Here is a 57671-nt window from a genome sequence, read left to right on the forward strand (position 1 = left end):
GGAACGCCAACCACTTTAGCAGCCCCGTTTTCGGCCTCTCACAGGGGGGCATCCCCACCCCGGACACCGGAACCGACCACCGCAGCAGCCGCTCACCCCAGCCAGGCTGGAGCACCACGGAAAAATTCAATTTCTCAAACCCTACCCCGAAAACCCCACCACCCGGTGGTATTTCCGGAAGCCACCGCCCGGCCCGAAACTCATCTCCTCATTCCGGCCCGCTCCGCGCTGGCACAAAACAATTTACACCCCCACCGAACACCGCCGAACACCACCCCCCACAAAACAACAAAACACCAGGTCAACGACGCAATTCCAACTCGAATAGGATTTCCAGCTCGGTGAGCGTCGAGTCGGTGTCGCGATGGTGCACACCGACCATCCCCGCGGCCACCGCACCGTCCACATTGCGCCTTTGGTCGTCCACGAACGCGCAATCGCCCGGCGCAACACCGAGCCGCGCGGCGGCGAGCCGGTAGATCTCCGGGTCCGGTTTGGCCACTCCTGCTTCCGCGGAGATCACGACCGCGTCGAACAACCCCGCGTCCACCCGTTCGTCCACCGAAGTCGCATTGGACACCAGAGCGGTGCGCACACCGCTGTCGCGGATCAGCCGGACCGCGGCGACCAAGGGGAATCCGCTCGGTCCCGGTCCCGGGTCGTCGAGCACCCCGCCCCAGTCCACGAGCAAACCGCGCAACTCCACGCGCGCACCGTAGCTCACCTGTTCCGGTGCTTCCCGGCTGGAACCGACCGGATTCCCGCGGTCACCGCCTCTGTTACCGCGGAGGGCGAGACGAGATCCCGGGGAGGAACGGTGACCACTTCGCTACCAGCTCGACCGCACTACGGAATCCCGGTCGCGGAACGCTCCGCGTGCGCGCTCGCGGCCAGGATCGGCACCCCGATCCTGGAAGTCCTCTCCGGACGACGTCCGGTGCACCAGATCCGGGACCGGGTGTCCGGCCCGGTCGCCGGGCTGCTCGCCGCCACCCGAGCGCACACCGCGAAAAGCCCGGACTACCGGTTGCGCTCGGTGCATGCCTGCCTGGTCACCAGTCATCGGGTGGAGGCCTGCATGGTCGTCGCCACGCACAACCGGGTCCGGGCTGTCGTGCTGAGGCTGGAGCAGGAGGCCAGCCGGTGGCTGTGCACCATGCTGGCCCTGCTCTGATCAGCGCCGCTTGTTCTTCTTGGCCTGGGCGCGCGCGGCCGCTCGACGTTCGCGACGGCTGGCTCCCCTGGCCGCCGGCCCGGCCGCACCACCGGGTTCACGGGTGGTCTGCGCGTTGCCGGACTCGTTCGGGCCGGTGTAGCTGAGGCCGCTGTTGCGCTGCGGCGCTTCCAGTCCCTGCCCGCGCAACGCGGAGGGGACGCCCGGAGCACCACCGAGCTGGGCCATCGCCGGTCCGGCCGCCGCGTGCTTGGGCCGCTGCTTGGCGCGGGGCTGCTGCTGCGCCCCACCCCGTTGCTGGGTTTGCGGTGCCTGCTGGGGTTGCGCCGCGGCCATTCCGCCGGCCCCACCGCCCGGGGCGGTGCTGACCGAGACGGGCACCGAAAGCTCCGGGGCCTGTTCGGGCTCGGCCGCCTCGACCTGCGCCTTGAACAGCAAGCTGACTGCTTCTTCCTTCAACCCGTCCAGCATCGTCTTGAACAGGTCGTAGCCTTCGCGCCGGTATTCCACCAGCGGGTCCCGCTGGGCCATCGCCCGCAGCCCGATGCCCTGCTTGAGGTAGTCCATCTCGTACAGGTGCTCCCGCCACTTGCGGTCGAGCACGATCAGGACCACGCGGCGCTCCAGCTCGCGCATGGCGCCCTTGCCGACCTTGCCGTCGACCTCGGCCTCGCGCTGCTCGTAGGCCTTCAGGGCGTCCTCGATGATCGCGTTGCGCAGGTCGTCCCGGCTCAGGTCCTCGTTCTCCTCGACGAGCTGCTCCCAGTCCAGGGTGATCGGGTAGAGGCTCTTGAGCGCGGTCCACAGCTTGGGCAGATCCCAGTCCTCGGCGTAGCCCTCGGCGGTCTCCGCATCGACGTAAGCGGTGATGACGTCGGTGAGCATGTTCTTGACCTGCTCACTGAGGTCTTCGCCCTCCAGCACGCGGCGCCGTTCGTCGTAGATGACCTTGCGCTGCTGGTTCATCACCTCGTCGTACTTGAGGACATCCTTGCGGATCTCCATGTTCTGCTGCTCGACCTGGGTCTGGGCGCCGCGGATGGCCCGGGTGACCATCTTGTGCTCGATCGGCACGTCGTCCGGGACCTTCATCCGGGTCATCACCGCTTCGACCATTCCGGCGTTGAACCGGCGCATCAGTTCGTCGCCCAGCGACAGGTAGAACCGGGATTCGCCCGGGTCGCCCTGCCGGCCGGAGCGGCCGCGCAGCTGGTTGTCGATGCGGCGGGATTCGTGGCGTTCGGTGCCGAGCACGTAGAGGCCGCCGAGCTCGCGGACTTCGGCCGCTTCAGCTTCGGCCTGGGCCTTGATCTTCTCGACGACCTTGGGCCACTCGCTCTCGTACTCCTCGCGGTTGCGCACCGGGTCCAGGCCGCGGCGGCGCAGTTCGGCGTCGGCCAGGTGGTCCACGTTGCCGCCGAGCACGATGTCGGTGCCGCGGCCGGCCATGTTGGTGGCCACGGTGACCGCGCCCTTGCGCCCGGCTTCGGCGATGATCGCGGCTTCCCGTTCGTGGTTCTTGGCGTTGAGCACGCTGTGCGGGATGCCGCGCTTGGTCAGCAGCTTCGACAGGTATTCGGAGCGTTCCACGCTGGTGGTGCCGACGAGCACCGGCTGGCCCTTGCGGTGCCGTTCCTCGATGTCTTCGGCGACCGCCTCGAACTTGGCCTTCTCGGTCTTGTAGACCAGGTCGGGCTGGTCGATGCGGATCATCGGCTCGTTGGTGGGGATCGGCACCACGCCGAGCCCGTAGGTGGCTTGGAATTCGGCCGCCTCGGTCTCCGCGGTACCGGTCATGCCGGCGAGCTTGTCGTAGAGCCGGAAGTAGTTCTGCAGGGTGATCGTGGCCAGCGTCTGGTTCTCGGCTTTGATCTCGACGCCTTCTTTGGCCTCGATGGCCTGGTGCATGCCCTCGTTGTAGCGGCGCCCGGCCAGGATGCGGCCGGTGAACTCGTCGACGATCATGACTTCGCCGTTGCGGACGATGTAGTCCTTGTCGCGCTTGTAGAGCTCTTTGGCCTTCAGCGCGTTGTTGAGGTAGCCGACGAGCGGGGTGTTGGCCGCTTCGTAGAGGTTGTCGATGCCGAGCTGGTCCTCGATGAAGGCGACGCCTTCTTCGGTGACGCCGACGGTGCGCTTGCGCTCGTCCACCTCGTAGTGGACGTCGCGCTGCATCATCGGGGCGAGCCTGGCGAACTCCTGGTACCAGCGGGAGGACTGGTCGGCGGGCCCGGAGATGATCAGCGGGGTGCGGGCCTCGTCGATCAGGATCGAGTCGACCTCGTCGACGATGGCGTAGTTGTGCCCGCGCTGCACGCAGTCGGACAGGCTCCAGGCCATGTTGTCGCGGAGGTAGTCGAAGCCGAACTCGTTGTTGGTGCCGTAGGTGATGTCCGCGGCGTAGGCCTTGCGCCGCTGGTCGGGCGTCATGTCGGCCAGGATGGCTCCGACTTCCAGGCCGAGGAAGCGGTGCACGCGGCCCATCCACTCGGCGTCGCGGCGGGCCAGGTAGTCGTTGACGGTGACGACGTGCACGCCTTTGCCGCTGATGGCGTTGAGGTAGGCCGGGAGCACGCAGGTGAGGGTCTTCCCCTCACCCGTTTTCATCTCGGCGATCTGGCCGAAGTGCAGAGCAAGACCACCCATCAGCTGGACGTCGTAGTGCCGCTGCCCGAGGGTGCGGCGGGCGCCTTCCCGGGCGACCGCGAAGGCTTCGACCAGCATCGAATCCAGGCTTTCGCCGTCCTGGTAGCGTCGTTTGAACTCGTCGGTCTTGCCCCGCAGCTCGGCGTCGGACAGCGCGACGACGTCGTCTTCGATCTCGTTGATCTTCGCTGCGTAGGCGCGCAGGCGTTTGAGCATCTTGCCTTCGCCGGCGCGGAGCAGTCGGGACAGGACCATCCGGTCGACCTCGCTAGCTGATCGTGACGCGTCCGTCACGGACGCTTTGTGGTCATGGTATTAGAGCCGGGGCCTGGAAGGCTTCTCCGGCACGGGGCGCACGTGGCTGTCCCCCGCGCTCTACCGTACGCGGGGGACAGCCACGAGGTTGACGATTGGCACAGACTCGCCTGCTAGTGGGCTTGCTCGTCGAGTCTGATCAATCCGTAGTCAAACCCCTTGCGCCGGTATACCACGCTGGGTTTGCCGGACTCAGCATCGTTGAACAAGTAGAAGTCGTGACCGACGAGCTCCATCTCGTAGAGGGCCTGGTCCACCGTCATGGGGTGAGCCGGGTGCTCTTTCACCCGAACGATGCGCCCGGGCTCGTAGCTCTCCTCAGCGGAACGGCTCTGTTCTGGAACTTCTTCCGCCAGGCTCGTCTCAGCAGGTGATTCCAGGAGCGCGGTGCCCTGGCGAGCGGTGCTGCCGCCCTGCGCGGCCGCCGCTGTCGCCTCTGCCACGGAAACCGGGCTGCGCTGACCGTAATGGACCTTCCTGCGGTCAAGTTTGCGCTTGAGGCGGGTCTCCAGCCTGTTGATCGCCACGTCGAGAGCGGCGTAGAAGTCACCCGCGCTGGCTTCCGCTCGGACTGGCGCCCCTTTGCCTACCAGGGTAATTTCCACTCGCTGGCAGTTCTTGGCCTGCCTGGGGTTGCGTTCGTGGAGGAGTTCCACGTCCGCCCGGATTGCCTTTCGGTCGTACCGCTCGAGCCGGGCCAGCTTGGTGTTGACGGTCTCCCGGTAGTGCTCGGGGATCTCAACGTTGCGCCCCTTGACGACGATGTCCATTCACGACCTCCGATTCCGAAGTAGAGGTGCGTACAGCGGCGCCGGGGCGTGAAGGCTCAGCTCACTCCGGCGCCAGGAACGTGGTCATTCCCTCCTTCCCGTCGCCCGAGCCGGCTGGAGTTACCAGCACGCTAGCGTGGTTTATCTTTTTGTGACATCCCCCACGGTGGGGGAAGTCAGACCGCCCGAAAGTGTGATGACGCTCGAAAGTCGCCGCTCCCGCGCCACGCACCGTGCCCGGTTCCCCGGCGACCGTTTCGGCAAACATCACTCTTCCGCGTCTCCTGTTGGGGCCACGCTTGCTTCTTGGATCGCCTGCTTCCCCACTTGGGAAACGTCCCGGAAGAGGCGATGGGTTCCGAATTCGATCAGAGATGTGCTGGACCGGTTCAGCCGCGCGGCCCGGCGGTGGCGGTCAAGCTCAGCACCGCGCGCACCCGAACCGGAGTCGTCCGCAGCGCCCGCGAACAACTGGCGACGGTTGCCCCGGTGGTGATGACGTCGTCCAGCAGCACGGCCTCCACCGGGCGCGCGGGCAGCCGTCCCGGGCGGAGCCGGACGTTGCCGGCGAGGTTGCGCAACCGCTGCTGCGGGTCGAGCGCGGCGGAATCGGCCGCCCGGTGCGCGATCCGCAAGCAGTCCGCCACCCGCAGCTCCCAGTCGGGCAGCTCGGCGGCGAGCTGGCGGGCCAGCCGGGTCATGTGCGAACCGCCGCGGCGGCGGGCCGCCACCGCCCGGGACGGCGCCGGGACCAGCAGCGTTCCGGGACCGAGCCGCAGCCTCGGGGCTAGGCCGACCAACCCGACGGCCAGCTGGCGGGCCAGCGGGGCCGCCAGCTGCCGCCGACCGGACTCCTTGTAGGCCAGCACCGCGCGCCGGGCCGCCGCTCGGTAGGCGCCCAGCGCGTACATCGGCGGGCCGTCCACCACCAGCGGGCGGTGGATGCGGTGCAGCCCGCCCAGGGCGCTCGCGCACCGCTGGCACCACGCGGTCGCCGGCGCGGCGCACCCGGCGCAGTGCAGCGGCAGCAGCAGGTCGAGCACCGCGGAACCGGCTCTTCCCAGCAGATGGCGCACGCGGCGAGCGTGCCGGAAACGGCGGTCCGACTCACCGGGGCGTGTCGGATCAGCCCGGGTAGAACGGCAGCGAGCCGCCTCCGATGGGCACCGACAGCAGCGACCACACGTCGTCGGTGTCCGTGGCCTGCCACAGCCCGCTGCGGTCGGCGACGATCACCCGCCCGTCCGGGGCAACGGTGACCGCGTTGAGCGGCTGACCGAGGTTGGACGCGGTGTAGGCGTTCCACTGGTAGCCGTCCACGGTGACGTCGTAGACGAACCTGCTGTTGCTGTCGGTGAGCGCGACCAGGAAGTCGGCCTGCCGCCACTCGAGGCGGGTCACCTGCTGCGCACCGGGGGGCTGCAGGACGACGGGGCGCTGCAGGGTGACCTGGTCGCCGTCCTCCACCACCCCGGCCACCACGACATCACCGCCGACCACGGCGGCCACCCGGGTACCGTCGCGGGAAACGCGCAGTTCGGCGACCGGCTGGTCGCCGGCGAGCTGGCGGCCGTCCACCCGGCCGAGCTGCCAGCCGTCGGCGGTGCGCACGGCCCGAACGATGTTCCGCCCGTCGACGACGGTCCACACCTCCGAGGAGCCGCGCCAGGTGGGTTTGCTCATGAAGCTCCCGGTCACGGGCAGTTCGGGCAGGTTCTCGCCGAACGCGCCGATCCGCAGCGCGACCCCCTCGGGGCGCCGGGTCACCGCGGCCAACCACTTGCCGTCCGGGGACTGGCCGGCCCGCACGATGTCGAGCTCGCCGCTGCCGGCCGCCCCCGGCACCGGGTTGGCGTTGCTGTCCAGGTACACCAGCCGTTCGTCCACCACGGCGAGCCCGGGCAGGTCCGGGCGGGGCCAGAAGTCGGTCGAGTACTGCTGGACGTCGGAGGGGCGCAGGTCCTTCTTCTCCGGCAGCAGCGCGGAGCCCTCCTCCATCAACCGCACCCGCGCGCTGGACACGCTCTGCAGGGACAACACCACTTGGGCGGCGATCAACCGCCGGGTTTCCAAGCTGATGTCGCCGAGGTTGGTGAAGTTGACCTCCAGGGCCGCGTCGGGGGACTCGCTGGTGTTGGTCGTGGTGCCCACCCCCTCCGGCAGGGCGGTTTGCATCGCCCCGGTCATGCCCTTGGACGGGCCGGCGATGAGCAGGTCGATGACCTGCCGCGGCAGCGTGCTGGTGGGCTGGGCGGGCAGGTAGCGGATGTCCGGCACCACCGCGGTGCGGCTGTGGTTGAGGAAATAGACCGGCACCGGCCGGTAGATCGATTCGAACGAGGAGCGGCTGGCGATGAGCTCCGGCGGGGGGCTGACGATGCGCCACTCCCCGTTCGGTTGCCGCTCGGTGCGCAGCTCCACCGTGTACTCCCCGGTCTCGGGGACGAAGGAGCTGTCCGGCAGCAGCCGCCCCACCTTGTCCGCCTGCAGGGTCACCGACTGCACGCCCCGGGGCTGCGGCCCGGTCTGCGGGGTGGGGATCGTGTCGACGTTGGTCAGCAGCAGCAGGCCGGCCGGCGGGTGCCAGTCGCGTTCGGCCTTGCCGGCCAGGTGCAGGCGGGCGGCTTCGTGGTCCTTCTCCGGGGAAGCGGCCGAATCGACGAAGCTGCGCACCAGGGCGAACGGGTCGAGCCCTTCCGGGGGCGGGCTGATCTCCACGGAGGCGTTGCCCCCGTCGACCCGTTTGATGGCTTTGGGCGAGGAGTGCTCCGGGATGGACGCGCAGCCGGTGAGCACGAGCAAGCAGGCTGCCAGTGCCAGCAGGCGGCGGAGCGACCCTGTTGTCATTCCTGCTCCCAGGCTTTCTCGGACAATCGCGCGGGCCCTTGGTCGCGCTGCTCGGTGTCGCCGTGGGCGGAGGTCGACTCGTCGACGTTCGTGGCCAGCAGGGCTTCGGGGGCGGCGATGCGCCTGGTGTCGGGCATGGGCAGCGGGCTGCCGGTGATCTTCTCGCCGGCCCGGCGGGGCAGGGTGAGCCGGAAGCAGGCGCCCTCGCCGGGTTCGCCCCAGGCGTCCAGGGAACCGCCGTGCAGCCGGGCGTCTTCCAAGCTGATGGACAGGCCCAGACCGGTGCCACCGGTGCGCCGGTTGCGGGAGGGATCAGCCCGCCAGAACCGGGTGAACACCAGCTCCGCTTCGCCCGGGTTCAGGCCGACCCCGTAGTCGCGGACGGCCACGGCGACGGCGGACTTGCTGCTGCCGAAGCGGATCTCGACCGGGCCGCCTTCGGCGTGGTCGATGGCGTTGGCGACCAGGTTGCGCATGATCCGCTGCACTCGTCTGGCGTCGGCGGTGATGCTGAACTGCTCCTCCGGGACCTCCGCGTCGTCCTTGACGGGCCGGATGATGCGCAGTTCCACCCCGCTGCTGTCGGCGATGGCGCGCAGCGATTCGACGGCTTGGGTGGTGATCTCGATCAGGTTGATCGTTTCCTTGGAGAGCTCGGCGACGCCCGCGTCGAGCCGCGAGATCTCCAGCAGGTCGGCCAGCAGGGCTTCGAAGCGGTCGAGCTCGTCGACGAGCAGCTCGGTGGAGCGGGACAGGCCGGGCGGGAACTCCTCCCGGGAGGCGTGCAGCACGTCCGCGGCCATCCGGACGGTGGTCAGCGGGGTGCGCAGCTCGTGGGAGACGTCGGAGGTGAACCGCCGCTGCAGCTGCCCGAACTCCTCGAGCTGGGTGATCTGCTGCTTGAGGCTGTCGGCCATTTCGTTGAACGACTCGGCCAGCCTGGCCACGTCGTCCTCCCCGATCACCCGCATCCGCTTGTCCAGGTCGCCGCGGGCCAGCTGTTCGGCGATGCGGGCGGCTTGCCGCACCGGGCGCACCACCTGCCGGGTCACCAGGCTCGTGATGGCTCCCAGCAGCACCAGCAGCACCACCCCGCCGATGAGCAGGGTGCTCTGCACCACGCTGAGGGTGCGCTGCTCGGCGGTGAGCGGGAACAGCAGGTAGGCCTGCAGCGGCCGGGTCGCGGTGTCCACCGGGGTGCCGACCGCGAGCATGGTGATCGGTTCGTGGTTGCGCACCACGGTGGTGATCTGGGTGGCGAGCTGTCCTTTTTCGACGAACCGGCGCAGCTCCTGGGGGACGTCCTCGACCGGGCCCGCCGAGGACTGCTGGTCCGCGGTGGCGTGCCCGTCGACGAGCACGGGGTCGAAGGCACCGGCCACGGTTTCGGTGGTGGACTGGCCGGAAGCCGAAGTGGTGAGCCGGTTCAGCGCGGCCTGCAGTTGTTCCGAGACGCGGCCGGAGTTCGGGTCCACCGCGATGAGTTCCCGCTCCAGGGTGGGCAGGCTGTATTCGGCTTGGGTGATGGCCGCGCGCTCCTTGGCCGCCACCAGCTGGGAGGTGATCTGCCACTGCAGCACCATGCAGAGCGCGAAGACCACGGCGAGGGACAGCGCGAGCGTGCTGACGACGATGCGCAGCTGCATGGAACGGCGCCACAGCGATTCGAACTGGCGCCACTTGTGCGCGGCCAACTCGCGGACACGGCCCACCGAACGCCACACTTCGCGTCCTCGACGTGTCCACATGCTCACGGCAACCGTCCCTCCGCGGCCACCTCTTCACGGTCTGCGGGGTTCGCAGCGCCCGCCCCGATCGGGCAGGCGCTGCGGCGCAGTGGTTCTATCACGGCGGGCCGGCCTTGTAGCCGACACCGCGGACGGTGAGCACGATCTCGGGTCGCTCCGGGTCTCGCTCGACTTTGGACCGCAGTCGCTGGACGTGCACGTTGACCAGCCTGGTGTCCGCTGCGTGCCGGTAGCCCCAGACCTGTTCGAGCAGCACTTCCCGGGTGAAGACCTGGCGGGGCTTGCGGGCCAGCGCCACCAGCAGGTCGAACTCCAGCGGAGTCAGTTGGATCGGCTGGCCGTCGCGGGTGACTTCGTGCCCCGGGACGTCGATGGTGATGTCGCCGATGGTGAGGATCTCAGCGGGTTCGGCGTCGGTGCGACGCAAACGGGCACGCAGCCGGGCGACGAGCTCTTTGGGTTTGAACGGTTTGACGACGTAGTCGTCGGCACCGGATTCGAGGCCGAGCACGACATCGACCGTGTCGCTCTTGGCGGTCAACATCACGATCGGCACCACGGACTCGCTGCGGATGGCCTTGCAGACGTCGATGCCGTTCATCCCGGGCAGCATGAGGTCCAGCAGAACCAGGTCTGGCTTGAGCTCCCGGAGGGCAGGCAGCGCCTTGGTGCCGTCACTGACTACGGCGGTCTCGAACCCCTCTCCCCGGAGCACGATGGTCAGCATTTCGGCCAGAGCCGGATCATCGTCCACCACGAGCACGCGTGCCTTCATGCCCAACATGGTTGCACTTGTCACTCGTAAGCTGTGCATCCACCCGCTAATCGTCACCGCAGGTCGCGGCGGATGCGGCTGTTCGGCGCAGTGGTGACGGCCGAACAGAGCAGCCGTTGAGCTGGGAAAACACCGTTGCTCCCGACTCCGGGGCTGGCTGGTCGGAGGCGGTGCGCGGCGCAGCGGGGCACCTCGGACGAACACTTCCGGTGTCCGCCCGATCACTTCAGGTGTCCAGCAGGTGCTGCTCGACCAGCGCAGCGGAGTTGGGCTGACCGGCCCCGTCCACCGTGGTCCAGGGAGACCACCAGTGCGCTGCGGCCAGCTGCCGGTACACCTGGCCGCAGCGCTGCTGCAGGTCCGCGTCGGACTCGAAGTTGTCGCGGCGCCGGTGCTGTTCGGTCCGCTCCCGGTGCTGCGCTCGGCCGGCCGCGACGTCGACCGGGACGTCCAACAGGATTTGCAGGTCCGGCCGGGGCAGGCCGAAGCGTTCGACCTCCAGCTGCCGCACCCACTCGACGAATTCGCCGTCGGCGCCCTGGTGCAGGCGGGCGGCACCGTAGGCGGCGTTGGAGGCGACGTAGCGGTCGAGGAGGACGACGTCGCTGGATTCGATCGCGCGCCGCAGGTCCTCGATCGCGCCGCGGCGGTCGAGCGCGTACAGGACGGCCATGCCGTACACCGAGCTGCCGAGGTCGCCGTGCTGGCCGTGCAGCGCTTCGGCGACGAGTTCGGCGTGCACGTCCTGCGCGTAGCGGGGGAAGGCAGCGCGGGTGACGCTGCGCCCGCGGCGCCCCAGTTCCTGTTCCAGGCCGTTGGCCAGGGTTCGCTTTCCGGCGCCGTCGAGTCCTTCGATGACCACGAGTCGTCCCACGGGCCACGACGGTATCTCAGGCGGTTGAGCGCTTCCCGCGGCAGTCCGCCGCGCTGCGCGGGCGGGAGCGAAGCGGTCACAATCGCGCCGACAAGATCGCGAGGGCGCGCTCGGCGGGGGAGAATCAGCAGCGCCGTAACGATCTGAGCCGGTAGGGAGGGCCAGTGCAGCAACCTGGGCCCGACACCCGCGTTGTCGAGCTGCGGGTGCACGGAATCCTTGGCACCACGGGCGATGAGCTGACCGACTCGGTCGCTTCGGTGGACGTCGCCGGAGACGGGGTGGGGCGGATCGTCCGGCCGGCGGACCGCTTGCTGCGGCCGGTGGCAGGGCCCGCGCTGCGAGTGGGGGACCGCAGCGTGCCGCGGATCGTGGAGGGCTACGTCTGGGGCGGCATGACCTCGGGTGGCCTGGCCAAGGCGGCTTGGGCGCTGCTCTTCCCGTTCGCCCTGGCCAACGTGGCGCACTGGATGTTGCCGCCGCACCGGGCGGACCACCCGGTGAGCCGGGTGCTGGCGAGCTCGTTGCGGGCGCTGCTGCGGCTGTCCTCGCTGCTGTTGACCATGCTGCTGGTGGCGCAGCTGGCGGTGGCCACACTGGACTTGGTGGCCGCCCAGTGCTTGGCGCCGGGCACCGGGTGCATGCCGGCGGTGCCCGATCAGCTGCGGGTTCCGGTGCTGCGCTCGCTGGTGGGGTTGTTGCCGGTGGCCCTGCTGGCTTTCCTGATGCACTGGCTGGCCAGCGTTTCCTGGGAAGTTTCCACCGAGGAGCCGGGGCGTTCGCCGCATCCGGCGCAGGCCCCGGTGCTGCCCGGGCAGAACGTGGTGCCCGATCCGGACACGCCGTTGCTGCGGACGCTGCACATCACCGCGGCCATGTCCACCGTGTCGTTGCTGGCGTTGGGCGGGCCGCTGGCGTTCAGTTGGGATCCGCGCTGGTTGGTCGCGGCAGCGCTGCTGGTGTTGAGCTTGGTCGGCACGCTGCTGCTGGACGATCCCACGGGTCGCGCCGGGGTGCGCCGGATCTGGTCGGCGCTGCCGGCGCGCGTGCTGACGCGTTCCCTGCTGGCGGTGTCCGGGGCGGTGCTGGCGCTGGTCGCGCTGGTCCCCGGGCAGCTGCGCGGCCCGCTGCCCGGCTCGTCCTCGACGATCGACGTGATCACCGCGGCGCTGGCCGGGAGCTGCGCCGCGGTGGCGGTGCTGCTGGTGCCCGCGGCGCTGCTGGCCCGCCGTTCTTGGGCTTCGTTGCCGCGCCAGCTGCGGCCGTGGGCCGGTGGCTGGATGAGCGCGCCGGTGCTGATGCTGGCGGCGCTGTTGGGGGCTGGTTTCGGCAGCGGCTTGGGGTTGGCGCTGCGTCGCAGCCTGGACCACCCGGAGCTGGTGCTGCCGGCGGCTTACTCCGATGTGGCCGCTTTCTGGGGGTGCACCGCCCTGGTGATGCTGCTCGGGGTGCTCGGCGGGTCGTGCTGGCTGCTGGTCCAGCGGTGGCGGGAGTCCCGCCGCGGGCAGCCGGTGCCGGCCGAGGTGGCGCTGTTGCACGCGGGCCGCAAGGAGGACCAGGAAACCGCGGCGAAGGCGTGGCGGCGGGCCGATTTCCAGCGCCGCTACTTGCACTGCGTGCTGTTGCTGCTGGTGGCTGCCCTGGCGGTGAGCGCGGTGCCGACCGTGCTGGCCCGGATGCTGGGCGCGCGGCCGTGGGTGTGGTGGGACTGGCTGCTCGGTCTCGGGGTGGCTTGCTTGGCGGCGCTGGCGGGTTCGCTGCTGCGCATGGTGTTCTTGGCGGCCCACCGGCGGAACGCGGCGCGCTACCTGGGGATCCTCGCTGATCTGACCCTGTTCTGGCCGCGCGAGGCGCATCCGATCGTGCCGCCGTGCTACGCGTTGAAGGTGATCCCGGAGTTGGCGGCCCGGGCCGCCGAGCACCTGGAGGACCCGGACACGCGGGTGGTGCTGGCCGGGCACAGCCAGGGTTCGCTGCTGGCCGTGGTGGCCGCCGCTCGACTGCTGGAGTCGCTGGAGCCGGCCGACCGGGAACGGGTGGGTCTGCTGACGGCCGGGTCCCCGCTGCAGTGGGCGTACGCGCGCGGTTTTCCCGGCGCGGTGCCTCCCGCGTCGCTGCGGGAGCTGTCCGGGGCGTTGAACGGGCGCTGGCGGTCGCTGTGCCGGGGCACCGATCCGATCGGCGGGGCGGTCACCACGTGGAACCGGCAGGTCTACTCGGGGATGCTGCTCGGTGTCGGTTTCCGGGCCGACGGCACCGAAGGTCCGCTGCCAGCGGCGGCGCGCGGCCCGACCGGGGCGTTGGTGCTGGGGGGCGAGCACTGGTTGCCGGATCCGCTGCGCGGGCCGGTGTCCGCTCGCCGGTGGATGCCCGGGGTGCTGGGCCACGGCGAGTACAGCGGAGATCCGGAGTGGGACCGGGCGGTGGCGATGGCGGCCGGGCTGACTTCGCCGAGCAGCACGGCCGTGCCGGAACAACCGGAGCCCGAACCGGAGCAGCCGGAGCCCGAACCGGAGGAGCCCGAGGGCGGCTCGGGCGCGCCCGCCACGGCAACGGCCGAGCGGACGCGGCCGCGGGTGACCGAGCTGATGGCTCGCGAAGCCGCGAAGCCGGCGGCCGTTCGGAGGGCGCCGGCGGCTCCCGAGGCGACCGATCCTCGCGGTCGGGTCGCGCCGTGGGAGCGGGCGGCCCAGCTGTGGCCCGCCAAGCACTGAGATCCGCTGAGCGGTGAGAAGAGCGGCGCCGCCCCACCGGGCAGCGCCGCTCCTCGCACCTGGACCACTACTTCGTGGTCTCCGGTTGCTGTTCCACCTCGGCGGCCAGTTCGTCCAGCTCGCCCCGGCCCAGTCGGGAGTGCGAGCGGCTGTACGCGAAGTAGATCACCACGCCGGCGGCCATCCACACCAGGAACCGCACCCAGGTCAGCGCGGTCAGGTTCAGCATCAGCCACAGGCAGACCAGGATGGACAGGATCGGCACCAGGGGCACCATCGGCACCCGGAACCCGCGCGGCAGCTCGGGGCGGGTCTTGCGCAGCACGATCACCCCGGCCGAGACCAGGATGAACGCGAACAGGGTGCCCACGTTGACCATTTCCTCGAGCTTGTCGGCCGGGAAGAAGCCGGCGCCCAGCACGACCGCCACACCGACCAGGATGGTGGCCCGGGCCGGGGTGCCCCGCTTCGGGTCGGTCTTGGCCAGCACGCGCGGCATGAGGCCGTCGCGGGACATCGCGAACAGCACCCGGATCTGGCCGAGCATCATCACCATGACCACTGTGGTCAGACCAACCAGGGCGCCGACCGAGATGATGGTGGCCGCCCAGGTGATGCCGTGCTGGGAGAAGGCGGTGGCCAGGGTGGCGTGCGTGCCGTCCTCCCCGGTGGCCAGCTCGGTGTACGGGACCATGCCGGTGACCACGAGGGCGACCGCGACGTAGAGCACGGTGACGATGAGCAGCGTGCCGAAGATGCCGCGCGGCGCGTCCCGCTGCGGGTTCTTGGTCTCCTCCGCGGTGGTGGCGACCACGTCGAAGCCGATGAAGGCGAAGAAGACGAGCGAGGCTGCGGCGAGCAGGCCGAACACGCCGTACGTGCTGGTTTCACCGCCCAGCAGCAGCGACAGCAGGGACTGCTCGATGGCCGGGCCGGATTCCTCCGCGGCCTTGGCGGGCGGGATGAACGGCGAGTAGTTGTCGGGGTTGATGTACGCGGCGCCGACGACGATCACCAGCAGCACCACGCCGACCTTGATGAGGGTGATCACCAGGCTGACCCGTGCGGAGAGCTTGGTCCCCAGCGCGAGCAGCGTGGTCAACGCCACTCCGAGCAGGACGGCTCCCCAGTCGAAATCGATCGGACCCAACGCGACCGTGGTGGGCACTTCCACCCCGGCGATTCCCAGAACTTGGGAAAGGTACACCGACCAGCCCTTGCTCACCGCGGCCGCGGCGACAGCCAGTTCCAGGATCAGGTCCCAGCCGATGATCCACGCGATGAACTCGCCGAAAGTGGCGTAGGAGTAGGTGTAGGCGCTGCCCGCTACTGGCACGGTGGAAGCGAACTCCGCGTAGCACAGCGCCGCAAAACCGCAGGCAATCGCGGCCAGCACGAAAGCCACCGACACGGAAGGACCGCTGAGGTCACCCGCTGTCCTGGCCGCCAAAGTGAAGATGCCGGCACCGACCACCACGGATACGCCGAAGACGATCAGGTCCCGGGTACCCAGGTTCTTCCGGAGTTTGGTGTCCGGTTCGTCGGTTTCTAAGATTGATTGTTCAACCGACTTAGTTCGCCACAGCCCAGTGCCTGGCACTGTCGCCTCCTTGTGGGTCCAGTTGGTGGGACGCGCCCTTTTTTGGGCGGCAGTCTTACAACCGGAAAGCGCAAACCAGAAGTCCGCCCCCGATTCGTTAGCTGCTTGTGACCCGGCTCAACGAGCCGGAGCGTCGCCCCCTGCAGATCAGGCTCCAGATGCATGAGTCCTGCCGCGGGCACCGTTGCCCAGATCCGGCCCCAGCCCTGCACGGCATCGATCCCAGCAGCCACCTGCGGAACCGACAGCGACGAGGCCAGCTGGAATCTCACTGCGACCAGCAACTCACCGGCTCAAGGTACTGCGTCCGGATGCTGGTCACGTGCTGCCCCCTCTCGGCCTTTAGTTGCGTCACTACCGCTGGCCACCGGCGATTTCCCGCCAGAGTAAGGACGAGGCGGGGCGAGCACAACGCGAAGCGGGACGCGAACTGACGATCCAATGCGGACAGTGTTGGACCGGATGCGAACAGTCGCGAACAACGCGCTGGGCGACAGATCCGAAGCAATGAGTAGTTGGCGGAATTCGCCTTCCCACCACTCGGTCCACCAGCAGGGCAGCCCTCGAGAACGGCCCCGCCGCGTGGGGCTCATCACCCCGCAACCGGATCAGAAATGGCCAGCCGCGGCGCGGAAGACCTGGGCGTGGCCGGACTCGTCCAGCTGCTCGGGGAACACCCGCACGGCCGGATCCGCCGCCGGCAACCACGCCGACTGCCCCCGGTTGAGCACCAGTTGCCCGGCCTCGGGACCGGTGCTCACCAGCCGGACCTTCCCCTTGGTGCAGAACAAGATCTGCGGCCCCGGGGAGTCCACGGTCACCGGCCTGGACTCCGCCGGCGTCCACTCCAGCTTGGACAACTCGAACTCCGCTGCCGTGGTGTGGTAGACGGCGAAGTTCGCGTCCAGCGACTCCCCCTTGAGGATCCGCATGTCCCCGCAGGAGAAGTCGAGCACCCGCAACAGCTCCGGCACGTCCACGTACTTGGGGGTGAGCCCGCAGCGGAGGATGTTGTCCGAATTGGCCAGGATCTCCACCCCGGTGCCCTGCAGGTAGGCGTGCAGGTTGCCGGCCGGTAAGAAGATCGCTTCCCCCGGCTGCAGCACCAACCGGTTCAGCAGCAGGCTCGCCAGCACCCCCGCGTCGTTGGGGTAGGACTCCCCCAGCTCCAGCACCGTCCGGCATTCCAGGGTGAACTCGCCGTGCTGGCGCACGTGCTCCACGCACGCCTCCAGCAACTGCGGCATCAGCTCCCTCAGCCGCTGCTGCGGCAACGTGATCCAAGTGGTGAACAACGCCCGCAGCCCGTTGGCGTCCGGCTGCTCGGCCAGCAGGTCCCGGTGCGGGCGCAACTCGGGCACCGCCAGCTCGTCCAGCAGCCGAACCGTCCGCTGCGCTTCCCGGAAGCCGGCCAGCGCGTGGAACTCGGTGAGCGCGCAGACCAACTCCGGCTTCGCGGTCGGGTCGGGGTAGTTCCGGTTGGGGGCGTTGCGCGCGATCCCGGCCCGCTCCTCCCGGGCGAACCCCTCCGCCGCCTGCTCGGCGGAAGGATGCGCTTGCAAGCTCAGCGGTTCGTCAGCGGCCAGCACCTTCAACAGGAACGGCAGCCGTCCACCCCAGCGCTCCAAACAGCTCTGCCCCAGGTGGTGGACGGGGTCTTCGGTGAGCAAGCTCAGCAGCGACACTTCCGTGCCATCGGCCCGCACCACCCTGGACGGGTCCCCCGGGTGGGCCCCCATCCACAACTCCGCCTCCGGGTGGGGCGTAGGAACCGGCCGGCCAAGCAGGTCCGCGATAACGGTACGCGAGCCCCAGGCATAGGGACGTACCGCGTTCCGCAGCAACTCCACAGTCGGTCTCGCTTCCTCGTCTTCTGCCTGCCAGTGCCAACCTGGTCAAGCACACCGGATCTCGGCAGCGTGCCGCATCCGGGCAAACCCCGAGTTCCTCCCTAGTGCACGGCAAGTGCCGGCCAGCCCGGCCCCGGTGTCCCGGCGGCAAGCCCCAGGTAAACGGCGGTGAGCTCGAAGCGCGCGGCCAGCACCGCCGCCCGGAGCACCGCGTCCCCTTGCACGAACTCGCCCGGAGTGATCAGGTCGGCGTGCGGCAGGTCCCGAGCAGCTGCCTGCTCGGCCGCCACGCTGGGCTCGTCATGACTCGTGCCGATCAAGAAGACCCGCAGCGGCGAGGTCTGCTGCTCCTCCGGATCGGCGAACAGGTCGGCTTCCGAACCGGCCTGCACCGCCACCCGGTGCAGGGCCCTCCTCGCCACCGCCTGCTGGTAGTCACCGGTGTCGCACGGCACCCCGGCGTGGCATCCCAGCGCGAACGCGGCGTGCTCGGCCACCGCGGTGCCGATCGCCCCCAGGCCCCACAGCAGCACCGACCGGTCCGCCATCCGCATCGCCATCGACTTGGCCGGGTTGACCAGCAGCTCGTGCCCCGGGTGGGCCCGTTCCGCTTCCCGGTCCAGCGCGTCGGCGAGCGCCTCGGTGTCGGTGCGCAGCACCCCCAACGCCTGCAGCACGCACAGACCGGCGGCGAAGACGTGCGCGAAGGAGAGCTCCGGCGGAACCGGAACGCGCGGGGACAGCAGTTCAGCGCGGCCCGCCCCGGCGGCCGCGACCGGTCCGTCGTCGGGAATGGTCAGGACCACCGATGCCCCGCGGTTGCGGGCCATGGCGACCGACTCCGCCAGCACGTGGTCGCCCAGGTCGTCGGTGTGGGCGAACACCACGTCCAACGGCCCCACCCAGGTGGGGATCTCGTCGGTGACCAGCAGCGGGAACGGGCATCGCGGGCCGGCCAGCGCGGCCAGCAGGCGGCACGCCGCCGGCGCGGTTCCCGGCCGCGCCACCAGCAGCACGGCGCGGGGGCGCTCCTCGCCCAGCCGGTCCAGTCCGGTTTCGGCCGCGCTCTCCACAGCGGCCCGGACCTGCGCCCCGGCCAGCGCAGCTCCCCGCAGCAGCCCGCGGGAATCCACGTCGGCCAACCGGGCCGGGTCGTCGAACAGCGTGTCGTCGAGCACCAGAACCTCACCCCTCAGCGGAGGTATCGGCGCCTGGCCCGCCGGTGGCCTCTTCCAGCAACAGCACCGGGATGCCGTCGCGGACGGGGAAACTGCGGCCGCAGGAGGTGCAGGTCAGAAAATCCGCTTCCGGCTCTCCCGGACGTCCCGGCTGCAGCGGCGCGTGCTGCGGGCACGGGCAGGCCAGGATCTCCAGCAACTGCGGTTCCAGGTCAACGGCCACTCTTCCTCCCAACTGGCCCGGAGCCTGCACCCGGGCCCGTACCGGCCGCCGCGGTGACGTCGGCCTTCACCCTCTGACCACCGCGAGAACCTCGTCGCGCAACGCGGTCATGGCATCAGTGTCCCTCGCCTCCACGTTCAACCGGAGCAGCGGTTCGGTGTTCGACGGCCGGAGGTTGAACCAGGACCCGTCCGCCAGTTCCACGGTAAGTCCGTCGAGCTCGTCGATACGAGCGCCATTCCGGTCACGGAAGGCCTCGGCGACCGCCCGCATCCGCTCCTGCTGGTCGTCGACGGTGGAGTTGATCTCCCCGGAAGCCACGTACCGGCTGTAGGAGGCCATCAGGTCGGACAGCGGGCGCTCCTGCTCGCCCAGGGCGGCCAGGACGTGCATGGCGGCCAGCATGCCGGAGTCGGCCCGCCAGAAGTCGCGGAAGTAGTAGTGCGCCGAGTGCTCCCCGCCGAACACCGCTCCGGTCTCGGCCATCGTCTGCTTGATGAACGAGTGGCCGACCCGGGTGCGGACCGGCTTGCCGCCGTGCTCGGTGACGATCTCCGGAACCGCCTTCGAGGTGATCAGGTTGTGGATGATCGTGCCGCCCGGCTCCTTGCCCAGCTCCCGGACCGCGACCAGCGCGGTGATCGCGCTGGGCGACACCGGGGCGGCGTTCTCGTCGACCACGAAGCAGCGGTCGGCGTCCCCGTCGAAGGCCAGGCCCGCGTCGGCCCCCACCTCCCGGACCTTCTCCTGCAGGTCCACCAGGTTGGCCGGGTCCAGCGGGTTCGCCTCGTGGTTCGGGAAGGTGCCGTCCAGCTCGAAGTACATCGGCACCACTTCGATCGGCAGGCCGTCGAAGACGGTGGGCACGGTGCGCCCGGCCATCCCGTTGCCGGCGTCCACCACGATCTTCAGCGGGCGGATCCCGGACAGGTCCACCAGGTTGCGCAGGTACTGGGCGTACTCGGTGACCATCTCCCGGTGCGAGACCGAGCCCTTGGCCCCGAGGAACTCGGGCACCCCGTGCGCGACCAGTTCCTTGATCTCGGAAAGGCCGCTGTCCTGCCCGATCGGCGCAGCACCGGCCCGGCACAGCTTGATGCCGTTGTACTGGGCCGGGTTGTGGCTGGCGGTGAACATGGCACCGGGCAGCTCCAGCCAGCCGGAGGCGAAGTAGAGCATGTCCGTGCTGGCCAGGCCGATGTTGACCACGTCGACGCCCTGGCCGGTCACGCCCTCGGCGAAGGCCTCCACCAGCTGCGGCGACGACTCCCGCATGTCGTGGCCGACGACCACCGCAGGACCGCCCACCAGACGGGTGAAAGCAGCACCGACCTCACGCACGACGTCAGCGTCAAGCTCGTCACCGACCACCCCGCGGATGTCGTACGCCTTGACGATCCCGGACAGGTCCCGCACGCTGCACCCTCCCCAAACTGGCATCAGCACGATGTGGGATGAAGCCTACCGGCGATCAGGGGCCAGTTGTGGCTGCCGGACGCTACCGAGCTGTTCATCACGATGCCCCCTGTGCCGGAGGTCATTCATCGGCCGGATCGGGCAGCGCCCGGAGATGCCCGCGGCGAATCCCGCCGTCGGGCAGCTCTTCACCGATGACCGGACGGTCCGGCTGCTGGCCCGCCTCACGCACTGCCTCGGCCAGCGCGGTCAGATCGTCGTCGGAGGGAACGGCCGGGGCGAACTCGCCTTCGTACCGGACAACCTCCCAGCCCTTGGGCACGGTGAGTCGCAACGCATGGGTTTCGCAAAGGTCGTAGCTGTGCGGCTCGGCATACGTGGCCAACGGGCCGACGACCGCGGTGGAGTCCGCATAGGCATAAGTGAGCGTGGCGACAGCCGGGTTCGTACACCCCGTTCGCGAGCAACGCCTCACGCTCCGCACGAAAGCACGATAGCGCTCCTTGCCGGCAGCGCGCCGCAGGCACGCGGAAACGATGGCCAAGGTGATCTAAATGGCACTCGGGCAACCGGGAAAACACCTGGCGGCGGTTGACCCGGTGGTGCCCGGGAGGGCGTACCCTCACCCCCGTGGCTACCGCTCGCAGAACCCGGCATCGCGGCCGCACCAGACGTGATCGTCGAGGCCGTGGACTGCGCGGGCCGCTGTACCCGTCGTCGATGCCGGTGGCCCGCAGCCGTTCGGAGCGCTTCGACGCGATGGTGCTGGAGGCGCTGGAACCCATCGAACAGCGCTGGCACGCCGAACTGACCCAGCTCGACGTGGCCGTCGACGAGGTTCCGGAGGTGGAGACCGCTTCCCCGGAAAACCTGGTGTGGGACGACGACGTGGTGGTGGACGCCAACGTCCCCCTCGCCCGCTTGGTGCCGGCCGGGGTGGATCGGCGCGGCCTGCCGACCCGAGCCCGGATCGTGCTGTACCGGCGACCGCTGGAAGCCCGGGCCAGGGACGGCACCGACATGGCCGACCTGCTGCACGACGTGCTGGTCGAGCAGGTGGCGGCCTACCTGGGGCTGGACCCCGACGTCATCGACGGCCTGTAGCGCGACCGCGCAGCGGCAGCGCGGCGACCGCGGTGAACAGGACGACGGCGGCCTGCAGGACCAGCAGCGCGGTGCGCGGGGCTTCGGTGTAGCCGATCCGCACCTCGCTGGCGCGCTGCGGCAGCGGAACCGCGAGCTGGTTGCCCCACGCGGTGGCCAGCGGGGCTTCCCGACCGTCGACCCAGGCCCGCCACCCGGGTTCGTTCTCGGTGGCCAGCACCAGGGCTCGGCCGGCTCCCCCGTCGGAGACCCACACCGACACGTTCGGCAAGTCGGCCGGCACCTCCAAGGGGCGGTCCCGCGGGTCCGGGGCGGGTTCGGAACGCGCTTTGCGGGCCAGGTCGGGCCCCAGCAGCGCCACGGGGCTGCCTGGCCGCTGCAGTCGCAGGGCGGTGCGCCCGTCGCCCGTGCTGCCGTGTTCGGCCACCAGGTCCCCCGCCACCCGCAGGACGTCACCCGGGTCCCGCACCACCACGAACTCGGCGCCGCGGGCCGCCGCGGCCGCCAGCGCGGTGCGCACCTGCTGGGGGTCGCCGGAGCGCAGCTGCCGGTCCAGGCGCTGCGACCAGGCCACCGCGCTGCTGGTCGGCGCCAGGTCGTCGGCTCCGAACCGCGGCCAGCCCTCGGGGACCAGTCGAGCTGGCCCGGGGTCGACGACCAGTGCGGTGCCCGGCAGCCGGGGCGTGGCGGGGCGCGGCCCCAGCGGCCCAGACTTGCCGGCCAACGCGCCACCGATGCAGAGCCCGGCCAGGCCGACGACCACCGCGGGGACCGCGATCCGGCGCGGAACGCCGCGGCGGGGTTCCCCGGCGGCCAGGCACACCCAGCACAACCCAGCGGCGGCCAGCACCAGCGGACCGCCGGCCCAACCGGGGCTGCTGGGGCCGCCGCTCACCGGCTGGGCGCTGATCGAGGTCACCACCGCGGCTGCGCCCAGTCCGGCACCGGCCACCACCAGCCCGGGCAGCATGCGCCGCGACGGGGCCACGGCCAGCGCGGCCAGCGCCGCGACCACCAGCACCCCGCCGGTCCAGCTGGCCGGTGATCCGTCCGGGCTCAACGCCAGCAGCCACGGACCGGCCCCGGGCTCGGCAGCGCGCGCTCCGAACCCGTGCAGCAGGTGTTGCGGGTGCTCCAGCAGCGTCACCGGCCAGGGCAGCAGGCACGCCACCGGCAGCACCACCACCGCGGCCAGGCCGGCCAGTCGCCGGCGCGGCTGGTGCGGGCGGCCGGAGGTGAGGACGAACCCGATCACCGCGAGCCCGACCAGCAGGACCAGCAGTTGCGGGGAGAACGCCCCCAGCACCGCCATGCCCAGCGCGGTGCCGCAGGCGGTGCTCAGCCACTGGTCGCTGCTGCGGCCGATCCCCAGCACCGCGGCCAGCCCGGCCAGCAGCGGCGGCAGCAGGACGTGCGGGACTGCGACGTCCAGCCGGCCTTCCCCGGACGACAGCACCGCGGCGGGCAGCACCGCGTAGGCCGCGGCGACCGCGGCGCGGAGCACCGGGCGCGCGCGCAACGATCGAGCGGCCAGGTAGGCGGTCAACCCGGCCAGCGGGGCGTGCGCGAGCAGCACCACCGCCGCCACCGCGGCCGGTCCGCCGAGCACGGTGCCCGCCAGGGCCAGCACCAGCAGCGCCGGGGAGGCCGGGGCGGTGGTTCCACCGTGGACCGGGTGCCAGGCCGCCAGGTAGTCCTGCCACGTGGTGGCCAGGTCGGCCACCGGCAGCAGCCTCCCGCCCGCCAGGTCCGCGCCCAGCCGGGCCGAGTTGACCAGCAGGGCGAACCCGACCAGCAGGACCACCAGCAGCACCGGTGGCGCCAGCAGCAGTTCCCGGAGGGCCCGCCGGCCGTCCACCCGCACCAGCCACAGCGGACCGGGCCCGGCCGGGGCGGGCGCGGGTTTGGCCCGCGGCGCGTCGACCTCCTCCGGCGCCGCCACCACGACCGGCACCGGTCCGCCCACTCCGGGGCGGCCGCGGCGCAGTTCCGGGCCGGTGCGCGTGGTCCGCGGCGGCTCGGCGGGGACGAGCTGCGCCGCGGGTTCGCGGCCGGACCGCAAGTCCTGCTCGATGCGCTGGTGGAGGAACCGGGCGAGCGCGCGTTGCAGTCCGAGGCGCAGCAGTGCAGCGCGGCCGACCAGCAGCCCGCGGACGCTCCGCCGGTCGGGGGCTGCGGCTCGGCGAGCTCGCCGAGCGGCCCGCAACCGCAACCGTCCGGCGAGGAGGTTGCCGGCCAGCGCCAGCTCGGCCGCGGCCGCCCGCCACTGGCGCAGCGCAGCGCCGCGGGCGGCGCGCAGCAGGCTCAGCAGCAGGAACCGCGCGATCCCCGCGGCGAAGGCCAGTGGTGCGGCGTTGAGCAGGAAGGTGCGGAGCTCCGCGCGGCGAGCGGCGGGGCCCCGCGGTGGTCCGCTCCGCAGCAGCCGGGCGGTGGGCACCACCAGCACGCGGTGGCCGGCGGAGTTCATCCGCCACCCCAGGTCGACCTCGGCGTCGGTGGTGCCGTCGAACCCGCCCAGCTCGGAGAAGACGCTGGTGCGCAGCAGGGCGCCCGCCGCCGGGACCGCGAGAACGCCGGTCACCGCGACGGGAGCACCGGTCACCGCGGGGTCCAGTTCGGACGGACGCAAGCAGGTCCGCCGGCGCCCGCAGGTGTCGCTGGACAGCCCGGCGTCGGTGACGAACCGCGGATCGCCCAGGTCCAACCCGAGCGGACCGAGCATCGCCGCGTCCGGGTGCTCCTCGGCGGCCCGCAGCAGCTCCGCCAGGCAGTCGGGTTCGGGAACGCTGTCCTCGGTGAGCAGCCACGACCAGCTCGGAACCGCGTCGGCGGCGCGGAGCGCCGAGTCCACCCCGGCCAGCGGCTCGTCCAGGTCGGCCAGCGGCACCACTTCGTCGATCAGCTCATCGGCCTGCGCTTTTTCCAGCAGCTCGGCGGTGGCTGAGCAGTTCTGGGGATGGACCGCGATCACGCGTTCGGGCCGGACGGCCAGTTCGGCGAGCGCGGAGAGCAGACGTGGCAGCCGCTGCCCGCCGCCTCGGCAGAGCAGTACTGCGAGCACCGGCGCGGTCGCGGCCAATGTTCCTCCCACCCGCTGTGATCATCACCGGACATCGGTGCCAGCCATGATGACTGACCGGGAGGCCGAGCGGGAGGCCGTCGAGCCGACGACTTGCGATCAGCCCGGCAACTGCGGTTGGCGACAGCCGCGCATTGGCCGGTCCACAATTATCCGGCGCGCCGCTTGAGCTTGCGTCGCTCCCTTTCGGACAGACCACCCCAGATTCCGAAACGCTCGTCGTTTTCCAGCGCGTACTCGAGGCATTCGGCGCGCACCTCGCAGCCGGCGCAAATCCGTTTTGCCTCGCGAGTGGAACCACCTTTTTCTGGGAAAAACGCTTCTGGATCGGTTTGCGCGCACAGTGCGCGTTCCTGCCAGTCCTGTTCTTCCTGAGTGAGGTCGAACAGCTGGGAAAAGATGTCGAACTCCGCTACCTGTACGTTCCCCCGCTCAGCAACAAGTCCCTCTTTCGACTCCCACATGTCCAGACTCCCCCGATTCTTCCCGTTCTCCCGGCCCTCCCCAGGACCGGAACAGGACGCACTCCATTTACCCGCGGGCACCCGGTGCCGGTTTTATTGCGGGTGCCCGCTAGCCGACGGCAAGGCCGTCGTCGACCGCCCGTCCACAATCGGTGCGAGCTTGATCGACCGGAAATTCCGGCCGGGCATTACTTCCCCGGCCAATTGCAGCGCGATCCCGGCGGCCGACGGCACAACCCGGTCATTGGCGCGGCGGAATGACATTGCTGTGATTACACATGCGTAGCTCCTTGTGGTCAAGTGAAGACCTTCCGTAGAGGGACAAGAGCGATCGCAGTGCTCGGAACACCGCTAACCGAGTGTGTTCTGCTTCGCCCGACTGCTCCTTTTGTCCGCACGGTCGGTGCTTGATCAATGAATACCACCAGCCGCAGCACTTGGCAGTTCGAAAACGGGGACACTGGCGGTTGTGAGACCAACGGTGACCAGAGTCAGTCCGGTGTTCCTGGCCCTGCTGGGCGCGACGGTGCTCGGCGGAGCGCTGGCCGCGCTGGAGAGCAATGCCGCCCGCATCGCCGGGGTCGTGCTGCTCGTGCTCGGCGGGTGGGCGACCTCCCTGTGCCTGCACGAGTGGGGCCACGCCTTCACCGCCTACCGCAACGGGGATTGGTCGGTGCAGGCCAAGGGCTACCTCTCGCTCGACCCGCGGCGCTACACCGATGTGGGGCTCAGCATCGTGCTCCCGCTGATCTTCGTGGCCATCGGCGGCATCCCGCTGCCGGGCGGGGCGGTCTGGATCAACCGCGCCGCGCTGCGGTCCCGCCGCGCGGAGTCGCTGGTGTCCTTGGCGGGCCCGCTGATGAACCTGGCGCTGGGCATGCTGCTGGCCGCGGCCGTGGCCACCCTGCCGATGCCGATCGGACTGGCCGCCGGTCTGTCGTACCTGGCCTTCCTGCAGGTCATCGCTTTCGTGTTGAACGTGCTGCCGATCCCGGGGCTGGACGGGTACGGGGCGATCGAGCCGTGGTTGTCGCCGCAGGCCCGCCTGTTCGGCGAGAAGGCCCGGCCGTGGGCTCCGCTGGTGCTGTTCCTGGTGCTGATCGGCGTTCCCGTGGTGGGGTCGGTCTTCTTCGGGCTGGCCTACCTGGTCTTCAGCGCGGTCGGCGGTGATTCCGCGGCGGCCCTGCAGGGAGCGGCGCTGTTCCGGTTCTGGCAGTGATCTGCGCGGGCAGGTAGCGGGGCCGAGGCGGCACCGTGCGAGGATCGGGAGCTGTGAAGGTCGTAGTTCTGGTCGGCGGAGTCGGCGGCGCCAGGTTCCTGCTGGGCGTCAAAGCAGCACTGGGCATGCCCGCGGTTGGCGAACCGGAACAACCGTCGGAGCACGAGGTCACCGCGGTGGTCAACGTCGGTGACGACATCTGGCTGCACGGGCTGCGGGTGTGCCCGGACCTGGACACCTGCATGTACACCCTGGGCGGAGGGATCGATCCCGACAAGGGCTGGGGCCGGCAGGACGAGACCTGGTCGGTCAAGGAGGAACTGGCCGCGTACGGGGCGGACCCGACCTGGTTCGGGCTGGGCGACCGGGACATCGCCACGCACCTGGTGCGCTCGCGGATGCTGCGGGCCGGCTACCCGCTGTCGGCGGTGACCGAGGCGCTGTGCGACCGGTGGCGTCCCGGGGTGCGGCTGCTGCCCGTCACCGACGACCGGGTGGAGACCCACGTCGCCATCGAGGATCCGGAGACGGGCGACCCGCGCGCGGTCCACTTCCAGGAGTGGTGGGTGCGCTACCAGGCGAAGCCCCCGGCGCACGCGATCGTGCCGGTCGGCGCCGAGGAGGCCGAGCTGTGCGAGCCGGTGCGGAACGCGCTGGCCGAGGCCGACGTGGTGCTGGTCGCCCCGTCGAACCCGGTGGTGAGCATCGGAACCCTGCTGGCGGTGCCCGGCTTCCGGGAGGCGCTGCGGAACTCCCCGGCCCCGGTGGTCGGCCTGTCCCCCATCATCGGCGGACGTCCGCTGCGCGGGATGGCCGACGCCTGCCTGGCGGCGATCGGGGTGGACAGCACGGCGGAGGCGGTCGCCCGCCACTACGGCTCCCGCAAGCAGGACAGCACCGGCATCCTCGACGGCTGGCTGGTGCACACCGACGACTCGGCCACCGTGCCGGGGGTGCAGGTGCGCTCCGTCCCGCTGCTGATGTCCGACGTGGCGGCGACCGCGGAGATGGCCAAGGCCGCCTTCGACCTGGCCGAGCAGGCCGGTTGAGACGGATTTTCGGAGGAGGCGCGATGAGGGATCACGGCGCTCCGGGCGGGATCCAGGTGTTCGCGGTGCCGGGCCTGCCCGAGTTCACCCCGGGAGACGACCTGGCGGCGGCCATCGCCGCGGCCGCGCCGTGGCTCCGCGACGGGGACGTCGTCGTGGTCACCAGCAAGATCGTCTCCAAGGCGGAGGGCCGCATGGTCAGCGCGCCCCGGGACCCGCAGCAGCGGGACGCCTTCCGCCGGGAGCTGGTGCGCCAGGAGGCGGTCCGGGTGCTGGCCCGCAAGAAGCGCACGCTGATCACCCAGAACAAGCTCGGCATCGTGCAGGCCGCGTCCGGGGTGGACGCTTCCAACGTGCCGGCGGACCAGATCGCGCTGCTGCCCGAGGACCCGGACGCCTCGGCCCGCCGGTTGCGGGAGGGCCTGGCCGAGCGGCTCGGCGTGCAGGTCGGCGTGGTGATCAGCGACACGATGGGCCGCGCGTGGCGGGTCGGTCAGACCGATGTGGCGATCGGGGCCGCCGGGCTGCGGGTGCTGCACCGCTACGCGGGCGCCCGCGACGACCAGGGCAACGAGCTGGCGGTCACCGAGGTGGCGGTGGCCGACGAGATCGCCGGCGCGGGCGATCTGGTGAAGGGCAAGCTGGGGGCCTGCCCGGTGGCCGTGGTGCGCGGATTGACCACTGTGGACGACGGTTCGTCCGCTCGCGACCTGGTCCGCCCGGTCGAGGAGGACCTGTTCCGGCTGGGCACCGAGGAGGCCGTCGAGCAGGGGCGCCGGGAAGCGGTGCTGCTGCGCCGCTCGGTGCGCGACTTCGCCGACACCCCGGTGCCGGAGGAGGCGCTGCGCCGCGCGGTGGGGGCGGCGCTGACCGCGCCGGCACCGCACCACACCCGGCCGGTGCGGTTCGTCTGGCTGCGGGACCGGGCGCTGCGCACCAAGCTCCTGGACACCATGCGCACCGCCTGGCTGGAAGACCTCCGCGCCGACGGGCTGGGCGAACAGGCCGCCCAGCGCCGGGTCACCCGCGGCAACCTGCTGTACGAGGCCCCGGAACTGGTGCTGCCGTTCCTGGTTCGGGAAGGCGCCCACGAGTACCCGGACGAGCGCCGCAGCACCGCCGAGCGGCAGATGTTCACGGTGGCCGGCGGGGCGGCCGTGCAAGGCCTGCTGGTGGCGCTGGCCGCCGAGGGCCTGGGGTCGTGCTGGGTGTCGTCGACCATGTTCTGCCCGGACGTGGTGCGTCGGGAGCTGGACCTGCCCGCCGACTGGGAACCGCTGGGCGGGGTCGCCGTCGGCTACCCGGCCCAGCCGAGCGGTCCGCGCCCGCCCCGGGAGTTGGACGGCGGGTTGGTGGAGCTGTGAACGGCCCGCACGCGGACGCGCAACGAGTGCTCGGCTCCTGGCAGCCGAGCGATCCGCAGCAGGAGGCGCTCCGGCACGCGTTCCTCGGCCTGTTGTCCGCTCGCCCGGACGCCTGCCTGCGGGAATGCGAACCCGGGCACCTGACCGCCTCGGCGGTGGTGGTGGATTCCACCGGCGAGCGGGTGCTGCTCACCCTGCACCCGCGGGTGGGCCGGTGGCTGCAGCTCGGCGGTCACTGCGAACGAGCGGACTCCACACTGGCCGGTGCCGCGCTGCGGGAGGCCACCGAGGAATCCGGGATCGAGGGCCTGGTGCTCGATCCCGAACCGGCCCACCTGGACGTGCACCCGATCACGTGCTCGCTGGGCAAGCCGACCCGGCACTTCGACGTCCGGTTCCTCATCCGCGCCCCGCGGGGAGCGGAGCCCCAGCGCAGCGCGGAATCGGTGGATCTGCGCTGGTGGCCGGTGGATTCGCTGCCGGCGGACACCGATCTCGGCCCGCTGCTCGAAGCGGTCCGGCCGCGCCTGGGCTGAGTCAGAACGCGCGGTAGTCCCGGACGGGCAGCCGCGGGGCGAACCGGGCCCGGCGGATTCCGGCCGCTTTGAGGTAGCGCACCGCGCGGTGCCGTTGCCCCCGGTAGGGCTCCAACGCGCGCAGCATTTCCGCGTCGTCCACCGGGTGCCCCAGCAGTGCGGTGCCGACCAGGGTCGGCAGGTGGTAGTCCCCGACGCTGACCGCGTCCGGGTCGCCCCAGGCCCGCTGCGCCACTTCCGCTGCCGTCCACGGGCCGATGCCCGGCACCTGCTGCAGCAACCTCCGGCCGGCTTCCCCGCCGCGGGAGACCGCCCGTTCCAGGCTGCTGGCGACCGCGGCCGCCGCCTGCAGGGTGCGCCGGCGGGAGCCGTCCACCCCGGCGCGGTGCCACTCCCAGGAGGGGATCGCCCGCACCTGCTGCGGTCCGGGTGGCACGCGCAGCCCGCGCGGCGCCGGCCCGGGTGCGGGGGTGCCGAACCGCCAGCACAGCTCTCGCCAGCTGCGCCAGGCCTCCCGGCAGGCCACCTTCTGCTCCAGCACCGCGGCCAGCAGCACGTCCCACACCCGTTGGCAGGAGCACAACCGCAGTCCGCGAGCGGCTCGCCGACCGCGGCGCACCACCTCGTGCACCGGGACGAAATCGCGGTCGTCGTCGGCGGCCCCGAGCAGGTCCGGCAGCGCGTCGAGCGCCTCCGCAGCGCCATCCCCCCAGGCCGTCGCGTTGACCTCGCCGGTGGGGCTGCGGTGCAGTCGGAGCGTGGCCGGCCCGCTGCCGGTGGTGCGGGCCAGCCAGAACGTCCCGTCCGGCGCCACCCGCAGCGCCGGGTCCCCGCTGCCGCGCTGCAGCGGTGCCAGCACGTGCCGCAGGTCCAGGTCGAAACCGGGACGCCAGGTGCGGGTGCGCTCGGTCATGCGCCCGCCGAGAAGCGCAGTCCGCCGTCGGGCAGCCGCACGCCCGGCCACAGCCGCGCACCGGCCAGCAGTTCGCAACCGGCACCGACGACCGCGCCGTCCCCGATCACCGCGTCGCGCAGCACGGCGCCGGCGCCGATCACCGCTCCGGTGCCGACGACCGAGTTCTCGATCACCGCCTCCGGCCCCACCTGGACCTCGTCGAACAGCACCGAACCGGTCACCCGGGCCCCGTCCGCCACGGTGCAGCCGGCGCCGACCGTGGTCCCCGCGGCCAACTGGGCGGTGTCGGCGACGGCGGCACCGTCGAGGACCAGCGCCGGCCCGGGCTCGCCCGGCAGCGCGCTCGAGGGCACCGCCCCCAGCACCAGGTCGGCCGAGCCGCGGACGAACGCGCCGGGGGTGCCGACGTCCAGCCAGTAGGACTGGTCGACGTAGCCCTGGATGCGGGCACCGGATTCCAGCAGCTGGGGGAAGGTCTCCCGCTCCACCGAGACCGGGCGCCCGGCGGGGATGCGGTCGACCACTTCGCGCCGGAAGACGTAGCAGCCGGCGTTGATCTGGTCGACCGGCGGGTCGTCGGTCTTCTCCAGGAATGCGGTCACCCTGCCCTCGGCGTCGGTCGGGACGCACCCGAACCGCCGCGGATCGTCCACCTTCACCAGGTGCAAAGTCACATCGGCGCTGGTCTTGCGGTGCGTGTGCACCAGTTCCCGCAAGTCCACGCCGGACAGGATGTCGCCGTTGAAGACCAGCACGTCGTCGTGGCGGAGCCGGTCGGCCACGTTGCGGATCGCCCCCGCGGTGTCCAGCGGCTGGTCCTCGACCACGTACTCCAGCTCCAGTCCGAACTCCGCACCGTCCCCGAAGTGCTCGGCGAAGACCTCCGCCTTGTAGGAGGTTCCGAGCACCACGTGCTCGATGCCCGCCTGCCGGATGCGGGACAGCAGGTGGCTCAGGAACGGCGCCCCCGCGGTGGGGAGCATCGGCTTCGGCGCTGACAGCGTCAGCGGACGCAACCGCATCCCCTGGCCCCCTACCAGCACCACAGCATCGGCCGCCAACGGCTGATGCGCGGCCTGTTCGTCGGCGGACATCAGCGTCGCTCCTTTACTCTCCGAACTTCTCTGCCGAAAACCCCTTGGGCGGAATACCCTTGCAAGGGTGACGTCATAATGGAGCCTAGGCGGCCCGGCGAGCGGGCCGACACGTGCCGACGTCCAGCGGACCACCGACCGGCGAAGGACTGAGAGGTCATCTTTATGGACCCGCGTCAACGAGCCGACGAAGCACTTGCTCGTGCGCGGGCACGAGGCGCTTTCGTCGTCACCCCGGACAACGCCACCTCGCCGATGGATGCCAACACCGTGCGTATCCCACGAGAGGTCGTCCGCAGTGTCGACGAGCGGCAGCAGCAGCCGACCCAGGCGATCGCCAGGCCCGGGCACCCGCAGCAGCCCGGCCAGCCACCTGCTCCGCACCAGCAGCAGCCGCCTCGTTCCCAGGCGCAGCAGGAACCGGAGCAGTTGAACTGGCCGACCGAGAACCACGACCAGGACGCGTCGCGGCCCAACCGGTTCCAGGCGGCGCTCAACCCGAACGAGTTCGGTCCCGCCGGGCCGCAGCCCAACGTGCCGCCGGACCGGCGCGCACCGGGGCGCTAACTGCGGGCTTTGCGGGTCAGGAGCTGGGCCCGCAGCCCCAGTCCGACCCGCAGCGCCAGCCGCAGCGGCCCCCACACCGGTCCGCGGTAGCGGTCGGCGAGGTAGCGGTAGGCGCTGCGGTGGTGTTCGGTGAGCATCCGGGCGGAGGCCCGCTCGGTCGCCGTTCCCCCGATGTGCACCACTTCGGCGGAGGGCACGTACACGTTGCGCCACCCTGCCCGGCCGAGCCGGTCCCCCAGGTCGACGTCTTCGAAGTACATGAAGTAGCGCGGGTCGAAGCCGTTGACCGAGTCGAACGCTTCCCGCCGCAGCAGCAAGCAAGCCCCGGAGAGCCATTCCGCGGGGCGTTCGGTGATCTCCGCCGTGGCCTGCTGGTAGGCGCGGGTCCACGGGTTCGTCGGCCAGATCCCGCACAGCAGGGCGTGCCCGATGCCGCGGCCCAGCGACGGCAGCAACCGGGCCGAGGGGTAGACCTCCCCGGTGACTTCGCGGATCAGCGGGCCGAAAGCACCGCCCCGGGGCCAGCGGTCGGTGGCCGCCAGCAGCTCGTCGAGGGAGCCGGGTCGCCACTCCAGGTCCTGGTTGGCCACCACCACCCAGCCGTAGTCCGAGCTCAGCTCGGCCACTCCGCGGTTGGCTCCGCTGCCGTAGCCGAGGTTTCCGCCGGTGGGGACGAAGCGGACGTTCTCCCGCTCGGCGGCGGCTTTCTCCGGGACGCCATCGGTGGACCCGTTGTCGGCGAGGATCACCTGGACGTCGCGCCGGGTCGCCTTCTCCAGCGAGTCCAGCTGGCGGTCGAGCAGTTCACCAGGCGAATAGGTCACGAGGACGACGGCGACTTCATCACCGTAGCTGCGCGGGTCGGTCACGCCGCCACATTCTGCCGAACCGGTTCGTCGCGCTCGGCAGGCCTCCCGGTTACCGTCGGTCGCGGTGCAGGCGCCAGGCCCGGTCGTAGGCCTCCCGGTGCTGCGCGGCGCAAGCCGCCCAGGAGAACTCCTTGGCGCGCAGCTGGGCCGCGGTCGCCAGGGCCGCTCGGCGGGCCGGGTCGTCGAGCAGTTCACCGAGGCCGGCCGCGATGTCCTGGACCGTGGTCCCGCAGTAGGCGACCGCGTCCCCACCGACCTCGGGCAGGCTCAGCAGCCTGGTGGTCAGCACCGCCGCCCCGCAGGCCATGGCTTCCAGCACGGGAAGCCCGAACCCCTCCCCCAAGCTGGGGTAGGCCACCACGTCGGCCCCGCCGAGGAAGCCGGAGAGCATCCGGAACGGCAGGTACCCGGCCCGGATCACGCGGATCCGGTGCGGCACCTCGGCCAGGGCCTGCTCCACCTGGGTGTCCCAGCCTGGCTGCCCGGCCAGCACCAGGGCGGGGGAGTCCTGGCGGCGTTGGCAGGCCAGGGCGAAGCCGCGGATCAGCGCCGGCACGTTCTTGCGCGGTTCCAGGGCGCCGAGGAAGGCCACGTAGCGCTGGTCGTCCAGCCCGAGCCGCTCGCGCACCGCCTGGACTTCTTCCGGGGTCGGCGGGTGGAACCGCTCCGGGTCCACCCCGTGGTACATGACCTGCAGCGGGGTGTTGGCGCCGGGCACGATGCGCGCCAGTTCGGCCGCGGTGGCGTTGCTGGGCACGACGCACAGCGTGGCCCGTCGCAGCGCGGTGCGCGTCCAGGTGCGGAAGAAGGCGGCTTTGACCGGGGAGTGCAGCTTCGGGTGGGTGAAGAAGGTCGCGTCGTGCAGGGTGACCACCGAGGCGGCCGGATTGACCAGCGGCGTGGTGTAGTGCGGGGAATGCACCACGTCCACCCCCAATCGCCGCACGATCCGGGGCAGGGTGGTCTGTTCCCAGGTCAGCCGGGCGGTCCGGGTGGCGATCGTCTCGCTGGCGGCGAGCACTGCGGTGTTCGGCGCGATCGAGCGGTACAGCTCGACGTCGCGGAGTTGGCAGACCACGCTGATGCGCGCACCGTCCACGTCGAGCGCGGCGATCAGCGAGTCGATGTACCGTCCGACTCCCCCGCGGTCCGCCGGTACTGCGGTGGCATCGATGAGAACGTGCGGCTCCCCTTTGTGCACTTGAGCAGAGTACGAGGCATCCGACGACGTCTGTTGCCGGTTCGAGTGAAAAGTTACAGTCTTGGTGACTCCGCGATCTCCTGGTGCAGCTCCCAGACCTGCTTCGCTGCCTTCTCCCAGCTGAATTGACCAGCTCTGCGATAACCGGCAGTAATCATTTCGTTGCGGCGTTCCCGGTCTTCGACCGCGGTCCGCAGAGCGACCGCCAGCGCCGCCGGATCCGTCCGCGGGACCACCGAGCCCGCTCCGCCGGCGACTTCGACCAGCGCCGGCGCGTCCGAGTGCACCACCGGAACCCCGCAGGCCATCGCCTCCACAACCGGCAATCCGAAGCCTTCGTCCAAACTGGGCGCGGCGAGCGCGGACGCGCGGTGCAGCAGCACCGCCAGTTCCGCGTCGCTGACCGGGCCGAGCAATCGGAGCTGCTGCGCCATTCCGCTCTCCTCGGCGATCCGCTGCAGGTCCAGTTGCCCCCAGCCGGGTCGACCGGCGACCAGCAGCGGCACGTCCGGCGCTTCCGGCCGGGCCATCGCCCGCACCAACCAGTCGAATCCCTTGCGCGGCTCGACGGTCCCCACCGCCAGCACGTAGCGCTCCGGCAGGTCGAGCTGGGCCGCCCGGGCGTCCGCGTCCGCCGGTGGTGCGGTCAGGGCAGCCGGCACGCCTTCACCGATGACCCGCACCGCGGCGCGGACCGGAAGGCGCCGGGCCAGGTCGGCGGCGACCGCGGAGGTCGGCACCACCAGCACGGCGGCGTTCCGGGCGGCGCGGGCGATCATCCTCCGGTGCCAGTGCGCGCCGCGCCGGGTGAGCGTCTGCGGACAGGTCCAGGCGACGGTGTCGTGCACGGTGACCACCAGGTGCCGGTTGCGCACCGGTGGCGCCAAGGGGGTCATCGCGTGCACCGCGTCACCGCCCGGCCACAGCGGAAGACCGTGCTCCCAGGCGGCGGACAGCGCACGCCGCGGCAGGGGCAGCACCCGCGGGCCGGCCACCCCGGGGATGCGGGCCGCCGCGGGGTCCCCGCTGCGACTGACCACGGTGGCCAGTTCCCACCCGGCGGGCGCGGTGGCCGCCATCGCCCGCAGCAGTTCCCGGGTGTAGCGCCCGGTTCCGCCGGGCACCGGGGCGAGCAGTTGATCGGCGATCGCGACGAGCACAGGCACCGGTTCAGCTTGCCACCCCGGAGCGGGGCGCCCTCCCCCACTGCTTAACGTGGCGCTCGTGATACGCACCACCGTGCTCGTGGTGACCTGGCGGGGCAGTGCGCACCTCGGCGCTTGCCTCGACGCCCTCACCACCCAGGATCGTCCACATCGGATCATCGTGGTGGACAACGCCGCCGACGAAGCCACCCGGCGCGTGCTGGCCGAGCACCCGGCGCGTCCGGAAGTGCTGCGGCTGCCGCGGAACCTGGGGTACGCCGGTGGCATCGCGACCGCCCTGCCGCACGTGCGCACCCCCTACGTCGCGTGGCTCAACGACGACGCCGCACCCCAGCGGCACTGGCTGGCGAGCCTGGAAGACGCCCTGGACGCGCAACCGGACGTCGCCGCGGCGACCTCCGTCCTGCGCACCCCCGACGGCCAAGTGCAGTCCCGCGGGGTGCGGTTGACCGGTCTCGGCCACGGCGCCGACGTGACCGAAGCCGACCGGGCGGTGTTCGGGTTCTGCGGTGGCGCGGTGCTGCTGCGCACCGCGGCGCTGCGCTCCGCCGGGGGCGTTCCGGCCCGGTTCTTCTGCTACTACGAGGACACCGACACCTCGTGGCGGCTCCGGCTGGCCGGCTGGCGGATCACCACCGTTCCGACGGCTCGGGCGACGCATTTGCACGGGAGGAGTTCGCGACCGGGTTCCGCCCGGTTCCACCGCTGGAACGAGCGCAACCGGCTGCTCATGCTGGTGCGCTGCGCACCGGGTGCGGTGGCGCTGCGCGAGCTGGGCCGTTTCGCGGCGCTGACGGCGGTGCTGCCGTTCCGGCGGAACGTCCCCGCGGCCGCGAACTTCCGCACCGGCTTGCGGTTGCGGGTGCTGGTCGAAGTGCTCCTCGGGTTGCCGATGGCGCTGGCCGCCCGCCGCCGCATCGGGCGGTGGGCCGGGCTGTCCCGGTGGCGGGTGTGGCGGGAGTGGGCCGGCCGCTGACGCGCACCCGCAGCGCTGTCCACTGTGCTCGCTCCGCCCCCGGGGGTCGAGCACGGAAAGTGATCGGGTGAGCACCGAGCGAAGTGGCTCGCGGATCGGGGGCGGTTTTTTCCAGGGCCCGGGCACGAACCGGGCCGCCATGGGGCAGGCTTGAGCACGTGGCTGAAAGCAGCGTTTTGCCCCTTGTGTCGGTGATCGTGGTCAACTACCGCGGCGCCGAGGACACCACCACCTGCCTGCGCTCGTTGCACACCGAACTCGACTACCCGGCGGACCGGCTGGAAGTGGTCTGCGTGGACAACGCTTCCGGCGACGGCAGCGCCGAGCGGATCCGCTCGGCGTTCCCGCAGGTCCGGCTCATCGAGTCGGAGACCAACCTCGGCTTCGCCGGTGGGTGCAACCTGGCCGCCCGCAACGCCAGCGGTGAGGTGCTGGCGTTCTTGAACAACGACGCCCGACCGGACCGCAACTGGGTGCGCGCCGCGGTGGACCTGCTGCGCGCCGAACCGACCGTGGGCGCGGTGGCCAGCAAGGTGCTGGACTGGGAAGGGCGGCACATCGACTTCGTGGACGGCGGGCTCACCTGGTTCGGCATGGGCTACAAGCGGCACGCCGGGCAGCCCGACGACGGCTCCCACGACGCCGCCCGGGACGTGCTCTTCGGCACCGGTTCGGCGCTGTTCGTGCGGGCCGAGCTGTTCGCCGAGCTCGACGGGTTCGACGAGCGCTACTTCATGTTCTACGAGGACGTCGACCTGGGGTGGCGGCTGAACCTGCGCGGCTGGCGGGTCCGCTACGAACCGGCCTCGATCGCCTACCACCGCCACCACGCCTCGATGCACGGCATCTCCTCCGCCCGCGAGCACTACCTGCTGGAGCGGAACGCGCTGGCCACGCTGTACAAGAACGTGTCGGACGAGACGCTGGCCAAGGTGCTGCCGGCGGCGTTGGCGCTGTCGGTGCGCCGGGCGACCGCCCGCGGCGAGATCGACCCCACCCAGCTGGAGATCACCCGCCGACCGGAGCAGGACAGCGAGGACCCGGTGCCGGTGGAGCGCAGCGCGCTGGCCGGGATGCTGGCCATCGACCAGTTCGTCGAGATGCTGCCTTCGCTGCAGGAATCCCGGCGGCGGGAGCAGCAGGCGCGGGTGCGCAGCGATGCCGAGCTGGTTCCGCTGATGCGCAAGGCGATGGAGCCGGCTTACCCGCTGCCGCGCTACTTGGCCGCGCACGACGTCCTGGTGGAGGCCTTCGGCTTGGACGAGGTCTTCGGCCGGCCCCGCCGGATCGCGGTCATCACCGGGGACGCGCTCACCGAGCGGATGGCCGGCCCGGCGATCCGGGCCTGGCACATGTCCGAAGTGCTCTCCGCGGAGCACGAGGTCCGGTTGGTCAGCGTCAATTCCCGCGTCAGTCCACCGGAATCGGCTTTCCCGGTGTTCGCCGCCCGCCCCCGCGATCTTCAGTCCCATGTGGACTGGGCGGACGTGGTGATCTTGCAGGGCCACGTGCTGGAAATGGTTCCAGCGCTGCAGGAGGAGGACTCCCGCAAGATCGTCGTGTGCGACGTCTACGACCCGATGCACCTGGAACTGCTGGAGCAGGGGCGGGACACCGACGACGAGCAGCGCGCCAAGGACCTGGTCGGGGTCACCAAGGTGCTCAACAACCAGCTGGCGCGAGGGGACTTCTTCCTGTGCGCGTCGGAGCGCCAGCGGCACTTCTGGCTGGGCCACCTGGCCGCGCTCGGCCGGCTCTCCCCCGGGCTGTACGACAACGACCCGACGGTGCGCTCCTTGCTGGCCACGGTGCCGTTCGGCCTGCCCTCGGCTGAGCCGCGCCGCACCGGCCCGGGCATCAAGGGCGTTCGGGACGGCATCGGACCGGACGACAAGGTCGTCCTGTGGGCCGGCGGGGTCTACAGCTGGTTCGACCCGTTGACCTTGCTGCACGCGGTGCACCAGCTCGCCGAGCAGCACCACGACGTGCGGCTGTTCTTCCTCGGCATGAAGCACCCGAACCCGGACGTGCCGGAGATGGGGATGGCCGGGCGCACCCGGGCGCTGGCCCGGCAGCTCGGGCTGACCGACAAGTTCGTCTTCTTCAACGAGACCTGGGTCCCCTACCACGAGCGGCAGAACTACTTGCTGGACGCCGACTGCGGGGTGACCACCCACTTCGAGCACGTGGAAACCACCTTCGCGTTCCGCACCCGGGTGCTGGACTACCTGTGGGCGGGGCTGCCGGTGGTGACCACCGACGGCGACGCGTTCGCCGATCTGGTGCGCCACGAGCGGATCGGTGTCGTGGTGCCGCCGGAGGACCCCGGTGCCCTGGCCGCGGCCTTGGAGAAGGTGCTGTTCGACGCCGAATTCGCCGCCGAGTGCCGGGAGCGGATCGCTCCGCTGCGGGAACGGTACCGGTGGGAGTCGGTGCTGGCCCCGCTGACCGAGTTCTGCCGCAATCCGCGCCCGGCCGCCGACCGGTTGGCGGGAGCGGGCCCGCTGGTGCGCACCCCACCGGCCGGGCGGATGGAGCGCGTCCGCCGGGACCTGGCCCTGGCCCGGGAGTACCTCGACGCGGGTGGACCGCTGGAGGTGGTCCGCAAGGCCGCCGGCCGGGTGAAGCGGCTCGCCGGGGAGCGGCTCCGTGGCAGTTGAGCTGGAGGCCGTCCTGGACGGCACTCCGCTGCTCGGGCAGCGCACCGGGATCGGCCGCTACACCGCTTGCCTGGCCGAGGAGCTCGCCGAGTTGGCCGCGGTGCGGTTGGTCGCGTTCACCGTTCGGGGCTGGCGGAAGCTGCGCGACCTGGCTCCGCGCGGCACCCGCGCGGTGGGGTGGCCGGTGCCGGCCCGGCTGCTGCGGACCTGTTGGCGCGCCGCTCCGCTCCCGCCGGTCGAGCTGCTGACCGGACCGGCCTCGGTGGTGCACGGGACCAATTTCGTGCTGCCCCCGACCGCCCGGGCGGCCGGCGTGGTCACGGTGCACGATCTGGCCTTCTTGGACGATCCGCGGTTGGCGGACGCGGACCTCCCGGCGCTGGTGCGGACGTCGGTCCGGCGGGCCCGGGTGGTGTGCACGCCCAGCCGGGCGGTGGCCGAAGCGGTGCAGGAGCGGCTGGGCGCGCCGGAGCACAAGCTCGTGGTGACCCCGCTGGGGGTGGCCGCCGAGTGGTTCACCGCGGCGGCACCGGACGAGCCGTTGCGCCGCCGTCTCGGCCTGCCCGACGAGTACTTGGTGTTCGTCGGCGCGGACGGCCCCCGCAAGGGCCTGGCCGACCTGCTGCGGGTGCACCGGGACCTCGACCTGCCTCCGCTGGTCGTGTCCGGGCCGGGCCGCGCCGTCCGGGACGAGCGGGTGATCCGCACCGGTTACCTGACCGAGTCCGAGCTGCGGCGGGTCGTCGCCGGGGCGCGGGCCCTGGTGCTGCCGTCCCGGGACGAGGGGTTCGGGCTGCCCGTGCTGGAGGCGTTCGCCTGCGGGGTTCCGGTGGTGTGCTCGGACGTCCCCGCCCTGCGGGAGGTCTCCGGGGGGCGCGCGCAGCTGTTCCGCCGCGGCGATGACGACTCGCTGCGGGACGCCCTCCGCCGGGTGCTCTCGGAGCCGGTCGATCCGGCCGCGCTGCAGGCGCGCGCGGCCGGTTTCACCTGGCGCCGGTGCGCGGAGCGGACCCTGGCGGCCTACCGCCGGGCGCTCAGCTGAAACCGCCGGTTCGGAAGGCCGCGGCCAGCGCTTCCCGCCACGGGCGCAGCGGGGTCAACCCGGCCTGCTGCCACGAGCGCCCGGAGAGCACCGAGTAGGCCGGCCGGGGAGCCGGCCTGGGGAATTCCGCGCTGGTGCACGGCTGCACCCGCTGCGGATCGGCGCCGACCTCGGTGAAGATGGCGCGGGCGAACTCGAACCAGCTGGTCTGGCCGGAGTTGGTGCAGTGCAGCACCCGGGCGGCGGGGCCGTTCCGCTGCGCGATGAGCTCGGCGAGCTCGACCAGTCCCGCGGCCAGGTCGGCGGCCCAGGTCGGTGAGCCGACCTGGTCGTGGACCACGGTGAGCTGGTCCTTCTCGGCCTGCAGCCGGAGCATGGTCTTGACGAAGTTGGTGCCGTGGGCGCCGTAGACCCACGCCGTGCGCACCACCCACGCGTGGGCCTCGGATTCCAGCACCGCCCGCTCGCCGGCGAGCTTGGTGCGCCCGTAGACGGTGCGCGGGTCGGTGGCGTCTTCCGGTTCGTAGGGCTGGGAAGCCTCCCCGGAGAAGACGTAGTCGGTGGACACGTGCACCAGCGGAGCGCCGTTCTCCCGGCACACCCGGGCCAGGATCGCGGGGGCGGTGGCGTTGACCAGCTCGGCCCGTTCGACGTCCGTTTCGGCCTGGTCCACGGCGGTGTAGGCGGCGGTGTTGATCACCACCGGGCGCAGGTCGGCGTCCCGGGCGGCCTGGGTGAACGAGCCCACCGCGTCGGCCACGGCCTCTTCGTCGGTGATGTCCAGTTCTCGCGAGCTGGGTGCGTGCACCAGGGTTCCCGACCGGCTGCCGAGCAGCTGGGCCAGTTCTGCGCCGACCTGACCGCGTCCGCCGGGGACCAGCACTGCCAGGGGCATGTTCATTCGGCCGTCACCACGCGGTTCTTCAGCGGCTCCCACCACGCCCGGTTCTCGCGGTACCAGCGGATGGTCTCCCGCAGGCCCTCTTCGAAATCCACAGTGGGCGCGTAGCCGAGCTCGTCGGCGATCTTGCTGTCGTCCACCGAGTACCGCCGGTCGTGCCCCTTGCGGTCGGTGACGTACCGGACCATCGACCAGTCCATGCCCATTTCCGCCAGTAATCGCTCGGTCAGCTCCCGGTTGGTCAGCTCGGTCCCGCCGCCGATGTTGTAGATCTCACCGGGGCGGCCGGACTCCGCCACCAGCTGCACGCCGCGGCAGTGGTCGGTGACGTGCAGCCAGTCCCGCACATTGCCGCCGTCGCCGTACAGCGGCACCGGTTTTCCGTCCATCAGGTTGGTGATGAACAGCGGGAGGACCTTCTCCGGGAATTGGTACGGACCGTAATTGTTGGAGCACCGGGTGATGCAAACCGGAATTCCGTGGGTCCGGTAGTAGGACCGGGCCAGCAGGTCGGAACTGGCCTTGGAGGCCGAATACGGCGAATTCGGTTCCAGCACGTGGTCTTCCGGCCAGGAGCCGGATTCGATGGAACCGTACACCTCGTCGGTGGACACGTGGACGAATTTGGTCAGATCGCTGTCCACGGCGGCTTGCAGCAGGGTGTTGGTGCCCAGCACGTTGGTGCGCACGAAGGCGTCCGCTCCGACGATCGACCGGTCCACGTGGGTCTCCGCCGCGAAGTGCACGACCACGTCGGTGTTCCGCAGCAGCTTCGACACCAGCTCGAAGTCGCAGATGTCGCCGTGCACGAAGGAGAACTGCGGGTGCTCCGCTACGGGTGCGAGGTTCTCCTTGTTGCCCGCGTAGGTGAGCTTGTCCAGCACGACGACCTCGGCTCCGGCGAACGCCGGGTAGGCCCCGCCGAGCAGTTGCCGTACGTAGTGCGAGCCGATGAAGCCGGCTCCGCCCGTGACCAAGATCCGCATTTGCCTTACCTCGTAGCCTGCGGCGACCGGACCGCCGCAAGGAGCAGTCTAGGGAAGTCGAACCCGAGTCCACCGCTCGGTCGGATTGTGCGACCGGCGCCCGGAATCCGGTAAACCGGTCATTGCTAGCACGCTCTGCGACTAGCCCGTATGAGTGGCGTCACCTGTTGTCGCACACGTATCGAACGGCCACTGCTGTTTCGTTAACCTGCACAGCACATAGGAGCTGGATCACGTCGTTATGGTGTAACGCCCGGAAGGAAGGGCAAGGGAGGATCGCGTGGAGGACCTGCCGCGCCGGCCGAGAAGCCCGCACGGGCAACCGGGCAGGCCCGCACCGCCGCGCCACCCCGGCCGGGTTCCCCGCGCTGGCAGCGGCAACCCCGCTCAGCGACGCCCTGCGCGGCCGAACAGCCCGGTCCCCCCGCCCGGCCCAGGGCGTTCCGCCGGACGGCGGAACGCGATCGCCGAGGAAGAGCTGGCCAACGACCCGTGGGAGCGGCGCAAGCAGCGGCGCGCCCATGCGATCTGGCACAACGCGGGGCGCACGGTGGTGGCCCTGCTGTCGGTGATCGTGCTCAGCGCCACCGGTTTCGCTTGGGCGTCGCTGAAGGGCTTCAGCGGCAGCACCACCGCCGGCGACGTGATCGGCGACCTGTCGGCCGAGGACGGGGCCGTGGACATCTTGTTGGTGGGCAACGACAGCCGCACCGACGCCCAGGGCAACCCCCTGCCCGACGAAGTCCTCCGCGAGCTGCGCACCACCGATGACGAGGGCGGCGACCTCACCGACACCATGATCCTGGTGCGCATCCCGAACAACGGCAAGCGCGCGGCAGCCGTTTCCTTCCCCCGCGACACCCTGGTGGACCTGGACGAATTCGGGGAAGTCAAGCTGAATTCGGCGCTGGGCCGGGCGAAGCACGCCGAGGAGCAGCGGCTGCGCAACGCGGGGGTGACGGACGAGAAGGAGATCGAGCAGAAGTCCCGCGCCGCCGGGCAGCGGTACTTGGTGAACACCATCGAGGACCTCTCCGGCGCCGAGGTCGACCACTACGCCGAGGTGAACCTGCTCGGCTTCTACCAGATCACCAAGGCCATCGGCGGCGTCGACGTGTGCTTGAAGAACCCGGTCGACGACAGCGCCTACTCCGGCGCGGTGTTCCCGGCCGGGCGGCAGACCATCGAAGGCGCCGACGCGCTGGCGTTCGTCCGGCAGCGCCACGGCCTGCCCCGCGGCGACCTGGACCGGGCAGTGCGGCAGCAGGTGTTCATGTCCGGCCTGGCCCGCAAGATGCTCTCCAGCGGAACCCTGGCCAACCCCAACAAGCTGTCCAAATTGGTGGACGCGATCCAGGACTCCATCGTGCTGGACCCCCGGCTGGCCAACAACATCATGGGTTTCGCCCAGAAGCTGCAGGGCGTTGCCGGTGGCAACATCGAGTTCCACACCATCCCGGTCCGGTTGGAAGGGCCTTCCGGCCAGGAGGACGTGGTCGCCGACAAGGCGGAGGTCCACCGGTTCGTGGCCAACCTGCTGCTGCCCCCGGAGGAACGGGCGAAGAAGGAGCAGGAGCAGAAGCGGCTCGAAGCGGCCCGGGAGCAGGTGACCGTCAGCGTCTACAACGGCACCGGGATCAGCGGTCTGGCCAACCGGGTGCTGGAGAGCCTCTCCGCGGAGGGCTTCACCCCCGGCGGCACCGGGAACTCCGATTCCACGAGCGAGTCGCTGGTCTACCACGCCGAGGGCGACGAGGCGTCGGGCAAGCTGGTCTCCGACGCGCTCGGCGGTGTTCCCACCGCGCCCAGCCCCAACCTCAGCTCCGGCCAGGTCGAGGTGCACCTGGGTTCGGACTACCAGGGCCCGGGGGCGCAGACCTTCGCCGCCAACCCGCAGGTCCAGCTGGACGGCATGGCGCAGGTCGGTCCGCTGCCGGTGCAGATGGGCGAGGAAGAGGAGCAGGTGATCACCGCTGGTGGGGTCCCCTGCGTGAACTGACGTTCCGGTTCTCGGGGCGGATCGACCGCAATGCGGCATTTTTCGCCAGGTGAGCCGAACGCGGATCACGCCGCTGCGCCCGCGGTTAAGATCCTCCCGAAAGATCAAGATCTCTTTCGGGTGAAATTTGGTGCAGCGCAAGGAGGACCGATGTGGACGCTCCACCGCAGTGGCCGCACGACGGGGCTGAGCCGGTAGCGGAATCCGCGCAGCGCAAGCCGTCGCGGTGGCGCACCGGCTGGCGGTACACCTGCCGGTTCCTGGCCACCCTGATGTCGGTGACGGTGCTGAGCACCACCGGCTACGGCTGGAGCACGATGCAGAGCTTCCGCGGCAGCACGGCCGTCAGCGACATCACCGGGCCGGAACTGTCCGCCGAGGACGGTGCGGTGGACATCCTGCTGGTCGGCGACGACAGCAGGACCGACGCCCAGGGCAATCCCCTGCCCGACGAAGTGCTGCGCACCCTGCGGGCCGACGACAGCGGCGGGGGCAACCTCACCGACACCATGATCCTGGTGCGCATCCCCACCGACGGCAGCCACATCAGCGCCGTCTCCTTCCCGCGGGACACGGTGGTGGAGACCAAGTACGGCCAGCACCTGCTCAACGCCACCCTAAGCAACGAACTGCACCACGAGCGGAAGCGCCTGCAGGACGAAGGCGTGACCGACGAGACCGAACTGCGCGAGCTGTCCCGAGCAGCCGGGCAGAAGTTCCTGGTGCAGACGCTGGAAGAGATCAGCGGCGTGGACATCGACCACTACGCCGAGGTGAACCTGCTCGGCTTCTACGAGATCACCAAGGCCATCGGCGGGGTGGAGGTCTGCCTGAAGAACGCCACCAAGGAACCCAAGTCCGGCGCGGACTTCCCGGCCGGGCGGCAGACCATCGAAGGCGCCGACGCGCTGGCGTTCGTCCGGCAGCGCCACGGCCTGCCGCGCTCCGACCTGGACCGCGTGGTGCGCCAGCAGGTGTTCATCTCCGGTCTGGCCCGGAAAGTCCTCTCCAGCGACACCCTGGCGAACCCGGTGAAGCTCACCAGCCTGGTCAACGCCGTGAAGAAGACCGTGGTGCTGGACCAGGAACTGGCCGACAACCTGCTGGACTTCGCCCAGGTGCTGCAGGGGATCGCCGGCGGCGACATCGAGTTCCACACCATTCCGGTGCACCTGGTGGGCCCGGTCGGGCTCGAGGACGTGACCATCGACAAGCGGGAAGTCCGCCAGTACGTGGCGAACCTCCTGCTGCCCCCGGAGGAGCGGGCGCAGCGGGAGAAGGAGCAGGCCGAGCTCCGGAAAGCGCGCGAAGCCGTCGCGGTCGACGTCTTCAACGCCGCCGGCGTCGGCGGCCTGGCCGTCCGGGTGCGCAACGAGCTGGCGGCGGAGGGCTTCGGCGTCGGCGGCGCCCAGAACGCCGACGCGACGGACACCTCGGTGGTCTACCACGCCGAGGGGGACGAGAAGTCCGGCCAACTGGTCGCGGAGTCGCTCGGCGGCCTGCCCCTGCAACCGAGCCCGAACTTGGCCCCCGGCCAGGTGGCGGTCTACCTCGGCGCGGACTACCGGGGCCCGGGCGCGCAGGGCTTCACCGGTGCCCCGGTCGTGCGGCTGGACGGCGCGCTGCGCGGACCGATCCCCGCCCAGCAGGTGGAGGACGCCCAGCAGGACGAAGCGGAGGAACCGACCATCACCGCCGGCGACGTGCCCTGCGTGAACTGAGACCGCTTTCACTCGTCCGGTACGATCGGGCGATTCTCCCGCGTGGTGATCGTCATGCCAGCTAACCTGGGAAATCGATCGCACATCACGCGGGGAGGTGCAGGTGGAAGAGGCAGGCGAGACCGCGCAGCGGCCGGACGGGGCTCCGGTTCGCCGGAAGGTGGTGCGGATTGCCGGCCGCAGTGTGCTGGCGCTGGTCTCGGCCGCCGTGCTCACCGTCACCGCGATCGCTTGGAACACCCTGGGCAAGCTGGACCGCGAGAGCACCGCCGAGGTGCTGGCCGAGCACCCGGCCGCCCCGCCCGCCGACGACGGCGCCCTGGACGTGCTGCTGGTGGGCAGCGACAGCCGCACCGACGCGCAGGGCAATCCGCTGCCGGAGAGCGTGCTCAAGGAGCTGCGCACGGAGAGCACCAGCGGGCTCAACACCGACACCCTGATCGTGGTCCGGATACCGCACAACGGCAGCTCGCCCACCGCGGTGTCCATCCCCCGGGACACCTACACCCCGGTGCCCGGCGGCGGACGCGAGAAGATCAACGCCGTCTACGGCATGACCCGGGCCGAGACCGAGCGCGAGCTCAGCGCCTCCGGCAAGTCGCCCCAGGAGAGCCGGCAGGAGGCGATGCTGGCCGGGCAGCGGGCGCTGGTGCAGACCGTGGAGATGCTCACCGGCGTCCGGATCGACCACTACGCGGAGGTCAACCTCCTCGGTTTCTACGAGATCACCGAGGCCGTGGGCGGGGTCGAGGTGTGCTTGAAGCAGGCCACCAGCGACAAGGACTCCGGAGCGGACTTCGCCGCCGGCCACCAGACCATCTCCGGCGGGGACGCGCTGGCGTTCGTCCGGCAGCGGCACGGCCTGCCCCGCGGCGACCTGGACCGGATAGTCCGGCAGCAGGCGTTCATGGCCGGGCTGGCGAAGAAGGTGCTGTCCACCCAAACCCTCACCGATCCGGACAAGCTCAACGACCTGGTGGCAGCGGCGAAGCGGTCGGTGGTGCTGGACCAGGACTGGGACACGATCAGCTTCGCCCAACAGCTGCAGCAGTTGGGCTCCGGGCAGGTGCAGTTCGTCACCATGCCGGTCACCAGCACCGGAGAGCGCAACGAGCGCGGGCAGAGCATCGTCACCGTGGACCGGCGCGAGGTGCAGCGGTTCTTCGCCGGTCTGACCGAGCAGCAGCCCCCGCGGTTCGCCCCGGCTCCGGTGGTCGGGTTGGACGGTTCCGGCCGCCAGCAGCCGCCGGTGATCACGTCGGACGGCGAGATCCCCTGCGTGAACTGAGCGGCATGCCACCGGGGCGGCCGGGCTAGGCTGCCAGCATGAGCGTTACCCGGAGACTGCTTGAGCCACTGCTGACCGCGGACGCCCCCCGGCCTCTGATCACGCACTACGACGACGCCACCGGGGCGCGGATCGAGCTGTCCCGGCTCACCGCTGCCAACTGGGCGGCCAAGACGGCCAACTGGTTGGTCAACGAGATCGACCTGGAGCCCGGCACCCCGGTCGTGGTGGCGCTGCCGGCGCACTGGCAGACCGTGGGCGTGCTGCTGGGGGCCTGGTGGTGCGGGGCGCACCTGATCGACCAGCCCGCGGAGGCCGAGGTCGCTTTCGTCCCGGCCGACGACCTGGAGCGCGGGGCGGGCGCTTTCGTGACGGCCGCGGTCGGGCTGGACGCGCTGGGCGCGCCGCTGTCCGGGTTGCCCAGCGAAGTGGTGGACTACGTGTCCGACATCCGCGTCCACGCCGACGAGTTCAGCGGCCCGGAAATCGCCGGTGACCAGCCGGCTCTGGGCGAGTTCACAGTGGATGAAGTGGTCACCCGGGCCGCGGACCGTGCTGCGGAGTTGGGGATCAGCAGCACCGACCGCATTTTGTCCACAAAGGAGTGGGATGGCCCGGACGGGATCATCGACGGACTGCTCTCCGTGCTCGCCGCCCGAGCTTCCCTGGTGCAGTGCACCAATGTGGACCCGACCAAGTTGGAGCGCCGCGAGCAGGACGAACGCGTCACCAAGACGCTTGGTTGAGCACCGAGGCACCCGCTGACCGGTGACCGGCGAGCCAGCCGGTCAGCGGCGGGACCTCGCCCGTCAGGAGGCGGCTTCGGCCTTGCCGCGGTCCTTGCCGAACGCGGCCGCCAAGGTGAAGCGCGAGCCGCTGAAGCCGAGGGCCAGGCTGGCCGCGGCGAGCACCAGCACGTACTCGAAACCCCCGTTGGCGACGAAGAAGGCCGACGAGTGCGCCAGCACCAGCGCCCCCAGCATGACCAGGGCGAGCAGGGCACCGGCGACCGGCAGGGCCACTCCGACGACGAGCGCCAGACCGCCGAGCAGTTCGACGAGAGCGGTGAACCAGGCCGCCAGAGCTGGCAGCGGGATGCCCATGGCACCGAACCCCTCGACCGTTGCACCCATGCCGTTGATGGCGAACTTCTGGTACGCGTGCGCCACGAAGGTGCCGCCCACCACCACGCGGGCGATCAGGTTCATGACATCGCGGAGACTGTGCTGCATGGCCACCTTCCACATCAGACGTGAAGCGCCATCAGCATATAGATGAAGCTTCAAGCAAAAATGGAATTGAGAAGGCGGTCACATTTCGCGGCGCACCCTCCCGCGCCGGGCTCGAGCGGGCGCTCCAGCGCGGGAGGACGACTGCTCCGCCGATCCCGCGAGCGCCGGCGCGGCCGGGCGCGGCGACCTCCGCGGCGCCCCCGCCGGGCACGGGCTACTCGCGAGTAACATGGAGAGGTGCTCGATCACGACAGCCTGTTCACGCAGGACGGCGACCGGTTCGTGCCGACCTCGGCTGCCGGGAACCCGTGGGGCGAGTTCACCGGAGGCGGCCCCATCGCCGGTCTCGTCGCCCGCGCCGTCGAGACCGCCGTCGACGACCCGGACCTGCTCGTCACCCGGCTGACCGTCGACCTCGTCCGCCCGGTGCCGCGCACCCCGCTCGAGGTCACCGTCGAACCGCTGCGCACTGGAAAGCGCCTCCACGTCGTCGACGTCACCCTCCGCACCGGCGGCCGAGCGGTCACGCGCGCCACCGCCCAGCTGCTCCGCAGGTCCGAAGTGGACGGACCGGAGGGTGGCGCGCCGGCGGACTTCCCCGGCCCCGAGGGGATCGCCGACGGCCACCTGCTCCCGCCCGAGCTGGAGCTGCTCCCCGGGGTGCACGACATCGTCCAGGTCAGGTGGGTGGCCGACCAGAGCACCAGCGGCCCCAGCCGCGCGTGGATGCGGATGCCGCTGCCACTGCTGCCGGACGAGCCGCTGAGCCCGCTGAGCCACGTGGCGGTCCTGGTCGACTGCATCAGCGCGGCGGCCCCGGTCAGCCCGATCTTCGGGCCGTGGATCAACACCGACATCACGCTGTACCTGCACCGGGCCCTGCGCGGCGAGTGGCTCGGCGTGGAGATCCGCCGGGACGTCCAGCCGTCCGGCATCGGTGTCGCACGCGCCCTCCTCTACGACGAGCACGGCGCCATCGGCACGGCGCACGAAGCCCGTCATGGTCAACCAGCTCGGCTGACCACCGGGGCGCGTCAGCCCTCGCGGACCTTCTCCTGCAACGCCGCGTGCTTGTCCAGCACCATGTCGTGCAGCCCGTCCTGGAACTCGGCCATCGCGCTCCGCAGCCGGGCCCCCAACTCGCCCGAGTCGGCCGCGAGCATCCGGACCGCGAGCAGACCTGCGTTGCGCGCCCCGCCGACCGAAACCGTGGCCACCGGCACCCCGGCGGGCATCTGCACGATGGAGAGCAGCGAATCCATGCCGTCCAGGTGCTTCAACGGCACCGGCACCCCGATCACCGGCAGCACCGTCGCCGAAGCCACCATGCCGGGCAGGTGAGCCGCCCCACCCGCCCCGGCGATGATCACCCGGATGCCCCGGTCGGCCGCGGTGCGCGCGTAGTCCAACATCCGCTGCGGGGTGCGGTGCGCCGAGTACACCCCGGCCTCGTAGGGCACCTCGAACTCGGCCAGGGCCTCCGCGGCGGCCTGCATGACCGGCCAGTCCGAGTCGCTGCCCATGATCACGCCGACCAGCGGCTTGTCATCTGCCACGTTCTGCGCCTTCCGTCAGTGGATCCGATAACCGTCCGACCACTCCGCGTGCGACAGCCAGTGCGCCGCCAACCGGGCCTGCTCCCGCACCGGCTCCAGCTCGTCGCCGAGCACCGTGACGTGCCCGAGCTTGCGCCCCGGACGCTCGCCCTTGCCGTACAGGTGCACCTTGACCTGCGGGAAGCGGGCGAACAGGTGGTGCAACCGCTCGTCCATCGACATCTCGGGCAGTTCCGGCGCGCCCAGCACGTTGGCCATCACCACGGCGGGCGCGGTCAGCTCGGTGGTGCCCAGCGGGTAGTCCAGCACCGCCCGCAGGTGCTGTTCGAACTGCGAAGTGCGCGCACCCTCGATGGTCCAGTGGCCGGAGTTGTGCGGACGCATCGCCAGCTCGTTGATCACCAAGCCGTCCTCGGTCTCGAACAGCTCGACCGCCAACACCCCGGTCACGCCGAGCGACTCGGCGATCTGCAGCGCCAAGTCCTGGGCCCGCTGCACCAACGCCGGGCCGGCGTCGGGAGCCGGGGCGAGCACCTCGACGCAGATCCCGTCCCGCTGCACCGTCTCCACCAGCGGCCACGCCGCGCCCTGCCCGAACGGGGAACGGGCCACCAGAGCGGCCAGCTCGCGCCGCAGCGGCACCCGCTGCTCGACCAGCAGCGGAGCCCCCGAGTCCAGCAGTTCCCGCACGGTGCTCTCGGCCTCTTCCGGGCTGTCCAGCAGCCACACCCCGCGACCGTCGTAGCCGCCGCGGGCGGTCTTGAGCACGCAGGGCCAGCCGTGCTCGGCGCCGAACTTGAGCACATCGGCCACTTCGGTCACCTCGGCGAACGGCGGCACCGGAAGACCGAGCTCCGCCAACCGGCGACGCATCACCAGCTTGTCCTGGGCGTGCAGCAAGGCGTCCGGCCCCGGGTGCACCGCCACCCCGGCGGCGGCCAGCTCCCGCAGGTGCTCACCGGGCACGTGCTCGTGGTCGAAGGTGACGACATCGCATCCCGCGGCGAAACGCTTCAGCGCTTCCAGATCGGTGTGGTGACCCACTTCCACGTTCGCCGCGACCAGGGCAGCGGAGTCGCTGTCGGAAACCGCCAGCACCTTCAACGACTGCCCCAGCGGAATCGCCGCCTGGTGCGTCATGCGGGCCAGCTGTCCGCCACCGATCATGCCGACAACAGGAGTTTTGGTGCGATGGTCCACGGCACACAGCCTAGTTCGCCGACGACGATCAACTCCCGCGGGACCGGTGGGGCCGTCCCGACAGCACATTGCCGACCGCCCGCCCCGTTTCCGTAGACTGGCCGGCGTGTTACCTGCCGACGTGTCCGCTCGCATTCCACGGCGGTACCGGGAATTCCTCCAGCGGCACCAGGAATTCCTGAAGTTCGGCATCGTCGGCAGCATCACGTTCGTCATCGACACCGCCGTCTTCTACGCGCTCAAGCTGACGGTCCTGGAACCGAAGCCGGTGACGGCGAAGGTCATCGCTGTGCTGGTCGCCACAGCGGTTTCCTACGTGCTGAACCGGGACTGGTCGTTCCGGTCCCGCGGCGGGCGGCAGCGCCCCGCGGAAGCGACCCTGTACTTCCTGATCAGCGGCATCGGCGTGGCGCTCTACTCCGCGCCGCTGTGGATCTCCCGCTACGTGCTGCTGCTGCACGTGCCCCACACCAGCCGGCTGGTCGAGGAGATCGCGGACTTCACCGCCGGCCAGGTCGTCGGCCTGCTGGTGGGCATGCTCTTCCGCTGGTGGGCGTTCCGGAAGTGGGTCTTCCCCCACCGGCAACCGCAGTCCCCCGCCCGCACCGCGGTGCCGCGCCAGCGGCAGCTGGTGCGGCGCTGAGCGCGCACGGCGAGCTCACCGCGGGGTCGATTCGCTCCGCCACGGCAGGCCCAGCACGTCATCGGCCCGGGCCAGCGGCAGGTATATCTCGAACTGCGCCGGGCGCGCCTTGCCCAACTCCAGTCGGCCGCCGTCGGCTTCCACCAGGGCCCGGGCCAGCGCCAACCCGACCCCGGTCGACCCGCCCCCGGAGAAGCCGCGCTCGAACACGTACGGAACCAGCTCGTCCGGCACGCCCGGACCGGCATCGCTCACCTCGATGACCACCGTGGCGGCCCCGCTCCGAGCGGCCAGCGTCACCGTGCCCTTGCCGTGCCGCAACGCGTTGTCCAGCAGCACCCCGATGGCTTCCCGCAACCGGGCCGGGGTGGCCCGGGCGAGCAGCCCGGGCGCCACCCGCTGCCGCAAGGTGCGCCCCTCCGCCCGCAGCGGCTCCCGCCACTCCCCGGCCACATCGGACAGCAGCTCGGAGATGTCGACCGGCTCGGCGTCGCGGGCGCGAGCCGCGGTGGCCGCGGCCAGCAGGTCGTCGAGCACCCCGCCCAATCGCTCCGCCTGGTCCAGGGCGGCGCTGGCCTCCTCCGAAACCTCCGAGTCGTCGCTCTGCGCCAGCGCCTCCAACCGCAGCTGCAGCGCCGTCAACCGGCTGCGCAGCTGGTGCGAGACGTCACCGACGAGCTCCCGCTCCCGCTGCACCAACTGGGACAGCGCCGCGCCGGAGGCGTCCAGCGCATCGGCCACCCGGTCCAGCTCGGGCACCCCGTGGCGCTTCGGGTCGGCCCGGAAGTCCCCGGCCCCCAAGCGGGCCGCCCGGTCGGCCACGTGCCGCAGCGGATCGGCCAGCCGGCGGGCGGTGACCAGGGCCACCACCATGCCGATGCCGGCCGACACCACCACCAGCAGCAGCACCAGCATCGCCACCTGGAACTGCTGGGTGCGCACCGGAGCGCTCGGGGCGGCGATGGTCACCGTCCCGCTCTGCACCATCGGAACGCTCTCCACCAGCGGGTCATCGCCCGGATCAGCGCCGTAGACGTAGTAGTGCGACTGGGTGCGGACGATGAGCCGGGCCCCCTCGGGCACCGCCAGCCGGGCCGCGTCGAGGTCGATCGGCTGCTGATTGGCGATCTGCTCATCGAGCAGGGTGGCGATCTGCTGGGCCCGGGTGGACAGCCCTCCTGCGGTGAGGTCCTCCACCAGCTTCAGCGCGGTGACCCCCAGCGGCAGCCCCAGGGCCACCGCGGTCACCGCGACCGCCAGCAGAGTGGACAGCAGAATCCGTCGGCGCATGGCTCAGTCGGCGTTGAACCGGAAACCGACTCCTCGAACAGTGGCGATCCGGGTCTCGTCCAGTCGGCCGTTGCCGTCGCCGAGCTTGCGCCGCAGCCAGGAGATGTGCATGTCCAGCGTCTTGCTGCCCTTGCGGTCGGAACCGGGCCAGACCTCTTCCAGGATCTCCTCCCTGGTCACCACTTGACCGGCGTGCTGCATGAGCACGCGCAGCAGCTCGAACTCCTTGTTCGCCAGCTGCACTTCCCGTTCGTCGACCAGCACTCGCCGAGCCGTCAGGTCCAGGCGCACCCCGGAGGCCTCCAGGGTTTCCGGGGCCCCGCGGCGCAGCAGGGCTCGGATGCGGGCCATCAGTTCCGCCAGGCGGAACGGTTTGGCCACGTAGTCGTCCGCTCCGGCGTCCAGGCCCACGACGAAATCAACCTCATCGGTGCGGGCGGTGAGCATCAGCACCGGCAGGCCGCGGCCCTGGGCTCGCAGCCGCCGGCAGACCTCCAAGCCGTCCATTCCCGGGAGGCCCAGATCGAGCACCAAAAGATCGACCCCTCCGGAAGACGCCTCGCGCAGCGTCTCCGGGCCGTCTTCAACTACCCGCACCGAATAGCCCTCGCGTTCCAAAGCTCGGGACAACGGCACGGCGATAGCCGAGTCGTCCTCTGCCAGCAGCACCACGCTCACATCCCCAGCCTAGATGGCGGGCAAGATCAGATTCGCCACTCGTCTGCCCTTGCAGTGGGCTTGATCGCGCCAAGCGCTAGGCTGCTGGCCGTGACGGCCGACCTGGAACTCGCTTTGCAACTCGCCGACGCCGCTGATCGGATCACCGTCGAGCGCTTCCGCTCCCGAGACCTGGAGGTCGACCGCAAACCGGACCGCACCCCGGTCACCGACGCGGACCTGGCGGTGGAGGACGCCATCCGCGAAGTCCTGGCCGAGCACCGGCCGGAGGACACCGTCGCCGGGGAGGAGCGCGGCGGCAGCAGCGACACCGGCCGGGTGTGGGTGGTGGACCCGATCGACGGCACCAAGAACTTCCTGCGGGGCGTTCCGGCCTGGGCCACCTTGATCGCGCTGGTGGAGGACAACCGGCCGCTGGTGGGCGTGGTCAGCGCCCCCGCGCTGGGCAAGCGCTGGTGGGCCGAGCGCGGCGCAGGCGCGCACTGCAGCACCGGCGGAGGTGCCGCGGAGCGGATCTCGGTCTCCGGGGTGCGCGAGCTCTCCGACGCCTACGTCTCCACCACGCACCTGGGCACCTGGGTGGAGCACCACTCCCGGGAGGCCTACCTGCGGCTGGTCGACGCCTGCTGGGAGAACCGCGCCTTCGGCGACTTCTGGCAGCACTGCCTGGTCGCGGAAGGGGTCATCGACCTGGCCGCCGAGCCGGTGGTCAACCCCTGGGACGTGGCGGCGGTGCAAGTCCTCGTGGAGGAGGCCGGCGGCCAGTTCACCGACCTGCGGGGGACCCCCCGGTTCGACGGCGGCAACGCCCTGTCCAGCAACGGGCACCTGCACCGGGCGGCGCTCCAGCTGCTCGACCAGTAGCGCTCAGCCCTGCTGCACCGGCGTTCCCCGCGGCGGGGTGCTGGTGGTGCCCACCGGACCGATCGCCCCGCGCAGCGCTTGCGTCCAGGTAAGCCTGCCGAACAGGTAGAAGCAGGCCACCTGCTCGCTGGTGAACCGGGCCCAGTCGTAGCGGTTGCCCTGCTCCCGCCAGAAGACCTCCCACGCCGGGGTCCCGTTGCTCTCGTCCCGGACCAGGCACCAGGCGTCGTCCACTTCGGCCCCGATGGACACCAGTTCGGCCGGTACGCCCATGGCTTCCAGCCAGCCGGCTACGGATTCGGTGTTCAACTCTGCGTCTCCTCCGCTGCGCTGTCCGCGGTCGGCGTCGCTTGTCCCGCGGCCACGTCGAGGCGCTGCGTGTCCGCCTCCGCGGCCACCAGTTCCGGGGTCAATTCCACCAGGTGCCCCAACGCCACCAAGTCGTCGATCGGGTAAGTGGTGCGGTAGCGGGTCCCGCCGCCGGGTTGGCCGAACCAACCGGCGGTGACCGTCTCCCAGACCGGCAGCGGACGCATCACCCGGTACCGCCGGTAGGCGCGGTCGGCGAACTCCGGCGGCTGGGAGCGCCGCGGGAACGGGGTCCGGGAGGCGAACAGCAGACGCCCTTCCCCGTCACCCAGCCGGTCCAGCACCGTGTCCGGCTGCAGCACCACCGGCTGCCCCGGTTCCCGACCTCCTTCGGGGCAGTCCCCGGGATCGGGCCACACGTAGCCGAGGTGTTCTCCGTCGCGCCGCACGAAGGTGTGCTCCCAGGCCAACTCGCTGTGCTCGCCGTGCCGCCGGTGGTTCTCGGTCAGCTCCGCCGGGATGGGTTCCGGGGTGCCGCTGGAGCGGTCCTGGTGCGCCTGCTGCGCTTGGCCGCAGCGGAAGCGCTGCAGGGCGTCGCCGTCGGTGACCAGCCGCGCTTCCGGGTGGTCCTGCGGCGGGAAGCAGGTGCCGCCGCGGTGCGGTGGGGCTTCCGCGAGCTGCTGGTTGGGTTGGCTCGCCGCGACCGGTATGTAGCCGAGCGGGAACTGGTGCAGCACGAACTCGGTGACCCGGGGGTTGCGCTCCTGGCGGGGCGCCGGCCGCGGCGCGGTCCGACCGGGTTTGGCCAGGGGGCGCAGCGGGGCGCGCTGCGGCTGCCGCACCGGCGGGCGCTGCGCTGCGGACGCGGGGGACTGCGGATAGCCGTACGGCTGCGGTGCCGGCTGCCGCATCGGCTGGCCACCTCGACCGGCGGGCGGGTAGCCGGCTGCGGGCTGTTGTCCCCAGCCCGGCTGCGGCCTCCCCACCGGAGCACCGCCCCGGCCCGCTGCCGGTTGGGGTCGGCTCTGCGGTGGCCGGCCGGGAACCGGCTGCCCGCTCGGGCCGCTGGCCGGCGGGACGGTCACCGGTCCGGTGCGCTCGGCGTCGGCCTGCCATCCCGCACCGGCCTGGGCAAGCTCATCTCGTTCTGCCTTTTCCGGGTGGTTTCCGCTGGCCACAGACCCTCCGTAGTTGTGCTGAGCTCGCTGGCCGGGCGGGTGGCCGCTCCGCCTGCTGCGGCGCGGCTCGCAGCGAAGCGCCGGGGGGCTCGGCTCTGCCCAGGGCTGTCCCGGCGGTGCTTCCCCGCTGCTGGGAGGAACCGCCTGCAGAAGATGTTCACATGCCGAGCGCGCCTCGTGCCATGGCCGAGGCCATAAGCCCGACCGTCGCACCCGCGGAAACGCGCCGGGAATCGCCCGGACGACGGCTCGACTCCCCCGACCGGGGGTGGTTGCGGTGGTCACCTGTCCGCGGTCTGGCCCCCGGTGTGCAGCCCGGCGGCCACCGCGGCGTGCACGGCACGGGCCAGCACGGCCCCCACCTTGGAGCGCGGGCCGCCGTAGGGCTCCGCCGGCCCGTTCACCGGGCACAGCACGGCGGTGGCGTCGGTGACGGTGCCGGTGCCGGAGCAGCCGGCCTCCAGCACCGCCTGGGCCTTGGCCTCGGCCACCGTGGCGATCGTGTTGACCAGCGCTGCTTCGGTCAGCCGGACCGGGAGCCAGCACACCGCGTTGATCGTGCCGGGCCGGTAGGCCTGCTCGGCCGCTTCCCCGGCCGGCTCAGCGGCCCAGATGGGGTGGCTGACCCCGGTGGTGACGCTGACCCGCACGCCTCGCTCGACCGCGGTGACCTCGTGCCGCACGTCCACCGCGGTGAGCAAGCCGATCCCGGTGCCGGTCAGCCCCAGTTCGCCGGCTATCTCGGCGGCGTGGGCGTCCGGATCGGGGTTGTCGTAGTCGCGGTGCACGGTGGCGTTGAACACCCAGGAGCGCTCGCCCAGGCCACCACCGTGCGGAGCCGAGGAAATCGCCAGCCACGGGGTGCTGCACCGCCACACCAGCAGCGGCCAGCCGCCGACGTCGGCCAGCGCGGGTTCGGGGAAGTTCACGAGCTGAGGGCCCTGACCACTCGGGACGGACTCGGGCGACCGAGCTTTTCTGCCATCCACACACTGGTTTCCAGCAATTTGTCCACATCGACCCCGTGCTCGATCCCCAGTCCGTCAAGCATCCAGACCAGATCTTCGGTGGCCAGATTACCGGTCGCCGACTTCGCGTACGGGCAGCCACCCAGACCACCCGCCGAAGAATCCACAGTAGACACACCTTGGCGGAGCGCAGCGTAGGTGTTGGCCAGCGCCTGGCCGTAGGTGTCGTGGAAGTGCACGGCCAGCTTGTCCACCGGCACCCCGGCGAGGCGGAACGCCTTCAACAGCGCTTCGACGTGCCCGGGGGTGGCCACGCCTATCGTGTCCCCCAGCGACAGCTGGTCGCAGCCCATCTCCAGCAGCCGGGTGCCGGCCGAAACCACCTGCGCCACCGGCACGGGCCCTTCCCACGGGTCGCCGAAACACATCGACAGGTAGCCGCGGACCGCCATGCCCTCCTGGACCGCCCGGCCCACCACCGGCTCGAACATGGCGAACTGCTCGTCCAGCGAGCGGTTGAGGTTGCGCTGCGCGAACGTCTCGGTGGCCGAGGCGAACACGGCGATGTCGGTCACCCCCGCGTCCAGCGCCCGCTCCAGACCGCGCATGTTGGGCACGAGAACCGGGTAGCGCACCCCGGCGGCCGGCTCGAACCGGGCCAGCAGCTCTGCCGCGTCCGCCAGCTGCGGCACCCAGCGCGGGTGGACGAAGCTGGTCGCCTCGACCACCGCCAGCCCGGCATCGGTCAACCGCTGCAGGAATTCGAGCTTGACCTCCAGCGGCACCGTCTCCGGCTCGTTCTGCAGCCCGTCCCGCGGGCCGACCTCCCAGATGGTCACCTCCGCGGGCAAGTCCTGCGGATGCGGAGACACCACCTGCATCGGCAGCCCGAGTTCACGCGCCCCCATCAGCGCCCCTCCCGTTCCCAGTCGTGCGGATCGTCGTTGACCTCGCGGTAGAGCAGGGTGTGCACCCGCTCCACGTCGGGAATGTCGTCGAATTCCAGTGGTTCGTCGGAGGCCGACTCCACGATGAGCGTTCCGCAGCCGAGCATCCGGTCCAGCAGCCCGTGCCGGAACTGGACCGAGTTGATCCGCGATATCGGGATGTCGATGCCGCTGCGGGTGATGACCCCCTCCCTGACCATCAGCCGGTGGGTGGTCACCACGAAGTGCGTGGTGCGCCAGCGGAGCAGCGGGACGAGGGTCAGCCAGATCAGCAGCACCGCACCGATCACGCCGATCCCGATCCACAGCGGCTGCGCCAGCGAGGTCGCCGCGGCCAGCGCCGCCAGGTAGGAACCGAGCCCGACCACCAGCAGGAACACCAGGACCGGCAGGACGAGCAGCTTCCAGTGCGGATGCCGGTGCACGATCACGTACTCGTCTTCCCCGAGCAAATCGTCCGGGTAGGCCACCCTTG

50 protein-coding genes and 1 pseudogene are annotated in these 57671 nt (G+C 71.1%); 18 read left to right on the forward strand and 33 right to left on the reverse strand.

What is annotated here, in order from left to right; all coding sequences use genetic code 11:
• Positions 1-301: 301 nt before the first annotated feature.
• Entirely contained in the window at positions 302-706 is a 405-nt protein-coding gene (locus SREC43747_RS0107410) for an HAD-IA family hydrolase (protein ID WP_029720527.1), read from the reverse strand.
• Between the two features lie 111 nt (positions 707-817).
• Here SREC43747_RS0107410 and SREC43747_RS0107415 point away from each other — a divergent pair, with 111 nt between their 5' ends.
• Positions 818-1174 carry an Rv3235 family protein gene (locus SREC43747_RS0107415; RefSeq protein ID WP_029720528.1) on the forward strand — a complete coding sequence of 119 codons (357 nt, stop codon included), beginning with the start codon at positions 818-820 and terminating at the stop codon, positions 1172-1174.
• On the opposite strand, the gene secA is transcribed toward SREC43747_RS0107415, so the two are convergent.
• The 7 genes from secA to SREC43747_RS0107450 all read right to left on the reverse strand — a co-directional run bounded on the left by secA (position 1175) and on the right by SREC43747_RS0107450 (position 11149).
• The gene (gene secA / locus SREC43747_RS0107420) at positions 1175-4075 is read right to left on the reverse strand and encodes a preprotein translocase subunit SecA (RefSeq protein WP_029720529.1); all 2901 of its coding nucleotides are present in this window, start codon (positions 4073-4075) and stop codon (positions 1175-1177) included.
• Positions 4076-4248: 173 nt separating this feature from the next.
• Positions 4249-4905, reverse strand: coding sequence for a ribosome hibernation-promoting factor, HPF/YfiA family (hpf, locus tag SREC43747_RS0107425; protein ID WP_029720530.1), 657 nt, complete (start codon positions 4903-4905; stop codon positions 4249-4251).
• Between the two features lie 389 nt (positions 4906-5294).
• Positions 5295-5981: a ComF family protein gene (locus SREC43747_RS0107430; protein ID WP_236623073.1), complete on the reverse strand. Its 687-nt coding sequence runs from the start codon at positions 5979-5981 to the stop codon at positions 5295-5297.
• Between the two features lie 49 nt (positions 5982-6030).
• Positions 6031-7752 (reverse strand): LpqB family beta-propeller domain-containing protein, encoded by a 1722-nt coding sequence (locus SREC43747_RS0107435; protein WP_029720532.1) that lies wholly within the window; start codon positions 7750-7752, stop codon positions 6031-6033.
• Positions 7749-9500, reverse strand: coding sequence for an MtrAB system histidine kinase MtrB (gene mtrB, locus SREC43747_RS0107440; RefSeq protein WP_029720533.1), 1752 nt, complete (start codon positions 9498-9500; stop codon positions 7749-7751). The genes SREC43747_RS0107435 and mtrB overlap by 4 nt, the downstream gene beginning before the upstream one ends.
• A gap of 97 nt (positions 9501-9597) precedes the next feature.
• A complete protein-coding gene (gene mtrA / locus SREC43747_RS0107445) occupies positions 9598-10275 on the reverse strand; it encodes an MtrAB system response regulator MtrA (RefSeq protein ID WP_029720534.1) in 678 nt (225 codons plus the stop codon).
• A 226-nt stretch (positions 10276-10501) separates the two neighbouring features.
• Positions 10502-11149, reverse strand: a complete 648-nt coding sequence (locus SREC43747_RS0107450; protein WP_029720535.1) for a dTMP kinase — start codon at positions 11147-11149, stop codon at positions 10502-10504.
• Positions 11150-11313: 164 nt separating this feature from the next.
• Here SREC43747_RS0107450 and SREC43747_RS22150 point away from each other — a divergent pair, with 164 nt between their 5' ends.
• The gene (locus SREC43747_RS22150) at positions 11314-13863 is read left to right on the forward strand and encodes a lipase family protein (protein WP_037331540.1); all 2550 of its coding nucleotides are present in this window, start codon (positions 11314-11316) and stop codon (positions 13861-13863) included.
• Positions 13864-13930: 67 nt separating this feature from the next.
• Here SREC43747_RS22150 and SREC43747_RS0107465 read toward each other — a convergent pair whose 3' ends face one another.
• The 6 genes from SREC43747_RS0107465 to SREC43747_RS0107490 all read right to left on the reverse strand — a co-directional run bounded on the left by SREC43747_RS0107465 (position 13931) and on the right by SREC43747_RS0107490 (position 20614).
• The gene (locus tag SREC43747_RS0107465) at positions 13931-15463 is read right to left on the reverse strand and encodes an amino acid permease (RefSeq protein WP_029720536.1); all 1533 of its coding nucleotides are present in this window, start codon (positions 15461-15463) and stop codon (positions 13931-13933) included.
• 608 nt (positions 15464-16071) lie between these two features.
• Complete coding sequence (gene manA, locus SREC43747_RS0107470; RefSeq protein ID WP_029720537.1) at positions 16072-17313, reverse strand: mannose-6-phosphate isomerase, class I; 1242 nt, start codon at positions 17311-17313, stop codon at positions 16072-16074.
• 101 nt (positions 17314-17414) lie between these two features.
• Positions 17415-18491 carry an SIS domain-containing protein gene (locus tag SREC43747_RS0107475; RefSeq protein ID WP_029720538.1) on the reverse strand — a complete coding sequence of 359 codons (1077 nt, stop codon included), beginning with the start codon at positions 18489-18491 and terminating at the stop codon, positions 17415-17417.
• A 7-nt stretch (positions 18492-18498) separates the two neighbouring features.
• Entirely contained in the window at positions 18499-18714 is a 216-nt protein-coding gene (locus SREC43747_RS0107480) for a Trm112 family protein (RefSeq protein ID WP_029720539.1), read from the reverse strand.
• Positions 18715-18780: 66 nt separating this feature from the next.
• Positions 18781-20130 (reverse strand): phosphomannomutase/phosphoglucomutase, encoded by a 1350-nt coding sequence (locus SREC43747_RS0107485; protein WP_029720540.1) that lies wholly within the window; start codon positions 20128-20130, stop codon positions 18781-18783.
• 121 nt (positions 20131-20251) lie between these two features.
• Complete coding sequence (locus SREC43747_RS0107490; protein WP_201768648.1) at positions 20252-20614, reverse strand: DUF3499 domain-containing protein; 363 nt, start codon at positions 20612-20614, stop codon at positions 20252-20254.
• A gap of 146 nt (positions 20615-20760) precedes the next feature.
• On the opposite strand from SREC43747_RS0107490, the gene SREC43747_RS0107495 reads away from it, so the two are divergent.
• Positions 20761-21234, forward strand: a complete 474-nt coding sequence (locus SREC43747_RS0107495; protein ID WP_236623074.1) for a metallopeptidase family protein — start codon at positions 20761-20763, stop codon at positions 21232-21234.
• Here the strand turns inward: SREC43747_RS0107495 and SREC43747_RS0107500 are convergent.
• Together SREC43747_RS0107500 and SREC43747_RS0107505 are read right to left on the reverse strand one after the other, a co-directional pair.
• A complete protein-coding gene (locus tag SREC43747_RS0107500; RefSeq protein WP_081722465.1) occupies positions 21218-24313 on the reverse strand; it encodes a glycosyltransferase in 3096 nt (1031 codons plus the stop codon). The genes SREC43747_RS0107495 and SREC43747_RS0107500 overlap by 17 nt on opposite strands.
• 149 nt (positions 24314-24462) lie before the next feature.
• Positions 24463-24777 (reverse strand): WhiB family transcriptional regulator, encoded by a 315-nt coding sequence (locus SREC43747_RS0107505; RefSeq protein ID WP_051387809.1) that lies wholly within the window; start codon positions 24775-24777, stop codon positions 24463-24465.
• Positions 24778-25246: 469 nt separating this feature from the next.
• On the opposite strand from SREC43747_RS0107505, the gene SREC43747_RS0107510 reads away from it, so the two are divergent.
• From SREC43747_RS0107510 to SREC43747_RS0107525, 4 genes are read left to right on the forward strand one after another with little or no spacing between them, the layout of a single operon-like run.
• Positions 25247-25996 (forward strand): site-2 protease family protein, encoded by a 750-nt coding sequence (locus SREC43747_RS0107510; RefSeq protein ID WP_029720545.1) that lies wholly within the window; start codon positions 25247-25249, stop codon positions 25994-25996.
• A 53-nt stretch (positions 25997-26049) separates the two neighbouring features.
• Complete coding sequence (gene cofD, locus SREC43747_RS0107515) at positions 26050-27045, forward strand: 2-phospho-L-lactate transferase (protein WP_029720546.1); 996 nt, start codon at positions 26050-26052, stop codon at positions 27043-27045.
• A 23-nt stretch (positions 27046-27068) separates the two neighbouring features.
• Entirely contained in the window at positions 27069-28409 is a 1341-nt protein-coding gene (locus tag SREC43747_RS0107520; RefSeq protein WP_029720547.1) for a coenzyme F420-0:L-glutamate ligase, read from the forward strand.
• Complete coding sequence (locus tag SREC43747_RS0107525) at positions 28406-28945, forward strand: NUDIX hydrolase (protein WP_029720548.1); 540 nt, start codon at positions 28406-28408, stop codon at positions 28943-28945. Before SREC43747_RS0107520 ends, SREC43747_RS0107525 begins: the two co-directional genes overlap by 4 nt.
• A 1-nt stretch (position 28946) precedes the next feature.
• Here SREC43747_RS0107525 and SREC43747_RS0107530 read toward each other — a convergent pair whose 3' ends face one another.
• Together SREC43747_RS0107530 and manB are read right to left on the reverse strand one after the other, a co-directional pair.
• Positions 28947-29858 carry a DNA-3-methyladenine glycosylase family protein gene (locus SREC43747_RS0107530; protein WP_029720549.1) on the reverse strand — a complete coding sequence of 304 codons (912 nt, stop codon included), beginning with the start codon at positions 29856-29858 and terminating at the stop codon, positions 28947-28949.
• Entirely contained in the window at positions 29855-30955 is a 1101-nt protein-coding gene (manB, locus tag SREC43747_RS0107535) for a mannose-1-phosphate guanylyltransferase (protein ID WP_029720550.1), read from the reverse strand. Before manB ends, SREC43747_RS0107530 begins: the two co-directional genes overlap by 4 nt.
• 165 nt (positions 30956-31120) lie before the next feature.
• Between manB and SREC43747_RS0107540 the strand changes: the two genes are divergently transcribed.
• A complete protein-coding gene (locus tag SREC43747_RS0107540; protein ID WP_081722466.1) occupies positions 31121-31522 on the forward strand; it encodes a hypothetical protein in 402 nt (133 codons plus the stop codon).
• Here the strand turns inward: SREC43747_RS0107540 and SREC43747_RS0107545 are convergent.
• The 3 genes from SREC43747_RS0107545 to SREC43747_RS0107555 are packed head-to-tail and all read right to left on the reverse strand — an operon-like array spanning position 31519 to position 34758.
• Complete coding sequence (locus tag SREC43747_RS0107545; protein ID WP_029720552.1) at positions 31519-32391, reverse strand: glycosyltransferase family 2 protein; 873 nt, start codon at positions 32389-32391, stop codon at positions 31519-31521. The genes SREC43747_RS0107540 and SREC43747_RS0107545 overlap by 4 nt on opposite strands.
• A 49-nt stretch (positions 32392-32440) precedes the next feature.
• The gene (locus tag SREC43747_RS0107550) at positions 32441-33592 is read right to left on the reverse strand and encodes a glycosyltransferase family 4 protein (RefSeq protein ID WP_029720553.1); all 1152 of its coding nucleotides are present in this window, start codon (positions 33590-33592) and stop codon (positions 32441-32443) included.
• A 53-nt stretch (positions 33593-33645) separates the two neighbouring features.
• Entirely contained in the window at positions 33646-34758 is a 1113-nt protein-coding gene (locus SREC43747_RS0107555) for a glycosyltransferase family 4 protein (RefSeq protein ID WP_029720554.1), read from the reverse strand.
• A 58-nt stretch (positions 34759-34816) separates the two neighbouring features.
• On the opposite strand from SREC43747_RS0107555, the gene SREC43747_RS0107560 reads away from it, so the two are divergent.
• The 3 genes from SREC43747_RS0107560 (at position 34817) to SREC43747_RS0107570 (ending at position 39436) form a co-directional block, all read left to right on the forward strand.
• On the forward strand, positions 34817-35734 hold the full coding sequence (locus SREC43747_RS0107560; RefSeq protein ID WP_152528347.1) for a glycosyltransferase family 2 protein: 918 nt from the start codon (positions 34817-34819) through the stop codon (positions 35732-35734).
• A gap of 158 nt (positions 35735-35892) precedes the next feature.
• Positions 35893-38394 (forward strand): glycosyltransferase, encoded by a 2502-nt coding sequence (locus SREC43747_RS0107565; protein WP_037331541.1) that lies wholly within the window; start codon positions 35893-35895, stop codon positions 38392-38394.
• Positions 38384-39436: a glycosyltransferase family 4 protein gene (locus SREC43747_RS0107570; protein WP_029720557.1), complete on the forward strand. Its 1053-nt coding sequence runs from the start codon at positions 38384-38386 to the stop codon at positions 39434-39436. Before SREC43747_RS0107565 ends, SREC43747_RS0107570 begins: the two co-directional genes overlap by 11 nt.
• Here SREC43747_RS0107570 and rfbD read toward each other — a convergent pair.
• Positions 39429-40337, reverse strand: a complete 909-nt coding sequence (rfbD, locus tag SREC43747_RS0107575) for a dTDP-4-dehydrorhamnose reductase (RefSeq protein ID WP_029720558.1) — start codon at positions 40335-40337, stop codon at positions 39429-39431. The genes SREC43747_RS0107570 and rfbD overlap by 8 nt on opposite strands.
• Positions 40334-41323 (reverse strand): dTDP-glucose 4,6-dehydratase, encoded by a 990-nt coding sequence (gene rfbB, locus SREC43747_RS0107580; RefSeq protein ID WP_029720559.1) that lies wholly within the window; start codon positions 41321-41323, stop codon positions 40334-40336. The genes rfbD and rfbB overlap by 4 nt, the downstream gene beginning before the upstream one ends.
• Positions 41324-41603: 280 nt before the next feature.
• Between rfbB and SREC43747_RS0107585 the strand changes: the two genes are divergently transcribed.
• The 4 genes from SREC43747_RS0107585 to SREC43747_RS0107600 all read left to right on the forward strand — a co-directional run bounded on the left by SREC43747_RS0107585 (position 41604) and on the right by SREC43747_RS0107600 (position 47077).
• Positions 41604-43322 carry an LCP family protein gene (locus tag SREC43747_RS0107585; protein WP_236623075.1) on the forward strand — a complete coding sequence of 573 codons (1719 nt, stop codon included), beginning with the start codon at positions 41604-41606 and terminating at the stop codon, positions 43320-43322.
• A gap of 152 nt (positions 43323-43474) precedes the next feature.
• A complete protein-coding gene (locus SREC43747_RS0107590) occupies positions 43475-45043 on the forward strand; it encodes an LCP family protein (protein WP_236623076.1) in 1569 nt (522 codons plus the stop codon).
• A 103-nt stretch (positions 45044-45146) separates the two neighbouring features.
• Positions 45147-46331 (forward strand): LCP family protein, encoded by a 1185-nt coding sequence (locus SREC43747_RS0107595; RefSeq protein WP_051387822.1) that lies wholly within the window; start codon positions 45147-45149, stop codon positions 46329-46331.
• 38 nt (positions 46332-46369) lie between these two features.
• Positions 46370-47077 carry a TIGR03089 family protein gene (locus SREC43747_RS0107600; protein ID WP_029720563.1) on the forward strand — a complete coding sequence of 236 codons (708 nt, stop codon included), beginning with the start codon at positions 46370-46372 and terminating at the stop codon, positions 47075-47077.
• A 63-nt stretch (positions 47078-47140) separates the two neighbouring features.
• Here SREC43747_RS0107600 and SREC43747_RS0107605 read toward each other — a convergent pair whose 3' ends face one another.
• Complete coding sequence (locus SREC43747_RS0107605; RefSeq protein WP_081722468.1) at positions 47141-47563, reverse strand: DoxX family protein; 423 nt, start codon at positions 47561-47563, stop codon at positions 47141-47143.
• Positions 47564-47845: 282 nt separating this feature from the next.
• Between SREC43747_RS0107605 and SREC43747_RS21910 the strand changes: the two are divergent.
• Positions 47846-48541 (forward strand): annotated as a pseudogene (locus SREC43747_RS21910) (thioesterase family protein); the annotation flags it as partial.
• A 56-nt stretch (positions 48542-48597) separates the two neighbouring features.
• Here the strand turns inward: SREC43747_RS21910 and purE are convergent.
• Positions 48598-49086: a 5-(carboxyamino)imidazole ribonucleotide mutase gene (gene purE, locus SREC43747_RS0107615; protein WP_081722471.1), complete on the reverse strand. Its 489-nt coding sequence runs from the start codon at positions 49084-49086 to the stop codon at positions 48598-48600.
• 48 nt (positions 49087-49134) lie between these two features.
• On the reverse strand, positions 49135-50319 hold the full coding sequence (locus SREC43747_RS0107620; protein WP_029720566.1) for a 5-(carboxyamino)imidazole ribonucleotide synthase: 1185 nt from the start codon (positions 50317-50319) through the stop codon (positions 49135-49137).
• A 106-nt stretch (positions 50320-50425) separates the two neighbouring features.
• Here SREC43747_RS0107620 and SREC43747_RS0107625 point away from each other — a divergent pair, with 106 nt between their 5' ends.
• On the forward strand, positions 50426-50962 hold the full coding sequence (locus SREC43747_RS0107625; RefSeq protein WP_051387813.1) for a GtrA family protein: 537 nt from the start codon (positions 50426-50428) through the stop codon (positions 50960-50962).
• Between the two features lie 15 nt (positions 50963-50977).
• On the opposite strand, the gene SREC43747_RS0107630 is transcribed toward SREC43747_RS0107625, so the two are convergent.
• Positions 50978-52252, reverse strand: a complete 1275-nt coding sequence (locus SREC43747_RS0107630; RefSeq protein WP_029720568.1) for a sensor histidine kinase — start codon at positions 52250-52252, stop codon at positions 50978-50980.
• A 3-nt stretch (positions 52253-52255) separates the two neighbouring features.
• Positions 52256-52930 carry a response regulator transcription factor gene (locus tag SREC43747_RS0107635; protein WP_029720569.1) on the reverse strand — a complete coding sequence of 225 codons (675 nt, stop codon included), beginning with the start codon at positions 52928-52930 and terminating at the stop codon, positions 52256-52258.
• A gap of 90 nt (positions 52931-53020) precedes the next feature.
• On the opposite strand from SREC43747_RS0107635, the gene hisN reads away from it, so the two are divergent.
• The gene (gene hisN / locus SREC43747_RS0107640; protein WP_408005180.1) at positions 53021-53794 is read left to right on the forward strand and encodes a histidinol-phosphatase; all 774 of its coding nucleotides are present in this window, start codon (positions 53021-53023) and stop codon (positions 53792-53794) included.
• A 3-nt stretch (positions 53795-53797) separates the two neighbouring features.
• Here hisN and SREC43747_RS0107645 read toward each other — a convergent pair whose 3' ends face one another.
• From SREC43747_RS0107645 to SREC43747_RS0107665, 5 genes are all read right to left on the reverse strand, one after another.
• Positions 53798-54103 (reverse strand): hypothetical protein, encoded by a 306-nt coding sequence (locus tag SREC43747_RS0107645; protein ID WP_029720571.1) that lies wholly within the window; start codon positions 54101-54103, stop codon positions 53798-53800.
• Positions 54100-55014 (reverse strand): TNT domain-containing protein, encoded by a 915-nt coding sequence (locus SREC43747_RS19660; RefSeq protein ID WP_051387815.1) that lies wholly within the window; start codon positions 55012-55014, stop codon positions 54100-54102. The genes SREC43747_RS0107645 and SREC43747_RS19660 overlap by 4 nt, the downstream gene beginning before the upstream one ends.
• 548 nt (positions 55015-55562) lie before the next feature.
• Positions 55563-56210 (reverse strand): adenosylcobinamide amidohydrolase, encoded by a 648-nt coding sequence (locus SREC43747_RS0107655; protein ID WP_051387817.1) that lies wholly within the window; start codon positions 56208-56210, stop codon positions 55563-55565.
• A complete protein-coding gene (locus SREC43747_RS0107660; RefSeq protein WP_029720574.1) occupies positions 56207-57157 on the reverse strand; it encodes a hydroxymethylglutaryl-CoA lyase in 951 nt (316 codons plus the stop codon). Before SREC43747_RS0107660 ends, SREC43747_RS0107655 begins: the two co-directional genes overlap by 4 nt.
• Positions 57157-57666: a PH domain-containing protein gene (locus SREC43747_RS0107665; protein ID WP_029720575.1), complete on the reverse strand. Its 510-nt coding sequence runs from the start codon at positions 57664-57666 to the stop codon at positions 57157-57159. Before SREC43747_RS0107665 ends, SREC43747_RS0107660 begins: the two co-directional genes overlap by 1 nt.
• Between the last annotated feature and the right edge of the window lie 5 nt (positions 57667-57671).

The organism is Saccharopolyspora rectivirgula DSM 43747 (genome assembly GCF_000497205.1).
In the GTDB taxonomy this organism is placed as follows: Bacteria; Actinomycetota; Actinomycetes; order Mycobacteriales; family Pseudonocardiaceae; genus Saccharopolyspora; species Saccharopolyspora rectivirgula.

Excerpts from the sequence above, each read along its gene's own strand:
- SREC43747_RS0107630 (WP_029720568.1), bottom strand. The coding sequence starts at position 52,252 with ATGCGCCGACGGATTCTGCTGTCCACTCTGCTGGCGGTCGCGGTGACC.
- purE (WP_081722471.1), bottom strand. The coding sequence starts at position 49,086 with ATGGGCAGCGACTCGGACTGGCCGGTCATGCAGGCCGCCGCGGAGGCC.
- rfbB (WP_029720559.1), bottom strand. The coding sequence starts at position 41,323 with ATGCGGATCTTGGTCACGGGCGGAGCCGGCTTCATCGGCTCGCACTAC.
- manB (WP_029720550.1), bottom strand. The coding sequence starts at position 30,955 with ATGTCCGCCGACGAACAGGCCGCGCATCAGCCGTTGGCGGCCGATGCT.
- SREC43747_RS0107435 (WP_029720532.1), bottom strand. The coding sequence starts at position 7,752 with ATGACAACAGGGTCGCTCCGCCGCCTGCTGGCACTGGCAGCCTGCTTG.
- SREC43747_RS0107660 (WP_029720574.1), bottom strand. The coding sequence starts at position 57,157 with ATGGGGGCGCGTGAACTCGGGCTGCCGATGCAGGTGGTGTCTCCGCAT.
- rfbD (WP_029720558.1), bottom strand. The coding sequence starts at position 40,337 with ATGAACATGCCCCTGGCAGTGCTGGTCCCCGGCGGACGCGGTCAGGTC.
- SREC43747_RS0107530 (WP_029720549.1), bottom strand. The coding sequence starts at position 29,858 with ATGACCGAGCGCACCCGCACCTGGCGTCCCGGTTTCGACCTGGACCTG.
- SREC43747_RS0107600 (WP_029720563.1), top strand. The coding sequence starts at position 46,370 with ATGAGCGTTACCCGGAGACTGCTTGAGCCACTGCTGACCGCGGACGCC.
- SREC43747_RS0107520 (WP_029720547.1), top strand. The coding sequence starts at position 27,069 with ATGAGGGATCACGGCGCTCCGGGCGGGATCCAGGTGTTCGCGGTGCCG.
- mtrB (WP_029720533.1), bottom strand. The coding sequence starts at position 9,500 with ATGTGGACACGTCGAGGACGCGAAGTGTGGCGTTCGGTGGGCCGTGTC.
- secA (WP_029720529.1), bottom strand. The coding sequence starts at position 4,075 with ATGGTCCTGTCCCGACTGCTCCGCGCCGGCGAAGGCAAGATGCTCAAA.
- SREC43747_RS0107505 (WP_051387809.1), bottom strand. The coding sequence starts at position 24,777 with ATGTGGGAGTCGAAAGAGGGACTTGTTGCTGAGCGGGGGAACGTACAG.
- hpf (WP_029720530.1), bottom strand. The coding sequence starts at position 4,905 with ATGGACATCGTCGTCAAGGGGCGCAACGTTGAGATCCCCGAGCACTAC.
- SREC43747_RS19660 (WP_051387815.1), bottom strand. The coding sequence starts at position 55,014 with ATGCGGCAGCCGGCACCGCAGCCGTACGGCTATCCGCAGTCCCCCGCG.
- SREC43747_RS0107540 (WP_081722466.1), top strand. The coding sequence starts at position 31,121 with ATGGACCCGCGTCAACGAGCCGACGAAGCACTTGCTCGTGCGCGGGCA.
- mtrA (WP_029720534.1), bottom strand. The coding sequence starts at position 10,275 with ATGAAGGCACGCGTGCTCGTGGTGGACGATGATCCGGCTCTGGCCGAA.
- SREC43747_RS0107605 (WP_081722468.1), bottom strand. The coding sequence starts at position 47,563 with ATGCAGCACAGTCTCCGCGATGTCATGAACCTGATCGCCCGCGTGGTG.